The organism is Legionella brunensis, assembly GCF_001467025.1.
Lineage (GTDB): Bacteria > Pseudomonadota > Gammaproteobacteria > Legionellales > Legionellaceae > Tatlockia > Tatlockia brunensis.
The window spans coordinates 83,782-141,452 of record NZ_LNXV01000008.1 but is presented as its reverse complement, the minus strand read 5'-3'; the positions used below and the strand labels follow the sequence as shown (position 1 = coordinate 141,452).

Below are 57,671 nucleotides of genomic sequence, written 5' to 3'. Positions count from 1 at the left end.
CAGAAAGATGATAAAAAACCTAAACGCAATGTTTTAAATCTTAATAAAGAGCAACAAGAAACATACTTAAAAGTTTTTGATTTAATGCAGTATGAGTCAATTAATCTAAGGGCGCTAGTAAACCTTACTCAAGCACTTGGTGGAACTTTAAAGACAACTGGGGCAAATCGCTGTCGAATCGAATTAAAAAATATTTATGCCCACTTATTAGTCCCTGAAGAAGCGCTTGCCAAAGCTTGTGATAAAGCCACTGTTACTATGCACGGTGGGGGACATCGCAGTAAGAGTAGCCAAAATAATGATAGGGAAAAAGCCCCTGACTATCTAATCAGCCAATTTAAGGCTGCATTTATTCGAGCAGGCTACACACCAATCAATTTAGGCTTAAATTCTGATATTACTTCAAATGAATCACCCACACTAGAGAATTAGTGAGGCTCTTTTTAGAAAATCTGGTTGACATATCTCTACAACCAGATTTTCTAGTCAATAAATAATCATTTGCGACACAGCATAATATCAAGGTTTCATAGCTAAACTCGATTTAGCTCTCTGGTTGCTACCAACTACTTGCTGCGCTATTCTCGTAAATAACAGATGGGCATTATAAGGAGATAAAATGCCTGAGATTATTACCAAATACCCAGAGGCTGTTTTCAAGGTATTGAAAGGTGCGAATGTTCAATGCGGTATTGGCGATAAGCAAGCAATTCTGCGTAACTGCCCTGAAAATCGTTTTTGCGCATTACCCACTGGCGAGCTTTGTGTTTATGGTATTGGCGATATTTCCAAAATGACTCAAATCCATGCCCTTGAGCTCTGTCGCAGCACTGATATCATTATGCCCTTTATCGGCGCACTACTTATGGTGTTTGCTTTGGGCATCCTCACGGGCATAAAAATAAGCCCTCACAACAAGAAGCGCGCATAGGTTCATTCTTGCCCGAAAGTTCTTATTTTAATAAGTACATAGATCGCCTGACAGCAACCTGTTTGAGCTTATTTGCCTATACAAAAACTGGAAAAAATTCGCCCTAAAAGATCGTCTGAAGAAAACTCACCGGTGATTTCGCATAAAGCTTGGTGAGCCAGACGTAAATCCTCTGCTAAAAGCTCTCCTGCACGGTGATCAGCTAATTGCTTTTGGCCTGTAACTAGAAATCTCTTCGCTTCATCCAAAGCTTGTAAGTGGCGTCTTCTTGCTAAAAACTGCCCTTCAGTTGGTTGATAACCCACGACTTCCTTGATTTTCTCTTTTAGAAGTTCAAGACCTTCACCCGATTTTGCGGAAATATAAAGGGTATGTTCATCTTTCTTAGCTGGCAAATTCAACGAATCGATTTTATTAAAAACCTGAATGACAGGGACACCTGCAGGTAACGCGTTACGGATCTCATCACTTAAATCAATACTGGCTTCTTTTTGGTTAATATCTATAACCATAAGCACGCAATCGGCACGGCTAACCTCTTGCCAAGCACGTTTTATCCCTTCTTGTTCAACTAAGTCGTCGCTTTCTCTAAGACCTGCTGTATCGACTAAATGCAAGGGAATATCATCCAATAAAATATTCTCTCGCATCACATCGCGTGTGGTTCCTGCAACATCGGTCACAATAGCTACATCGCGGCCTGACAAACCATTAATTAAGGTTGATTTTCCCGCATTAGGTCGTCCTGCAATGACAATTGCTAATCCTTCTCGTAAGATGGCTCCTTGAGTAGCACTAGAACGTATTGTGGTTAGCTGCTCTAAAATTGTGGCTAATAAGGTGGCTACTTTCCCATCACTTAAAAAATCAATCTCCTCCTCTGGAAAATCAATAGCAGCTTCAACAAATAAGCGTAAATGAATAATTTGTTCATTAAGCTCATGAATTTTTTTAGAAAAATCCCCTTGCAGTGAGCGTACTGCCAAGCGAGCAGCGGTTTGTGAACTGGCGTGAATTAAGTCAGCAATGGCCTCTGCCTGCGTTAAATCAATTTTATCATTAAGGAATGCCCGCTCGGAAAATTCACCTGGTCTTGCCAGTCTCGCCCCAGCGACAACACATTCACTCAATAAACTATCAAGCGCTACAGGGGAACCATGGACTTGTAACTCCACAATATCTTCCCCTGTGAATGAATGGGGAGCTTTAAAGAAAATTGCTAAACCGGTATCGATAACTTCATTATCGTGATTTTTAAAAGAGCAATAATTAGCTATACGAGGCTTTAAGGTTTTATGGCCATTTAGCACCATCGCAATGGCATAAGAAAGGGGGCCAGAAAGACGAACGATCCCTACCCCACCTCGCCCAGGCGGAGTAGCGATCGCCACAATAGTATCAACTTGCATTTATTTGGCAGGAATAAGCGTTGGCTTAGAGTTATCATCGCTATACTTACGCGTGATATACCATTGTTGCAAAATAGATAGGGTATTATTCACAATCCAGTACAACACTAAACCTGCTGGGAAATTCCAGAATAATGCAGTAAACAATATCGGTAAAAACATCATCAACTTAGCCTGCATTGGATCTGGGGGGGCTGGGTTTAATTTTTGCTGGATTAGCATGGTAGCCCCCATAATAATCGGCAAAACATGGTAAGGATCAGCTGCAGCCAAATCTTTTATCCAGAAAATAAAAGGAGCTTGTCTTAATTCAACACTTTCCAATAATACCCAATACAGCGCAATAAATACTGGGATTTGGATGATGATGGGTAAGCATCCACCCAAAGGATTAACTTTCTCTTGGCGATAAAGCTCCATGGTAGCTTGACTCATCTTAGCTTTATCATCGCCATAGCGGTCACGTAAGGCCTGGAGCTTTGGCTGTAATTTACGCATTCCAGCCATTGATTTATAACTGCTGGCTGACAAGCGATAGAAAGCCAATTTGATCAATACGGTCACTAAAACAATAGCCCATCCCCAGTTACCGACCACTGAATAAATGGCTTTCATTACTGAGAATAACAAGGAGGATAGAAACCATAACCAACCATAATCCACTGTTAAATCTAATCCAGGAGCGATGCCCTTTAAGACACTGGTAATTTCAGGTCCAACATATAGTTTAGAACCAACCTCTTTTTGAGCGCCTGGAGCAACAGTAATCGGCTGGCTAACCGCGCCAATTGTATAATCATTATTCGCTGCTCTGGTGTAAAACATGTTTGAGCTATCAGCATTTGGTACCCAGGCGCTTAGAAAATAATGCTGCTGCATTGCAATCCAGCCACCTTTCGCATTCACATCTAGGTTTGCTTTAGTCATATTCGGGAAAGTGACTTTTTGATAACGGTGCTGACCAGGACTTGAATAAGAGGCACCAGTGTAAGACCCCACATGGAATATACTCGACTTATCTTCTTGTGGGGAACTGCGTAGAAGCTGGGTATTCATATAACCCTGCCAGGCTGCACTACCTTGATTGCTAATAAGGTATTTAACCTCAATCAGGTAGCTACCCCGGGTAAAAGTAAATTGTTTCTTTACTTCTAGACCTTCTGGAGTTTTTCCTTCTAAAGTTACGATCAAATTTTTAGCATCATCTGCAAGTTCATATTTCTCTTGACTGCTGCTGAGGTTAAGATCGATGTTTTTTACTTCCTGACCCGCTGTTACGAATAGACTGCTGTTAGCAACATAACGTTGGTTGTCTTGATCTTGCAAAATAGTAATCGGTTTATTTTTTTCTTCCACACTGACTGGATAATCAAGCAATTGTGCCGTAACGATATTACCTTGCGCCAAATCAATGCTTAAATTTAAAACATCAGTTTTGACCTGGATTCTCTCTGCGGCGTTAGACTCAGCTTTATTATCACTTACCGATTCCTGGGCTTGGGTTGTAGAAGCAGGGTCTTGCACATTTGGCAATAAACTGTCGCTCTTAGCAGGAGTAGGAGTAGTGCTACTAGTGATTTTTGTCGGCTGTGAAGCAGGTGGATAATCTTTTTGCCAATTCATCCACAGCGAGTAAACAACCAGTGCCAGGGCTGCATATAAAACTACACGTCGTATATCCATCAATGATTCTCTTTGTTAGGTAATACAGGGTCATAACCACCAGGAGCCCAAGGATGGCAGCGTAGTAGTCTACGACAAGCCAACCACCCTCCTTTTAAAATTCCAAAATGCTTAATAGCGATAAGGGCATACTGGGAACAACTAGGGTAATAGCGACAACAAGGTTTCATGATTGGGCGCAAGAGCAATTGATAGAGAACTATAGGTAAGCAAATCAAGTTGCGTATAAAGCGATTAATTTGTCCCATGTTTTACCTAATGTGGCATTAATTGTTTTGTTTTCTACATTTGCTACGCCAGATCTTGCTAAAACAATCACGTCTATAGCTGGCAATTGCTTCACCCGAAACGTTTCACGCAATAAACGTTTCAAGCGATTTCGATCATGTGCCTGGGGTATCATTTTTTTCGATAGAGCTAACCCCAGCCTGGCATACCCCAGAGAATTTTTGCGATACAGAATAATGAACTCTGAGGTTACCACTTTTTTTGCTTGAGCAAACACGTGATCATAATCACTTTTTGTAAGTAATCGCCGTGTTTTGTCAAAACAATTCACTTACGCAGATAAACGTTTACGTCCTTTCGCACGACGACGCTTTAAAACTAAACGACCTCCGCGAGTTGACATACGTTGACGAAAACCATGATCGCGTTTGCGTTTCAAATTACTGGGTTGGAATGTGCGTTTCATGATGAACCTGTTGTTAATTAAATTTTTAAGGTTGGCAATGATAGAAAACTTTACATCAGCTGTCAAACGCTGGTGAGTAAAGTTTATTTTTTTTGTTACATCGCCTACTAACAATAAAAAAATGAAATTAAATATTTTGTTTTTTATTATTAGCTTAACCAAGGCTGTTAATAATTAATAAAAACAAATATTTTTCAATATGTTATTAAAAAATAAGGATGTTATAAACTCTTATATATTTATTGTATAGGATTGGTATAGTTCTTGATTCTCAAAAGTTGTTGTTACTTTATCCGCTACTTTTATTCAGAATATTAGTTAACTTTTCCACAAGGATATTTTACCTATTTATAATTTTTTGATAACGAAATTTAAAAGCCTTTAATAAAAATAAAATAATTTATTAATTTTACTTATTCTTATTATATGTCTTTTAAAAACTGTGAGTTTTTGTATAATTCTATTAATAAACAATAGGTTAATGTGTTTTTTTTCTGTTAATAAGCTCGTATTTAGTTCTGTAGTCATGGTTAACCAATTTCTTCTTAATTCTTACAGCCATTTTAAATTAAGAGTTTATCCCCGTGGTTTATTGATGTTATCCAAAGGTTATCAAACTTAAATTTTGTCCTTTATTCTCTTTAAATTCATTCAATTGCTTAAATATTTTCCTTTTTTATGTTCTAATGCTTCATTCAACTGTGGATAACTCTGTTTTTTTATGTAAGGCTGAGTATAATCTCTTATTTATCTGCAATGCTTTCTTAAGGCTATATCGTTCAGTCTGTTAGCTGGTATGTTTAATACCATCTTGACCATAATATTGATGAATTTCCTGAGCATGAATTCCCTTGCTCCCCAGGTCTATTCAGTGGCAATATTTATTTATGGTGCTCGTACTATCTGTTCGTTCTAGTCTTAATAGAACATGAGGAGTATTTGTGTCTGCGAATGTTTGGCAGAAATGTCTGGGTTTTTTAAAAGAGGAATATCCTCCCCAACAGTTTAATACATGGTTACGTCCGTTACAGGCTGAGTTCCAGGATGCTAATTTGGTATTGCTTGCCCCTAACCGATTTGTTGTTGATTGGGTAAAAAAGAACTTTTATTCACGAATAAAAGAGCTGGTCAATCAATTTGGTGGAGGTGTTGTTTCTTCTGTAAGCATTGAAATTGGCTCAAAGGCTGCATCTCCTATTGCTATTGAACCTGCTTCTAAAGAGGCATCAACAATTAGTAAGGTTGCTCCGAAGAAGACTGCTGATTATAAAAACAGCTACCTTAACAAGAAATTTCTTTTTGACAGCTTTGTTGAGGGCAACTCTAACCAGTTAGCCCGTGCTGCGTCGCTGCAAGTTGCTGAGCGCCCAGGCGAGGCTTATAATCCTTTATTCATTTATGGTGGTGTGGGATTGGGCAAAACGCATTTAATGCATGCAATAGGCAATACCATCTTAAAGAACAATCCTGAAGCTAAGGTTCTTTACCTGCATTCAGAACGCTTTGTTGCGGATATGGTCAAAGCACTGCAAACCAACTCCATTAATGAATTTAAGCGTTTTTATCGCTCTTTAAATGCATTACTTATTGATGATATTCAATTTTTTGCCGGAAAAGATCGTTCGCAAGAAGAATTCTTTCATACTTTCAATGCGTTACTTGAGGGCCAGCAACAAATCATCCTTACCAGTGACCGTTATCCTAAAGAAATTGAGGGTATGGAAGAACGGCTAAAATCACGTTTTGGTTGGGGATTAACCGTTGCTGTAGAACCCCCAGAGCTAGAAACACGTGTTGCTATTTTGATAAGCAAAGCCGAACAGTCTAATATTGAGCTCCCCTATGAAGTTGCTTTCTTCATTGCTAAACGAATTCGCTCTAATGTTCGTGAATTAGAAGGGGCATTAAGACGCGTCATTGCCAATGCTCATTTTACAGGTAAACTGATTACTATTGATTTTGTTCATGAAGCTTTACGTGATTTATTAGCTTTGCAAGATAAATTGGTCACTATTGAAAATATTCAAAAAACAGTGGCTGAATATTATAAAGTTAAGGTTGCTGATTTATTGTCTAAACGTCGCAGTCGATCTATTGCTCGCCCCAGGCAAATGGCCATGGCTCTAGCCAAAGAGCTAACAAACCACAGTTTGCCTGAAATTGGTGATCATTTTGGCGGTCGTGATCACACTACTGTAATTCATGCTTGTCGAAAGGTAAAAGAACTAATCCTGGCAGAGAATGATTTTGCTGAAGATTATAAAAATTTAATGCGTACGTTAACATCCTAATTTCGGACTCCATATGTTTGATTTGACGCTTGCTAAAGACCAATTATTGACGCCATTGTTAACAGTGGCTGGTGCTGTGGATAAAAAGCAGTCCTTGGCTATTTTAGCCAATATTTTGCTGAGCCTGGATAATAATCAATTAATGCTAACGGCCACAGATTTAGAAATGGAAATAACTGCTTGCGTTAACTGTAATGCTAGTAATTCTGCAGGAAAGATAACTATTCCTGCTAAGAAATTTATTGATATTATTCGTTCCCTTGAAGATGATGCCATTCCTTCAATTACTTTAAAGGCTGGCACCGTTGTGATTGGAGCTGGTCGTAGTCAATTTAAATTAGCCACACTTCCTGCTGATGATTTTCCCATCGGTGAGGATGAGGTGAGTGAGATTGAGTTAACTGTTCCGCGAGCGGCACTTATTCATTTATTGCAATCGACTCATTTTGCAATGTCACAACACGATGTCCGCGTTTTTTTAAATGGCTTGTTGCTTGAATTTGATGCGCAAACAATTACTGCTGTAGCCACTGATGGCCATCGCATGGCAGTCTGTAAATTTGCTTCCGAAAGTATTAATGAACATCATCGTTTCCTGCTCCCCAAAAAAGGTGTGCAAGAAATGCTGCGATTGTTAAATAATGTTGAGGATGAACAGATCGTCATTTCAGCCGGAAAAGGCCATTTTAAATTATCTACACGTCAATACACTTTCCAATCCAAGTTGATCGAAGCGCGTTTCCCTCCTTACGTCAAAGCTATTCCAAAGCAGCAAGATAAGTTTGTCCTGCTTGACCGCGATTCATTAAAGCGCGCCCTTTCTCGTATTGTCATTTTGGCTCATGAAAAATCGCGTGCAGTAGTGTTGCATATGCAACCTGGTATTCTCACCCTAATTGCTAATAACCAAGAGCAAGAAGAGGCTATGGAAACTCTTGAGGCCCATACTGATGGCAATGAGATAAAAATTGGTATTAATGCTGGCTATCTTTTAGACGTCTTGAATTTTTTTAGTGAAGGGCTGGTGCGTCTATCCATGTCTGCTACTGATAGCAGTATTTTGGTTGAGTCTGTCCAGGATGAGCAATATCAATATATTATTATGCCTATGAAATTATGAGCCTTGCTCGATTGCAGATCCATAATTTACGTAATATTAGTGCTGCACGTTTAGAGCTTCATCCACAAATTAATTTTATCCATGGTGACAATGGCAGTGGTAAAACTTCTTTGCTCGAAGCCATTTATCTCTTAGGGTGCGGACATTCTTTTCGTACTCGAGAAATTTTACCGCTTATTAGTCGAGGTCATGACTTTCTTACTGTTTTTGCGCGCACGATCGATGAGCAAAGCGTTAGTATCCAAAAATCTTTGAGCTCACCAACACAAGTGCGATTAAATACTCAGCCTTGTCAGAGTAGTAGTGAGTTAGCTCATTTTCTACCTTGTCAGGTTTTTTATCAGGATATCTTTCAAATTATTGATGCAGGCCCCTCTACACGCAGAAGTGTAATGGACTGGGGTTTGTTTCACGTGAAACAAAATTATCATTCCTTGTGGAAAGATTATCGGCGAGCATTAAAACAAAGGAATACCCTCTTAAAGCAAAAATCCTCACCTCATGAGCTTTCACCTTGGAATAATATTCTTGCTGAATTAGCCACGCAACTTCATCAAATGCGTGAATGCTATTTTTTACAACTTCGCCCTATATTTGAGGATACATTAAAACAACTGACTGATGTGCATTGCACTCTTAGTTATTACAAGGGTTGGGATAAAAGGCAAACAGGTAAGCCGCTGAATATAATTCTTGAAGAAAATTATCAGCCTGATGTGGTTCGTCAATATACGCATTATGGGGCCCATCATGCAGATTTATTTGTATTTAGTGAAGAGTTTAATGCCAAACAATATCTATCGCGTGGTCAACAAAAAATTATACTTTTCGCCCTTAAATTAGCTCAAGCGACATTAACACCTAGCTCCTGTATATATTTATGCGATGATCTTGCGTCGGAATTAGATAATGTACATGTTGAGCGTCTTCTTAATTTGATCTGCCAAATCAAAGGCCAATTTTTTATTACTTCAACTTCATTAGTACCCTCAATGTTTAATTTTATGAATGATTATCAGCAGTTTACACTTGTTGATGGCAACCTAATTTAAATACTTGCTTTCAATAGGTTGGTCTAAATTAAGATGTTTCACGTGAAATTTAATATTTCACATTGCCATAACCGTGATGCTTAATTTTTTAAGACTATTAAGTCGTTATACTTTTTGGTGAGAAAAGAATGTATGTGGGTGGAATTTGATCATTTTATAGGTAATAATACCCACTTTTACCTTCAGGTGATCCCGAAATGATTCTTGATTTTGCTTCAGTAACGCGGCTATTTGTTTTTTTGAATGAGCATATGGTGAACAGCGACCATGATGCGCGTGAGAAATGTTACGTCGCATCTAAGGGGATGACTAACATTATTGCTAGGCGAGTGACTGAGGCTGTTGTAACTAAACAAACAGATGAAGCAGAGGTGGTGCGAAAGTTTCTGGCTCAGCACAAAAGTTCGAAACTAAAAACACAAAAACAGCTTTTATTAGATGATATTAATGCTGCGATACTTAAGATAGCAAATTATGAAGCAACAGTTCTCTGTGTGTTACAATCATTTAAAAAAGGTTTAAATGGCTGTCAGGAACATGCAACACTTGTTAGTTTGGCTTTAATGAAACTCTATGGCGTCAATCGCGGTCCTCTCGTTGAAAATTTTAAAATTCAAGTTCCTAACACCTTTAATAATCACGAGTTTGTTGTGTTTGACCGCAGTGGAGAGGTAGAGGATGTTTCTACTTGGGGCAAAGCCCGAGTTTTGGATTCGTGGGGTAAATGGCAAGCGGGAATTGATAGTCTTCCTTTTGGAACAGGCCTTTATGACTATGCTAAAAATGGTAAAAGAAGTGGTCTTGCTATTTCCGTTATGCATGATAATCGCTTGGGTTTGCATAAGCTAACTCGATATAAAGATATGCCCAACCATTTCCTGCATAAGATTGAAAAGTTGACTTTGCAACTACTCGATAGAGAAATAGAAGTATTTATTAACGACATTGCTGAAAGCATTAAATTGCCTACGCTTACATTTTTACCTTCAGTTTCCCATTCCAATATGTTCAGCGAGTTTCCGGAATTGGCAAATGATGCTGATGCTAAAATCGAAATTGAAGTCTCAGGCGATAAGCCAATTGAACAGGAATCTCCTTTTTTCTCTTAATAAATTTATATTCTTCATTTTCTTCAAATTTACAATAGGATGTTTCACGTGAAACATCCTATTTCTTCACTTATAAAACTGATGCAATCATATAAAAAAGGCTCGTTTAGTGGTATAATAGACTATTTAATATCACCGTTAGGCAAAGAGGACTCTTATGAGCGTTGACGCCAGTTATGATTCGTCGAATATCAAAGTTTTAAAAGGCTTGGATGCTGTTAGAAAGCGTCCTGGTATGTACATAGGTGATACTGACGATGGTACTGGATTGCATCATATGGTCTTCGAGGTGGTGGATAACTCCATTGATGAGGCCTTGGCTGGTTATTGTCGCGAAATTCATGTCACTATCCATACTGATGAATCAATCACGGTGAGAGATGATGGTCGTGGTATTCCTGTCGATATTCATAAAGAAGAGGGACGCTCTGCTGCTGAAGTAATTATGACAGTCTTGCACGCAGGTGGAAAATTTGACGATAACTCGTATAAAGTTTCTGGTGGATTGCACGGAGTGGGTGTTTCTGTTGTTAATGCACTCTCCGAAGAATTGCATTTACTCATTCGTCGAAATGGCAAGATTCATGAGCAACATTACCGCAATGGAGTACCGGATGCGCCACTTGCAGTGACTGGCGAAGCCAATACTACTGGAACCCAAGTTTGGTTTAAACCTAGTGCCAATACGTTCACCAATATAGAGTTTCATTATGATATTTTGGCAAAACGTTTACGTGAGCTTTCTTTCTTAAACTCCGGTGTATGCATTCACTTATATGATGAAAGAACACAAAAACGGGATACTTTCCGTTATGAAGGTGGGATTCAAGCGTTTGTAGAGCATCTAAATCGTAATAAAACACCCATTATGCCTGTGGTTTTCACGCTGCTCGCAGACAGAGATAACATTGCAGTAGAACTGGCTATGCAATGGAATGACTCCTTCCAAGAAACAATCTTTTGTTTCACCAATAATATTCCTCAACGTGATGGTGGAACCCACTTAGCCGGATTCAGGGCAGCATTAACACGTACTCTCAACACGTACATTGAAAACGAGGGTTTTGCTAAAAAGGCAAAAGTGGTCACAACAGGGGATGATGCACGAGAAGGTTTAACGGCAGTACTGTCCGTTAAAGTTTCCGATCCCAAATTTTCTTCACAAACGAAAGATAAATTAGTTTCATCGGAGGTAAAGGCTGCCGTTGAATCGCTGGTGGCAGAAAAGTTAAACGATTTTCTTTTAGAAAATCCGGCTATTGCAAAATCAGTAGTAGGCAAAATGATTGATGCCGCTAGAGCAAGGGAAGCTGCTCGACGAGCGCGTGAAATGACGCGTCGAAAAGGAGCTCTTGATATTGCTGGTTTACCTGGCAAATTAGCCGACTGCCAAGAAAAAGATCCTGCACTTTCAGAATTATATATAGTCGAGGGAGATTCAGCAGGAGGTTCAGCGAAACAAGGGCGTGACAGGAAGTTTCAGGCTATCTTACCTCTTAAAGGTAAGATTCTTAATGTTGAAAAAGCGCGTTTTGATAAGATGCTTTCCTCTCAAGAGGTTGCGACACTAATTACTGCTTTAGGTTGTGGAATAGGTCCAGATGAATACGATCCTGACAAGATACGTTATCATCGTATTATTATTATGACCGATGCTGATGTTGACGGTTCGCACATTCGAACATTGCTATTAACCTTCTTCTATCGACAAGCTCCTGAGCTAATTGAGCGTGGATATATTTATATTGCTCAGCCACCTTTATACAAAGTGAAGCGTGGTAAACAGGAGCAATATGTTAAAGACGATGAAGCATTGTATGAATACTTAACACAAAGTGCGTTAGATGGCGCAGAGTTTATCCCAGGAAAGGATTTACCAGCAATTTCACCAGCTGCATTAGAAGAGTTGGTACTAAAATACAGACGTGTGGAAAAAGTAATTAAACGTCACACAAGGCGTTATCATGCAGAAGTTTTAAGAAGGATGATTTATTTACCTATTCTTCATAATGATGATTTCAATCATCAAGAAAAAATGAATGCCTGGGTTAATCAAATGCATTTGAGTTTGCAGCAGGTGGGTAGTAAAACGCATCAATATAAAGTTACTCTAATCCATCATATGGAAACGGATCATTATTTACCACAAGTGACGATTACTCAACATGGTATGGATACTCCTATCGTATTAAATGCAGAATTCTTCTATTCTAAAGATTATAAGGAAATGGCAAGTCTAGGTGCAAAACTAGCAACGCTTGTTGAAGAAGGGGCAATGATTAAGCGAGGAGATAAGAACCAAGCGGTTGAATCTTTTGAGCAAGCACTTGGCTGGATTATGGACGAAGCAAAACGGGGACAAACCATTCAACGATATAAAGGTCTTGGAGAAATGAACCCCGAACAACTTTGGGAAACTACAATGGATCCTGAGGTACGGCGTATGTTACAAGTCAGTATAGAAGATGCGGTTGCTGCCGATGAAATCTTTACAACTTTAATGGGAGATCAAGTCGAGCCAAGACGTGAGTTTATTGAATCTAATGCGCTCGAAGCAGAAAACATCGACATTTAATCACTCAGAATAAATCGGTGGATAAAATTGTGTCCATCGATTTATGCACTATTATTAGCAAAATCTTTTCTTCTACCATAGCTTATTTTAAAGTAACTTTGTTAAATAACGTCTTTTAAAGTGAATAAATTAGCAGAGAAAAGGGATGGTTGTCAGCTAGTGGAGCATTGCTTGAGACAGCTTCTAAATTCATCATAGATGAATTCCAACTAAAAGAAGAAACTCAAGTTTTACAATTCTGAAGTAAACAAGAAAGATGATAAGGAAGGAACAAAAAAAGGCCGCATCCTTGCGGCAGAGCACATCCATTGTGCTGGTCCCTTTGTTTGACGTCCTGTCAGACAATCCTTGTCATCCTTATGTATTTGAGTATATATCTTCCTTAAAAACTGTCATGGAGGAATTCGCTCTATGGTTTGTAAGAAATATCTCAAAGAGATGAGGGTTTTCTCTGTACAGCGTTTATTAATTTATCACTAAGCTAGAAATTAAATTTTTTGTAGAAATAAATCGCCCTTCTGATATTAGGGCGATTTATAAAGAATACTAATTAAAGGTTGCCTCTATCTTCTCCTCTTCAGTGGTGGCTGTAAACTGTTCTTGAGAAGAGGTATTAACAAAGAGCCCATCGCGATTTGCACCAACAGAAACGGTGTCCAGTTTAGTCTGCTCTCTTCTTGTTTCTGCCAATTGTCTAAATTGACTGCTTTTATCTTCAGATGTTTTTACCCCATAAGTATTAGAGCCTAATTCAGCCAATTTTCGTGAAATTGAAGAAAGCTTTTCCTCTGGAGCGGTGCTGACAAGTTTTTCTTCGATAGCATTCATATCGGGGATTACAGACGAAACCAAATGTGGAAATTTGTGAAATAATGAGACATTAAACTCACGACTCTCAAAAGCTAAATGAGGTTGTTCACCCTTTAGCGAGTTGAGCAATTTAATCAGCACACAAGCTTGACCAATAGATTCTGAAAATTTTGAACATACAAGCGAGCGATGAACTTTTTGATTTAATTTACTAAATTGTTCTGTCGGACAGCCAGAAATGATTTGTGTAACCAAATGGATTTGTTCTTTACTGGAGAGCGCTGCAATTGCCTCTCTACTCTCTAATAAAGACTCGCCTTGTTCTATGAGTAGCTCATAGGGATTTTCCATTGCTAACAAATCACTTTTTGTATATTTCATAGGTTAATCTCCTTATTTTGCCTGTTAAATGATGGGTAATTAATGACTAGATTAACTCTGGGCCAAAATGCTATTCAACGGCTTAAAAAATTTTTAGAGTTTTATTCCAGCACATTAATGATAGACCGGTGGTCACAATTAGATTTTTATTCAGGCAACACTATAGTAACGAAATCAGAAAGGGATGCAATGGCAATAATAATTTTGTTATTTACTAGTTTATTGGACTACCGGAGGAAATTCCTGATTTTCATCTATAGTTAGGGGTAAAGAAAAAGCATGAACAATATTTAATTATTTAAAAATAAATAAAAAATTATTAGGATAAAGAAAAATTTCATTAAACCTTAAAGTTTTATTTTGCCAGGACGACTATACTATTGAAGTAGTTGCCTGAATAAAATAATAATAAGGAGTAGGCAATGTCTAAAAATCATCTCTTACAAGACCCATTCCTGAATGAATTACGTAAGGAAAAAATTCCTGTTTCTGTATTTTTAGTGAATGGGATTAAATTACATGGAATTGTCGATTCATTTGATCAGTATGTCGTCATGTTGAAAAACTCTGTGACACAAATGGTTTATAAGCATGCGATATCAACCGTTGTGCCATCACGAATGGTGAAGATGCCCACTGGTGACGAAGAAGGAAATGTGGCAGACTAACTGCTTTTATTTTAAACGGAAAACAACCTTGTTTGAACGACCACAAGGGGGAGAGCGTGCCATTCTTGTGCAGTTGGCACTGCCTGGTGTTGATGCTGAAAAGGCCTTAGTCGAATTTAAAGAGTTGGCATTGTCGGCTCAAGCAGAGATTATGACCTGTGTCACAGGTGCTCGCTCTACCCCCGAAGCTAAATATTACGTGGGCTTAGGAAAGGCTGAAGAAATTAAGCAGCAGGTATTGGCTCATAAAGCGGAGTTGGTATTAGTTAATCATGAGCTTTCACCTTCTCAAGAGAGGAATCTTGAGCGTTTATTAGAATGCCGCGTCGTTGATCGCAGTGGTTTAATTCTCGATATTTTTGCGCAACGTGCACGTACCTTTGAGGGTAAGTTACAGGTTGAGCTTGCGCAATTGCAACATTTATCGACGCGCTTAGTTCGTGGTTGGACCCACCTTGAGAGACAAAAAGGGGGGATTGGTTTGCGAGGTCCAGGGGAAACCCAGTTAGAAACAGACCGTCGTTTACTTCGTGAGCGCATCAAATCCATTAATAAGCGCCTGGAGAAGGTAAGGCGGAGTCGCGACCAAAACCGACGAGCGCGACAAAAAGCAGCGCTACCTACTGTTTCTTTAGTAGGTTACACCAACGCCGGGAAATCAACCTTATTTAATGCGTTAACAGGTGAACATATTTATGCAGCCAATCAACTGTTCGCAACGTTAGACCCTACCATGCGTAAACTAGAATTGCCTGGAGCCGCTTCTGTTATTCTAACCGATACAGTAGGCTTTATTCGTGATCTTCCTCACCAATTGATAGAAGCTTTTCGTGCAACACTTGAAGAAACACAAGAGGCTGATTTGTTACTACATGTTATTGATGTTTCCGATCCTCATTGGCGTGATATGGTATTTGCAGTCGAGCAGGTTTTGGAAGAGTTAGGTGCTAACGATATCCCCATGATTCAAGTGTTTAACAAAATTGATCAGCAAGAAGGTTGGGATGCCAAGATTGATAGGCAAGAAGATGGTTATAAGGTGTGGCTTTCAGCAAAAACTGGCGCAGGACTTGATTTGCTTTGTCAAGCGATTGCAACACAACTACAGGGTGCAATTATTGAAGAGGAAATTTTGTTAGCCCCTGAGCAAGCAAAGTTGCGGGCAACCCTTTATGAAATGGATGCTGTGTTAAGTGAAAAAATTGAAGAAGAAGGTGGTTGGCGCTTAAAAATTAAATTAACACAAGAACAAAGAAGACGTGTATTTGGAAATCAAGCGAAGAATTACACCCCTAATTGATATGATTTAATCTGGTTTCAAAAGCAAAGGAAAAGGGAATAGATATTTAATCAGGACTTGAACATTCCAATCGTGCTGCAGGCTGTGGACTGCTGATTTTAAGAGCTAATTGGCATCTACCTACACTGCTAACGAACCCACTTGCGAATTTTGCTTTCTTTAGAAAATTTTCGTCTATCGTCTTAAAAACACCTCTTAGTTTTATGGGTGACTCAGCCGTTCTAATTTCAGTAATAAGCTCGCGACTGAGGCTACTTTTCGTGCTGTTAGTGTTAAAGTTGTTCTCACCCATTCTATTCCAAGGCATGGTAAAGGTTCTTAAATGAAAGTTAAGTTTAGTTTATATCGCAGTATATAAACTCTTAATTTTGATAATTTTACTATTTTTAAACTATTTACTTTTAGTTTTTCCCTTTTCGTTTTGAATATATTTTGATTTTTCTTCATTCTAATTGATAAGGCTCTACCTAGTTAAGTTAGCCTTGATTAAAGTAAATAATAGCCAAAAAATGCTTAATATTTATTTAATAAAAATCCATTAAAATGCCTCTTTTTGACTTTAGGACTAGGTAAGAATGAGTATTGAGGCGCAAGCAAAAGAGTTCTTGGCGAGAGTAGAACAATATATATCCACTAACTCCAATCCAGATTTAATAAAGCAAATTTTGGTTGAACTCAATCTCCATAATATGACTACTAATAATAAAGAATTTAAGGATTTTTTACTGAAAATCTCTAAAGACGAAATTGATCTCAAACGTTTAATTCACTATGTCAAATTAAGTATTTTAAATAATCAACCCTTGTGTACTTTACTTGCATTTATACAGGAAAATAATCTAGTGAGCGATGTTGAACTTGCCGATGCTTCTAGAACATTACAATTACAGATTAATATGTTATGCCTCTTTGAAGCCGTGGTAATTACCATGGCAAATGGTCAGTATTTTGCACAAGATGTCTACGACCATCTCCTTAAGCGCAGTCCTACTTCTTACCCAGGAAATCCCTTTGCTGATTTCTTCTTCGGTGCACCTCTTAAAGCCTCTCTATTTGAACGATTGAAAATGATTTCTATCAAACCTGGCATCCTTAATATTTTATTTCATAAATCAACAGGGGAAAATGAAGAAACAAAGGCTGATGTTGATGCATTTATCATCCGTAAGCAGCTGTCAGGATGGAATGCAGATATTGAGCCTGCTAATGCTGATTTATCATACGCTACGGTGTCGGGTATGGGCTTAAATATACTTGAAGCTGCATGGGAAGATTCCACAGGGCATGCCAAAGAGAGTGGTGGAGTGGATAATGCCAAGTCAGGTATTGGCCTTATCAATATTATGGAAGAAAAAAAATATGCTAGTCATTTCAGTTTACTTTCTCATATGCTTCCTGAAGGTGTTGCTCTAAGTGACGAGGCAGCCTATGGACTTTTACCAGATTTAAAAATAAATGGCGCTAAGAAAAAAGTGTTGCAATTTGATATAGACGCAGAATGGCGTGATATCTATAACAGTTGGAATTTATTTTTTGTCATTTCTAATATCAATACGGTATTCATGCCAATTAAGCTTTTGTTACCATCGATACTTTCTGCTACACCAGAAAATTATAAAGAAGTAAGACTCTTATCTTTATTTTTAATGGGTAGCTTATTCCTCCATGAAGATGTTAAAAATAAGCCATTTTTTGCAAGTGATTATTCATTCAAAAAGGCTACAATTATTCTTGAAAAATGGGGAGAAATTAATAAGCGACATGCCAGTCAGAGAATGCAGAAAGTTTGCCCTGATTCTCCTGCAAATGTTGATGATTTATATGAGCATATTTTTGGAAATTATCCGAATATCAATTTTTTCCTGCACTTGTTGTCATTTGCGTATAATCCTCAGCAGCATAATCTAACCAAAAATTATACGATGCAAAGTAGCCAGCAAAAAAGTCCGCTCTTTTTTGCAGCGACGGCACCGGCTGCAACTACAACATCTACCAAAGGTAAAGGGCTGGCGGATAATGCTCCGACTCTACAATGAAAGGGTCGAATTATTAAAATTAGGGTTATTATTGCAAAATTAGACCACTGTCCTATTTTAACGAATTAAAACAGGACAGTGGTAATTACTAGGCGAAGTTGTCTAGAAGCATTGGTTTTGTCAATGTTTGATTGGCCAAGCTAATTATTTTTTCAATATTAATATTTTTACATTGCACCACTCGAACACCATTATCTTGGCGCAACATGGGCAGGACGCTAGTAGCGACTTTAATTTTGTCTAATGTGCTAACAGTTTCCTGTTGATCTTCTAGGCTAGGAACTTCAAGCCATGCCATTAAGCCATCTTTGTTAGCGGTTTTCCAACCTGTTTTTCCGGTTAATTTCTCCAAAGCAGCAATTACAGCTTGTCTTTGTTCCATAGAGATTGGTGCTGGTAACAAGGGTTTTAATTTTACGTCATCCAGCCTTTTTTCCTCTTTTGCTGCGATGTCGATTAAGGCAGTTAAGAGTATAATTGAACTGACATTGATATCCTCTACTTGTGTAAGCAGAAGAGACTGTAGTACCAATTTATCGCGAAGAGTTTCGAGGTCAAAAAGAGGATGTTTTTGTTGGATACGTTTTAATAGTGTGCTTGCCGCAACACGTAGGGCAATCACTTGCTTGAGTTTTTCATCCGCAAAAATCGTTTCTTTCGCGTCAACTATACGTTTTAAAATTAATTTTTGCAAAGGCTCAATAGTGCTATCGATTAGTTTGATTGCTTGCGAATAGTCACTGCTTTCATTTTCCTTTTCCCCTGGATGGCGCAATAAAATACTAGGTTGTCCAAGTGCACGAAGAAAAATATTAATCAAACAAGTACCAGTTCGGCCATTGGCATTACCATAGGGATGAATGTCGGTAAATTCATAAAAGATCTTTCCTAAACAATTAGCAATGTCTGGTAGATTATTGGGATCAAGTTTGCGCAGTTGTTGCAAGCTTTCAGTGGCAAATTTTTCCATTGCCTGCGGGAGTTCATGAGGGTAACGGCAAACCTTGACAATACGATCGACAAGTTTTTTCTCTTGAGTTGTTAATTTACCTTCGTGATAAGCAGTTGCTAATTTATGTAATACAATAGCACCCGGGGACGTCGGATTTTTTGGATCTATAAAGGGGGTTTGGGAAGGATGAGGTTTAATGCTTTTGTTATTTTTAATTTTCTCTAAAAGATTTATAAACGGTAGTGCGTCTTCTTCGGCAACTCCCTGCATTTCTAGAGCTTTTGCAAAAGTAGTTTTAGATTTAGCCTTATGTAAATTAGAGAAATAAAGAATAAAATCTGTACTTAGTTGTGCGCCTTGGTGCCAACGCATTACCATTTGCTGGGTATAGACTCCAGCCTGATGTCCATGTGTCGCTAACAGTGTATTACCAATAAAACCATGAAGTTTATTTATCCATTCGAGTAAAAGCTTTTCATCGACCTTATCTAGCCCTTTTTCGCGAATATAAGGCAGAATTGTTTTCTGCGCATAAAGATAAGCATTTAGCATATCTTCATGTTGCCCAGCCTCGGGGAAAAGTGCATCTTGGAATGTTTCTGAACCCGCTAAGCGCAGCGGTGAGGATTCAGGTTCAAAAGCATAAATTAAAGCAGGATTAAATTCGGTTAAGTCTTCTAAATTGTACATTATTTGATTTCACGTGATGAACGGACGCATAATATACCAGAAGACTAAAAACAAAACAAAAGGGCAATTTAAAGGGCAGCTAGACGAGGCTTGCACCACTAGGTTGTGGTCTGGTGTCTAAGTGCTTCATTCAAACTAAAGGCAGTTTGTGGGCCATAAAGTGTTTGACTGAGCTTGCCTTGAGGATTAAAAATAAAGGTCGCCGGAACGCCGGGAATACTGCCTAATCGCAATTGTTTTGCCGGGTCTTGTAGACTGGGGTAGCGAATATGGTATTTTTTAATCAGCTGTAATTGTTCGTTTACAGATAGCATGTCGTAATTTACTGCAAACAAGGCAACGTTGTTTTTTCGTTGTTTGTAAAATTGATTCAATTCATGAATCTCATCAAGACAAGGTTGACACCAACTTGCCCAATAATTTAGGAGTACCCACTTTCCCTTTAAGCTATTAAATGTGATTTGTTCCCCATTAATGGTGGTTAGAATTGCATTAGATGCTTGTGCGCAAGAGCAGGTGATTAGAAAGGTTATGAGTAATAATTTTAAACGGTGCATCTTCTCACCTTGGTTAAGTAAAAGGCTTATTATTCTATTAGTTCGAGTTTAGATCAATGGGGTCAAAACTCGACTGATGATAGATTAGTATCTAGGGTATTTTAAAAAAACAAGCAACCCTCTAATAAAAAAGGGTTGCTGTTAAATGGCAATTTCCTGGGGCTTATACAGAGGCATATTGGCCACTGAATGCAATTAGGGGGTAGGCGTTTCTTCCTTAATTTCTACTTTTTGTGATTGCGGTTTTGGTTTTGCAGCGAGCAAGCTATATTTATCAAGGCCCATAAGAAGTTGTACTTCTTGAGAGGGAGTATGCCAATCTGGTACTTGGAGAGCTGGTTTTTCTTCCGGTGTACAAGGAGGTATAGGAATCGGATCTCTGTCTGGGTTGAGTGCTCGTTCCTCCATTTCTATACGAAGTAGTTCAGAAGCAGATAGGGGTTGCACCTCTCCCTCATAGGCAAAGGGTAATAGCCGCAGCTTTGCAACTAGCCAAAAAGCATCCCATTTACTGGTCAATTCACAATAGCCGCATTCTGCTGGAGCCGCTTGCAATTTTGCGTAATCGGAGGGAGACAGTGTTTTAATTCGATTTAAATTCTCGCGGCGATAGATTTTAGTATCCTCTCCAATTACAAGCAGTGGTTGTAATTGCCGATAATGGAAATCAGCATCGGGGAGATGTTCAAGACCCCCGTATTGTCCTTGCTCTAGAATCTCATGGCCATTCATCACGTGGTTTAGATCTTGAAGTGAGCATTGCATCCCGGCAATACATGCTTCTTTATTTAAATGATTAATACAGCTGTTAAAATCACCATCCCCACGTGCAGCAGTAGGTGCTTCGCGCGGAGATGGCGTAGGGTCATAAGGACGTTGGGTGTATACACCTACACGGTTTAATTCATTGTGTAAGTTATTGGCCAAAATACTTCCCCAGGTACCAAAGCGCTCTGCTAATAAGACACGTAAATCACCAACCATTGACATGTGGCCGGCGGCAAAATGATCGGAATAATAATGAAAAACAAATAATTCAGTACAAAAAGTCAAAGCCTGATAGCGATAAAAAAGATCTTGTAAATTTTTAATGGAAAAACCATCTTGCTTTGTTTGTAATGTCTTGAATATATTTTGTAGATCTTCATTTGTAGATTGATAGTCGGCGTTCGCAATTAATTGTTTTAACTCATAGGCTATGCGCGCATATCTAAGCGCAAGATGATGTCCTAAGGTATAAACGCGAACAGACCACGGGGTAAAATGAGTTTGATTACGATTTAACATTTCACCATAGTCTTTTACACGAAAATAAAACATCAGTTGCTTGACGTAGTCATTTAAGGTTGCAGAAAAAGGAATGTAGGTACTGCCATCGATTTTATAAATTAAGTCGATATTAGCGCGGTTGACGTCAGGGGAGGCCAGATTATTATAAGCCTTAATAAAGGCACTTTCTTCTTCATGTGTAACAGGCTGTTCAATTAAATATTCACCCAAGCTGCAACTTGACGGCTGATCGGCAAATTGTTCTGCCATTTTAAAACTGTGGCAACTGGGCAAATTAAGCTTCATGTTCCAATTGCGATCCGTAAAAAAATCAGCCGCCATAGCAATAATTTCCCCGGCAGTCATTTCTAGAGTCATCGGCTCAGGGATACCATCTTCATGGTAGCGCATTAGCTTTAAGTGAAGGATTCCTTGCTCATCAACACGTAAGTAAGGGTTATCGTTAATCCCTGAAAAACGTAAGGCATTTCCTAATTGAGTGTGTTCTTTGGTATCCACAGGAAGCTCCTTTTCCTAGTCTTGGTCTTTCAGCATAGTGCAAGAATTTTAATTTGTCAGGTTGATATGATTTCTACTAGAAGGAAGTTTGCTGACTGTCATTTAACAAGCTTGGTTTTTCAAGTATGCTATTTTTATTTCCGTTAAATCCGTTTCTATGAAAATTATCCAAGTTGAAAAACTACTTACAGGAACCTTGATACGTGAAGGCGCAGGCGTGAAGTTGCATCGCTATATAGGTACAACAAGGCGGAATGATTTTGATCCTATTTTGCTTCTTGATTTTTTTGATAGTGAAGAGGCAATGGATTATTTGGGTGGGTTTCCAGAGCATCCTCACCGTGGGTTTGAAACGGTTACTTATTTGCTCAATGGGCAAATGGAGCATCAAGACAATCAGAGACATCATGGGGTTATTGGACCAGGGGATGTCCAATGGATGACTGCTGGCCGAGGAATTATTCACTCTGAAATGCCTAAGCAAACACAGGGACGATTAAGGGGATTCCAGCTTTGGTTCAATTTACCCGCGGCTAATAAATGGGTTGCTCCTCGTTATCAAGAATTTGGAGAGGCTCAATTACCTGTCGAAACTCATGATTCTGGGCTAACCATTAAAGTTATTGCAGGTCAGACAGAGCAAGGTACACTCTCGCCTATTGAAGGTATAGCAACTCAGCCCATTTTCTTTGATATTCACCTGCCGAGTCATAAAGACATGAGGCAAGGTATTCCTCTAGGGCATCAGACGCTTGTTTTTGTATTGTCAGGAGAAGTTGCAATTCATGGGGAAGTAATTAAGGAAGGTGTTTTGGCAGCATTGAGCCAAGGGGATGTTTTAACCCTGGAGGCAATAAAAGAAAGTCATTGCATATTGGTTGCTGCAAAAAAAATAAAAGAACCCATGGCTTGGCTTGGGCCGTTTGTGATGAATACTCAAGAAGAGGTTATGCAGGCTTTGGATGACTATCGGAATAATCGATTTTGACAAGGAGAAATAATGGCAAAAGTATTGGTTTTGTATTATTCCAGCTATGGTCACGTTGAAACCATGGCTGAAGAAATTGCTAAAGGTGTTGCAGAAGTCGATGGTGTGGACGTTGTTATCAAACGTGTGCCAGAACTAATGCCAGAAGAAATTGCCAAAAAAGCAGGTGTTAAACTAAACCAAAAAGCTGAGATAGCCAAGCCACAAGAACTTGAAGAATATGATGCCATTATTTTTGGTACCCCTACCCGATTTGGTAACATGGCTTCACAAATGCGAAATTTTCTTGATCAAACTGGTGGTATGTGGCTTAAAGGTAGTCTAATTGGCAAAATTGGTAGTGTATTTGTCTCTACAGGTACAGGTGGTGGTAATGAGTCAACCATTTTGTCATTTTGGAATACTTTAATGCATCACGGGATGATTTTGGTAGGAACACCCTATTCCGAAAAAGGATTGACTGATTTAAGTGCTATGCGGGGAGGTTCTCCCTATGGCGCAGGTACAATTGCAGGACCTGATGGAAGCCGTACGCCAACACCCATTGAACTTCAGATAGCACGATTCCAAGGTAGGCATGTCGCAGGTATCGCTAAACGACTGTTTGGCTAAAGGCTCTTTAACAGTGGTTGACCTGTTTTTCTTTGTTGATGGCAGCGAACTACTTCTTGGCAAGGAGTGCATAAATTTTCTGCCAAAACAATGGTCTAATAACAAAAAATATACTCATTGAGATGTATATTTATTCATTTTGATGTTTGCTGGACAAAGTAAATAATGTATAATCAGTGGTCTCCCTCTTGATCTACCTTATAGATACACAGAGCATAGATTACCCCATTAAATTTGTAATGGGGTTTTCAGTTAACTTATGATGAGAGTTGGATGGCAATCAGTTTAATAATTTTTGCAATATTGGTTTTGACAGTGATCTGTGTGATCGCTATGTTTCACGGGCTTATGAAACAACCTGCTGTAAGATTGTCCTCGTTAGATTATCTCAAGCTTACCTTCAGCGGTATTATTGCCTTCATTGCCGACACCTTAGGAATTGGTAGTTTTGCAGTCAATGTGGCTTTGGCTAAATTATTGGGTACTTTTCCGGATGACGAATTACCTGCTGTTAACAATGGGGCTCAAGTTATACCCGGCACCATCGAATCATTTTTCTTCATGCGCCTAGTCGATGTTGATCTCACCACTCTTATGACTCTTGTGTTAGGTACTTGTGTTGGCGGCTTAATTGGGGGCAGTGTTGTTAGTCGTCTAAGTAAACAGGCTATTCGTTTAGCAATGATGTGTTGCTTTGTTATTATTATTGGCTTGTTAATCTGCCATCAATTACGCCTGATGCCAATTGGTGGAGACATCGTTGAATTACATTCATGGAAGTTGATCATTGGCTTTTTTGCTATGGTGATTTGTGGTGCGCTAACCTCGGTTGGGGTAGGCTTATTTGTTATGGTTCAGGCGGTATTATTCTTATTAAATGTATCACCTGTCGTCGCTTTCCCCATTATGACCACGGCAGGGGCCATGCAACAACCGCTAACAACGTTAGTATTTGTGCAACAAAATAAGATTCCATTGAAAAAAACTCTAATCCTTAGCGTAGCTGGTTGTATAGGGGTGTTTATAACCTTACCGATATTTGCCAAGCTGACAGTAACCTGGTTGCATTCTTTACTGTTGGCAATCCTTCTTTTCAATCTTTACGCCATAACTCGTGCTTATTTACGTGCCAGACCGAAAAAAGCATATCAGCCTACCGAAATATCTTTCGTTCCCGTAGACTAATTTCTTTTAGATCGAATTAAAGAGTTGGTCTTTTTGCAAAACGAGTATCCATGCAAAAAGCAAAATCTTGTTGTAATGCTTCATCCAATTCCTGAATCATTGCTGTTCTTAATTTTGGGGAGTACTGTGTAGTAATACTATGAGTATGTGGTAAATAGGACAAAAAGATTTCATAATGTGGAGAAATTATCAAAGATCTATTGGTGGCTTTATCCTTAATAAAACGGTAATTCATTGCTTTTGCAAGTTTTTTCATTTTCTTTTCGTCTAAATCAATAGATGTTGGCATGTTTATTTTATGTTTAGGAAGAGGAAGCGTTAGTCTGCCTGCAAGAAATGATTTATCTCTTTTCCTTGTCATTTCATTGTTCGTTTTTGCTAGATACTCTTGGAACTGCGCTAAGCATTTAGATGGGTCTTTTATCAATAAATCTATCTTTTCTTCATCAATCTGGTCAAGTTCACCTATGGGTGTTGAAATATCGCGTGAAGTAATTTTCTTTTTATAGTTAGCTGGTTTAGCAACCCCTGCTTTCTTCGCCAATTGAATGTCTAAGGTATCTGGAGCTTGATTATGCTTTTCAACCAATGTCTTTTCCATGGTTTCTCGTGTACTTAATTCCTCCATATCTAAGCTCCAATATTTCCCGTTACCAATATGAATCGCAGCCATACCTTGATAGCTACCTGCGTAATGTTTTAACAAGTAGTCATCATGATTTTTCATGTAAATTTTTGCTCCCAGTGATAGGGCGCAATCATTCCAACCACTACAATTTACATTTGTTTTTAAGAAGAAGTTAAGAGGGGGAATTGTTGGAAAGCGTAAAAAGTTTGTTTGTATTTTATTATGTAAATCGGGAATGATTCCGTACTCACTAATTGAAAACAGTTGTGATTTAGGAAAGTTGGCTTGTCCGTTACCAAAAAAATCATTAAATATTGTTTCTCCTTTGTGTTTCCCATGCGCCTCACGCAGCACATTGAGTAAACTGATATAGTGAAATAATAATGCACCACTTTGACATTCAAGCGAAGCTTGATTGACTGAAGAATTCAGTAAATCGTCTAAAGCAGCTGATGCTTTTACTCCTGATTTTAAAGTATGTATACCAAACGTAGTATCGAACTCAAAAAATTCAGGGGATAATTGTAAAATATAATCCATAGCCTTTTTTTCAAGAACCTGATCGACATTTGCTCCTTCTCGAATTTGTTCACGTATTACCTCTAAAGGCTTTTGTATTTTTTTTTGTGAAACGGCTTTTTTAAAATTTTGAGCTGAAATCATTAGGGCAGTTTGGTAAATCTCTTGGGTATTCCAGGAATTAGGGGGGGCGAAAAGGCAGAGTTGTGAGCTCATGCTGAAATAAGAAAGGCTATTGGGGCAAAAGTTATGATCGTCAGGTAAATCAATAAAATTGTTGCTATTCGATGTTGTTGATGCCAATCCAATTTTTCGGAATGATAAAATTAAAAGTAAAAATATAAATATTTTTTTAATATATTCGATTAATGGCTCCACAATTATTCCCCTTTGCGAAAAAGGTAGAATTATCGCATTTTTTGTAAAAAAATAAATCACAATGGATTTTGACTGACTTCCCGCTCTGTTGTTGTAATCTCATTGACTTGAGTGATTGTCTATAAAGCAAATGGCAACAGCCCCTAAAAATGATAAAATACAAGTTGACGCCTGCGTTGCCTGATATTTGTTATTTACTGCCGCAAGTTTCGAAAAGAAGTCTAATATTGTTTTATAAAATATCCACATTCCACAAAAGGTCTATTGATGGAAGAACAAAAAAGTAAATCTCAAAAGAAACGTGATGCAGAAGCTTTGAGAAAAGTCGGGGTAAAATTGATTGCTTTAAATCCTGCCAAACTTGACGGTTTGCCATTACCAGAAAATTTACGTCAAGCCATCATGGAGGCTAAAGTCATCAAAAGTCATGGCGCTATAAGACGCCAAGCGCAATTAATAGGAAAGTTAATGCGTGCTGCAGATAGCGAAGCAATTTTGACTGCTTATGAGGCGATAGTTGCTGAAGACAGCGCACTAACTGCTGAATTTCATGAGTTAGAATTGTGGCGTGAGCGTTTAATTAACGAGGGGAAGGAGGCGCTCACGGAATTTATTGATCAGTATCATCCAGCAGATGTGCAACATTTACGACAATTAGTAAAAAAAGCAGTGGATGAAAAAAACAGCAATAAGCCTAGTGGCGCTGCAAAGGCATTATTTCGCTTTCTAAGGTCATGTTTATTATGAGATATTCATTATTCATTAGCTGCCCTAAGGGATTAGAGTATTTGCTTGAAGAGGAACTCAAAGCTTTAGGCTTGCACGTCACTCGTGTTAGCCCTCAGGGGGTTTATGGCGAGGGCGAGATAGCAATTATTTATCAGCTTTGCCTATGGTCTCGTTTAGCGAATCGAGTTCAGCTTATATTATTTACTGGTCAAGCACACAATGAGCAAAGTCTTTATCAACTTTGCAATCAATTCCCGTGGCAAACGGTATTTACTGCGGATAAAACTTTGGCAATTGAGTTTCATGGTTCTTCAACACACATTCGCAATTCAATGTTTGGCGCGCAGGTTGTTAAAGATGGTATCGTGGATCACTTCCGCCAATTTAAGGGTTTACGCCCATCTATTGATAAGGAGCGTCCGCAAATCCGTTTGCATGCCCACCTTAAAAATGACATTGTTACAGTCAGTTTCGATCTGACTGGCTACAGTTTGCACCAGCGCGGATATCGTACTCAAGCGGGTGAGGCGCCTCTTAAAGAAAATATCGCAGCCGCCATGTTAATTCGCGCTAAGTGGCCACAATTGGCTGCTAAAGATTATAGTTTGCATGATCCATTTTGTGGTTCAGGAACCCTGGTTATTGAGGCTGCCATGATGGCAAGTCACATTGCCCCCGGCCTGCTGCGACAAGACCAATCCCTCAATTATTGGGCCCAACATCAACCCTCTTTATGGGAAAAAGTTCGCACTTTAGCATTGCAACAAGTCAAACCACTCAAAGTGAAATTAAGAGGAACCGATAGTAATGCCAAGCTTATTAAGATTGCGCATGCAAATGCTGAGCGTGCCGGTGTGCTTCCTTTGGTAGAATTTGTGGTTATGGCAGTGAATGATTGTCGGCCTGACCATACTAAAGGATTAGTAATTTCTAATCCTCCCTACGGGGAACGCTTAGGCGATGCAACACAGCTTGTCCCGTTATATCAGCAATTAGGTTCTACCCTGCACTCTCATTATCAAAGTTGGCAAGCTGCTGTATTAACTTCAAATACCATGCTTGCTAAAGCGTTGGGGCTACGTGCAGAGAAACAATATACCTTATTCAATGGCCCTTTAGAATGTAAATTATATTGCATGTCTTTGGATGAAGAGAATCGTCTAAAGACAGGAAAAACGGGTACCTTATCTCCTGGTGCACAAATGCTGGCAAACCGCTTAAAGAAAAATCATCAGCATTTGCAAAAATGGGCTAAACGAAATCAGATTAGTTGTTACCGCATTTATGATGCTGATTTACCAGAATACGCCTATGCAATTGATATTTATAATGAATTTGCAGTTTTGCAAGAATATACAGCCCCCGCGAGTATTCCAGCTCACCTTGCTGAGAAACGCAGCCTAGAAGTAATTCAAGTAGTACCAGATGCTTTAGGCATTTCTCCAGACAGGCTTGTAGTCAAAAAACGCAAGCAACAAAAGGGCCGTAATCAATATGAAAAAATGAATGAGACCAAACATGTTATGACGGTTACTGAAGGGCAAGCGAAACTAAAAGTTAACCTTTATGATTATTTGGATACGGGATTGTTTTTAGATCATCGTCCCTTACGGATGCGCTTTGCCGAATTAAAGTCAGGAACACGCTTTCTAAATTGTTTTTGTTACACGGCAACAGCAAGTGTTCATGCCGCTTTGGCAGGTGCATTAACCACGAATGTGGATTTGTCCAAAACCTACTTAAAGTGGGCTGAAGATAATTTTAAACTTAACCATATTAACTTATCACGACATCAATTCATTCATTATGATTGTTTGGAATGGCTCAAGTTAACTCGAGATCGCTTTGACGTTATTTTTCTGGATCCGCCTAGTTTTTCAAATTCCAAACGAATGCAACAAACTCTCGATGTGCAACGTGATCAAATTGTCTTGATTGATGCCTCTATGCGCTTACTAAATCCTGGAGGCGTTCTCTACTTCTCCACCAATTTCAGGCAATTTAAGTTATTGCCAACTATCCAGGAAAAATATCAGGTAAAGGATATCAGCGCGGAGACAATTGATTTGGATTTCAAGCGTAACAAGCGTATCCATCATTGTTTTATGATTACTAAGACTGTGTAAATAGACCTTGATGAGCTATCCTCATCAAGGTTCAAAAAAAATTATTTACATTATATCATCAGCAGCGGATGAGGCTTTTTCTGTAGTAACTGGCTGAGCTGGGGGAATTTCTCCTCCATGAATTTGTGTCTTTAAGTTTTTCATGCGACCAGCTCTAAAAAATAACTCGGCGGTCAAATACAAAGGAGCAACCAATGCTTGCCAGAAGTTATCCACTAAAGCAGGTCGTTTCCCTTCGATATAATGTCCCGCTAATTGTAAAATCCATCCTAGAATAAAGATAATAACAAAAGTCCATAAGGCGCCACTCGTAGGACCTGCCCAACTAATAAGATTAGCTATCCATAATAAGCAAATAAAAATGGGTGTTAATATTAAAGCCAAACGCCAGTTTAAAAGAAAATAATAAATAAGTACGATGACTGTCCCAATACTCGCAAAATTTGTATCGAGAACCCCGGGAACAATTAAATGGAAAAATCCTAAAAAAAGCATTAAAGAAAAAATAATTAAAGGTACACCGATAAGATGAGTATAAAAGGTTATGGGTTTTTGATGGTATTCAGCATAAAACTGCGCTTGCTCAATAAATGATTTCATTCTGTTCATCCTGAAAAGTTTACATAAAAAATAGCATAGTCTCGATGAAAGACCAAGTTGCTCTAGTCAACATTTAGTTTAGCCTAGAAGTTACGGTCTGTTTACAATTCTACTATCTTGGCCTAAAAACCTTGATTTTCTGTGCTTCGTTGCTCACATACTCGTGTATGCTGCGCTACGATGCTCGAAAATCAAGGTTTTTCGACTCAAGCTAGCGAATTGTAAACAGACCCTATTATTTGAAGGGGGTAACAGGGGGCATTCTTGATTCTTTTTGGTTAAATTGTTATCATTTCTGGCCTTAAATAAAGCAGCAGTCAATATGAAATATTTAAAAATATTGTTCGTGGCTCTCTTATGTAATGTAGGAATTGCTAGTGCCGAAGAGCTGAGTTTACGCGATAAGATAGGCCAAATGCTTATCATTGGCTTTGATGGTAAAGAAATCAACGAAACATCCCCTATTGTTCAAGCGATAGATAAAAATAATATCGGTGGTGTTATTTTATTTGACTACAATTATCGAACACAGACATTTGATAAAAATATTGCCAACCCACAGCAGTTAAAGCAACTCAATGAACAATTGCAGCTTGCCAACAAGGTTGCTAATCAGAAACATCAACGCCCCCAGCTTCCTTTACTGATCTCTATTGATTATGAGGGAGGAGCAGTTAATCGCCTAAAAGAGGATTACGGATTCCCAAAAACAGTATCGGCTGCAGATGTGGGTAAGATGGCACCTGAAGCGGCAAATCAAGTCGCAGGCGAGATGGCTAGAACTTTAGAGGATGTAGGTTTAAATTTAGATTTCGCGCCTGATGTTGATGTTAATGTGAACCCGGATAACCCTATTATTGGTATGCTAGGACGAAGTTTTTCTGATCAACCCTCCAATGTTGCTCTATATGGTGGTATTTTTTCGCAAAATTTTTTACAACATGGAATTCAATGTGCTTATAAGCATTTTCCTGGTCACGGCAGTTCCAATGCGGATTCCCATTTAGGTTTTGTCGATGTCACTGATTCTTGGCAAGAGTTTGAATTAGAGCCATACAGGCTTCTCTTAAATAGTGAGACCCCATGCGGCATGATAATGACTGCGCATATTGTTAATGGCAAGTTAGATGCAACAGGCTTACCGGCTACTTTATCTCACAAAATACTCACGGAAATTTTACGCGAGCAATTGCAATTTAAAGGCGTAATAGTGACTGATGATATGCAAATGAAGGCTATCAGCGAGAATTTTGGTTTAGAGCAAGCGGTAACACTTGCACTTAATGCTGGTGCAGACATGCTTTTATTCGGTAACCAACTGGCGGAAAAGCCACAGGACCCTAAGGAAATTATTGATATTATTGAAGCGAAAGTTAGATCAGGCGAGATAAGTGAAAGTAGAATTGATGATGCTTATCAACATATCCTTATTTTCAAAAAATTAAAATCCAGTGAAAGAAGTTAAAACTAATCAGCAGAGTAACAATCCCGAATAGTAGAAAGAAATAAAGCGCTCGAGAAGTCTTTGCTGCATTCGGGATGATTACCCATCTAGTTTATATTTCTACAATTGGTTATAGTGTTGCTCTATTTGATCAGAGTCTGCAGTTATTCATCAGTAACTTAAGGAAGAGGAAGACTATGAGAAAGCACCTCCAAACCAATGGCAAAAAAAAATTGGATATCCCTGAAAGTTTAGTCGCGACTAGGAGGGATGAGTTAATCAAAACGGGTTTTCTAGGCCTTGCTCCCAAACCGCAAAAGGAAACCGTCCTTGCTGAAAAACAGCCAACTAATAATGAAGAAGAACTTAAAACTTTGCCAGTAAGTTTGACACCAAACACTCCTCTTAAAAAAGAGGTAGCCACCGAAACAAAATCGCAAAAACTGGTACATCTTACGCAATCGCGCGCAACGATACCTAAACGCAGACTCCCTTCTCGACGACCTCATTCATCACTTGCAAGTAATTCATTTTTTAATAATGCACAAATTAGTGAGCAAGAAAAGCAGCCCTCTTTAGACTTAAAAAAGTTACTTATACAAGCGGTAATTAGTGCGGAAAAGAAATATCGTGCTCATTATGAGAAAGGTAACAACCCACGGGAAGAAAATGGTTGGTTTAGTTGGTTTAGGCATGGGATGACTGGCCAAAATCGTGCAGAAGATTTTTTACAAACTATTAAAACCACTGAAGAGCATGTTATTTTAAAGAAGCTTGATGAGTTATTTCATGCTCCCTACACCAAATACAATAATCATTCTTTTTCCTCCTATTTGTTAGATGAACTTAAATGCATACTTGAAAAATATAAGCTTGTGACAAGAGACTTAAATTTAAACAAGCAATATGAGCTTAGTTCTTGGATAGAAATGAAGGAGAAGTTGAAGACATACTTACCTACGGAGTCATTAAAAAATGACAATGCATGTTAGCTATTAATTAAAAGGTTAGTTGAATAAACAAGGATGAGCCGCAATAAAAAAGACGATCAAGTTCATGTTCAAGCTCATTTGAAATGATGGGAAAGAGACTAAGACTAATAGTGAGCTAAGGAACAAGCCCTTTTAGGTCCTACTTCTTAATCTGCTTTTTTAAAAAATAGGTTTGTCTGTGCCAGTCACGATCAGGTAAAGCTGGATAACCTCCTACCCGCGCTCCTGGTTCAACGTCCTGAGTTGCTATAGCGCTCGATAAAAGAGTAGCGCGCTCCCCGATTGTAAGATGGCCGCTCACACCTGCCCTACCACCTAAGGTGGCATACTCACCTATTTTGCTGCTGCCTGCAATGCCGACTTGCCCACAAAGAATAGCCCCTTTCCCTATTTTTACATTATGACCAATCTGTATTAGATTATCTAACCTGCACCAATCGTCTATTTCGGTATTATTCAAAGAGCCCCTATCAATACAAGTATTGGCACCAATTTCGACGTTATTCCCAATAACCACTCCGCCAGTATGAGGTACTTTATAATATCCTTGCTCATCACCCGCGAAGCTAAAGCCGTCTTGCCCGATACGAGCACCGGGATAAATTAATACATGATTTCCTATCACTGTATAACTAATACTGACATTATTTTCAATGCAACAGTCATCTCCAATAACTACTCCATCACCGATATAGGTGTTAACTCCAATTTTACAACGAGCACCTATACGTACTTGTTCGCCAATATAAGCTCCATGAGCAATATAACAATCATTGCCAATAGTAGCGCTTGATGCAATAAAAGCTGAAGGAGCAATAAATTTTTCAAAGGAGTCAGAAGGATAAAAAATCTGAGCGATTAACGCATAGGCTTTATAGGGATTATTATGAACCAATAAGTGCATGTGCTCGGGGGCATGGTGCACATGATTTAATGAAATAATACATGCTCCGGCTAGAGAACTTTTTAATGCTTTTATATATTTTTTTTCATGTAGTATGGAGAGATTATCTGCTCGGGCATTAGAAAGTGGTGCAAGGTCAGAAACGAGAAACATCCCCCCCTCGCCATTATATAGCGAAGCGCCTGAACACTGAGCCAAATAAGCTAAACTATAAGGACCTTTGGGTGTAGAAAAACGAAATGACACAATTAAACTTCCTTATATTAATTAACATACTCATTCTAACTGAGTGGTATGGGATTTTCACTATCACTCGATCAATATACTAGTAGGGTGATGTTAAATGAAATGCTTGGTTAGCACGCACTTTCTTCAAAGAAAATCGATTAGTCACTATAAAAAGTAAAAAAATTAAAAATAAAGCGACGCAGACGAGACATTGTTTCCAAAAAAGCGTTTGTATGGTGGCCTCATCTCCCAAAAAAATTGATTTTAAAATAGTACTAAATTGATAGAGTGGATTATAATCCATTATCAATTTTGCCTTCTCTGATAAAAGGTTAGTTGAATAAAACAAGGATGAGCCGAAATAAAAAAGACGATCGAGTCCACGCTCAAGCTCATTTGAAATAATAGGCACTAAACTATCAATCAGCATAATAATAAATTTCATCAGAAATAGCGCGATAAACCATAAAAGACTGGATAAGACAACTATTCCAATCGATGAGGGGCTGAGGATAGGTGTATGTAAGATAAATAAACCTACAAGGATGAAGGAAAAAACATAGGTTTCATAAAAAACTAAATAACTTAATGTCTTAGCTAAGACTAAATCTTTAAAACTAAAAAAAGACATGCATTCTAGAGAATGGTAAACATAGAGGTCGTGGCCTGTGCCTGACAAAATTTTTCTAAGACAAAACCATTGAGCGAGCCCTATATAGATTAAAAACACTTCTTCAATAGTATTTATCTGCTGAAGTTGCTCATGCAGAGCAAGATTAATTAATATCCAAACAAGAGTGTGAATTAATGGTTCAATGATGTAAATAGCAATAAGCAGAGCATCAGGTAGCATTTTATGACCTTTGCTATTTTTAAAAAGCATAATTTTACCAATACTAAATAGTTTAATAATCGAGCGTCTCATAATGCTAATTAAGGCCTTAAAGTTTCAGTGACGGAATAAGGTGTTATAGTCATAATGCGTTTAAAGCAGGAATCAATGGTCGGCTCCTTTTCATTATAAACTACGGAAATCACCGTATTTTTAGTTAAAAAATGCTGCCATTGAGTGTGAAGTGATTCAGGCAGAAGAGTCTGCGCTGTATTGATGTAGGCATTTTGAATAAAAACAAACTGAATATCGAGCAATATAGCAAGGCTCAGCGAGAGTGCTATCTGTGTTTCTACAGACAAATACTCAACAATACCACAGAGCTTTTGTTGGGAAATATCATGATGATCACACAATAAGTTTAAAATATTTTTAGGGGCAACTTGTTTAGGTGTAATGACAGCCAGAAGTGTCTTAAGGTATTGCTTTAAGCTAAAATGATTGAGTATGGGAACAGGTTTAATGGCATAGTATTTTCTTATAGGATTGATAACTTTCCCTTTTGTTGGCTGTACATTAGCCGTTATGAGGTGAAACATGGCGTTTAATAACAGCCTATCTTCTGTAACCCATACTTGTTTTTCACTGATATCAAAGGAGTAAGTCAGATGATCAACAATGTTTCTTTTTTTACCCTTGAATAAAAAAGTAAGGGTTGCATCTTTAAATTGAGTTGATTTCAAGACGGTATCCTTTTTTACTAATTCATTCTGGCTTGCAAATGATAAGTCCAATGGATGTACATGGAATACCATCGATAGCCAATCGCAAATGAGCTGGTGCAAGCTGGCCATATTGGGGCTTGTAAGTCTCGTTGTTCCATTCATAAGGGGGAATGTCTATGAAGCCATCTAAAATATCAGACCCATGAGATAAGTCTAACTCAGCGACGTCATAACCTTGGTTCACTAGCTCCGAGTAAAAGTCCTGTATATGTTTTTCTTGATAAAGTACTGTGGGCCAGTTATCGATAGTAGGGCCAAGAGTATCTAAGTTAAATTCAGTCGTATGGACTGCAACTCCTCCAGGACGTAAGGTTTTTAAGGAGTTCTCAATAAAATTAAATCCATGATCAATGGAGCCTAAGTGTTCTAAGCTACAAGAGGACCAACAAAAATCAAACTGTCTATTATATCGCCGTGGAATATGGTTCATATCGACATATTCTAATTCAATTAGATTTAATTGTTCTATGTTGGGGCAAATATCAGGCCTTCTTAAGAGATGGATATTTTTGGCATGTTGCTCTGTATTAACCCATCCAAGATTAGCTGCCTCCTTTTCTGGTAAGTCCGTTGCTATGACATGAGCACCATATTTCGCAAATAGACTTGGAAGCGGTTCTTGCCCACACCCAAAGCCGATGCCTTGGGTACCTGTTTTCAATTTGCCAAATGAATAGAGTGCTTGTGCAATATAACAAAACTCCCATATTTTTCGATGATAAATTGGCTTGGTTTTTAATTCATTTGCCCAGAAAGAAAACCAATTTGACTCAATGTCTGATTGTGTACAAAGCTTTGATTTTAACTTAATAGGCTCTGGCGCTGTCAGTTGATGTTGCTCTTTTTCACGAGCTGAATAGAGGGTATGTCCAATATGATATCCCAGTGTTTTAATATTGAGTTTCATCAACTCATGCTCTCGAAATCGCTGGCTAAAATAATTTATATTGGGATGATTATTCTCAATAGATTGTCCAAGCTTCTTAAGTAGCTCTTCTAGCTCTTTTAGCTCATCTCTAATTGGTCTTACCTCGAGGGGCTGTTTGTTTTTTAATTTATTTTTTAAGTTAAATATCATGATATTCCCTTTGATGCATGTCCAGATGAAGTTATGTTATCAAATGTATGAAGACAACGTATTGAGAAGTCGATTTCTGTATTCCTCTCTTGAAAAATAAGTCGCTCTCACTTGCCCTAAATCGGCTAAATGAGTACACAAATTTGTATCACGGCAGAGAGAAGTCATTGCTTTGGCAATATCTTTAATACAATAAGGATTAAATAAAAGCGCAGCATTGCCAGTGACCTCAGGTATAGCAGTGGTATTTGCCGCTGCAACCGGGCATCCATACGTGAAGGCCTCCACAATTGGTAAACCAAAACCTTCTGCTTCAGAAGGATAAATGAGTCCCTTTGCTGATTGGTACAGAGCGGAAAGCGTTAAGTTAGAGACTTCAGACAGCCAGACTATTTTCTTCTGACGGTTTAACTTAATAGTGCTTTGTGGGCTTTCAATTAATTTTTTTATTCCAGGAGGAAGTATTAAGTTATGTGTGTCTAAGCGACCCACTAAAATCAAAGGCATATTTACATTAGCATATTGATAAGCTTCCATGAGCCTTAAGTGATTTTTTCGAGGCTCAAGGCGTGCCACATAGAGTAAAAATTCCTTGGGTTTTAAACCCAGAGGATTAAGAATGGCAGTGGTATCTACATTACTGTATTGTTCTGCATTAGAGTGTACTGATTGATAGACCACATCTATCTTTTTTTCGTCTACATTAAAATGGGTGAGTAAAGATAATTTGGTATGCTCAGAAATCGCTAGAATACGATCATATCGTTTTATCATGGCTTTCATTAAGTTAAACCAACTTCTGGGTGAAAAATTGACAAGATGTGGATGAGTGAGAGGTATAAGATCATGAATAAATAGGATGTTTGGAATATTTTTTACGAGTACCGGAAATGGGTAGTTTTGAAGGAATAAGTTAAAGTCGGTGAAATGTGGAATCTGCCATAATTTTTTTCTCATATTATAATAAGTTGTTGCCTTTCGTTTTAAGAGCTCTTCCATGTATATTTTATCAAGTCCACTCCATGCTGGAAATGAAGTAAGGTCTAGGTTCTTAGCGTCAAAATGAGTTAATTTGCGACGTATAAAACTTTTGAAAAGTCTCTTCTTAAGACGTTTTTTTGTTAATATGGATGACTGCAGGTGCCATTCTCTATTGTTTAACAAAAATTGATTGAATGGACTCAAAGTATGAGTTCTATACAGCCTATCTGCGCTCAGCAACAAGGACACCGGGTATTTTGATTCCGATAACGTTTGAATAAGCTCGGAATTATGTGTTTTGACGCCATCAAAAGGGAAATGATCGGGGCTTAATGTAAAATTTGAAATTAATATTTTTGACATGATGAATTTCTCAACAATGAAGAGGACTCAATACTTCTAAGTGTTCGATTTTTTGTATATCCAGTACGTAGATGTTTCCCTAATCTATTAGGGTTGGTTAAGAGTTTCTGGTAGGATGTCATAGATATTTGTCCATTTTAGTAATGCTGTCATCCCTATTAAATTTTTGTATTCTTATATCTTATTTTGGACATAAATGAAATTCCTGGATTAAAATTAATGTTCCCTTGCATTTTAAATCTCATTGTGGTCAAAACGCAGTTCATGTGTTCTTAAGTTATAAGGTTTCTAAAAATCGCTCGATTTTAGCAAAATGTTCCTCCCATGAGGGTGCTTTAAAGGCGTGTAGCCGTTCTAACTGAGCTGATCTAAGCGAGCTGTCTTTTTTTGCATAATCTTCAATATATTCTAACCATTGTCTCGTATCCAAAGGATCAATATAGTCAGGCACCTGACCTCCTATCTCGCGAAATACCTCTAAATTACTGGCAATGACTGGGACACCTAAGGTTAGCGCTTCGGCTAAAGGAAGGCCATAACCCTCCGCAAAGCTTGGGAAAAGTAGTGCTTGAGAATGATATAAATAATTGATGAGAGATTGATCATTAACTTGATGTTCAATAACAACATCTTGTAAATCCCTGGAGGCCAGTAAGATTTGAGTCTGTTCGCATAGTCGACCACGACGCCCCAGTATAATTAATTTTGGTGTATTTTCGCCTAAGCGCTCAGTTAAAATTCGCCATAAGCGTAAGAGTAGTAAATGATTCTTACGAGGATCAATTCTGCCAACAATAACAAAATAAGGTTCGGCTACAGGTCTTTCGCCCCAAGAGGAAGAGTTTGGCAAGCCGGAAGCAAGTAAAGCAGAGATTATTGGGGGAGAATGTTGATGGGTAGCGTTCCTAAGATAAGTTAATAGACTTTGTGTAGTCGCTTGTGAAACGGTAATGATCCCTTTTGCGTATCTTAGAATAATTTGCAAGTTGCGTGAAAATTTAGCCTGCGATTTTGCGGAGCAATACTCAGGATTTTCTAGGGGGATTAAATCATGGATCATCACCACCAGTGCAATTTCTTGACGCTCAAGTTTGGCTAAATAACGTTTATATTTGAGGCCATAATGATCAATTTTGAATAAAAATGCTTTTTGCACTTTGACTGGTGAGTCTCTGACTAAAAAGATATCTTTTGCGATCAGCCTCATAATTTGCCAAAAGGAAGCCTCTTTTTCCCTCAACAAGAACTCAGATATTTTTCGTGACGTTGCTTGCGATAGAATGAAAACAACTCCTCCTAAATGCACAACTAAGCGCGAATTATTTCTAAAGTTTTTTAAGTAAAAAACAATGACTCGTTGTATCCCCTCTGGCAAACGCGCTCGTCTTAGCCCCCCCAATAAATGGGTTATATCAATCATTAGCATTTTTTTAATCCCTAAATGAGTCATTATCATTTCAAGCGAAAATACTTTACTGTTAAGATTTGGAAACCCTGAGTTGTATCACAATTGCGTGAATTATATTCATGGACTTTTGATAATACTAGGAACTATTATTCAACATGCTTGATATACATAAAAAACTGATGGTACATCTTCCTAATATGGTAGGAGATACGATAATGGCATTGCCGGCACTCCATGGCTTAGCGCAGTGCAATGTAGATCTTGTTCTTTATGGGCAACCTTGGATTAAGGACTTATTAGGAGGAATGCCCTACCCATTAAAAATCTTACCTCAGCGTAAAGTTTATCAATCTTATCGTCAAAACCAAATAAAATATTCTTTATTACTTAGGAGCAGCAGTTTCAGCGCTGCTTTCCTCTCTTTTTTAGCTGGCAAAAAAAATTTTGGTTATCGAGGAGGGTTGCGCTCTTTTTTTTTAACGTCAAGTCTTCCTAAAACTTATTGTCATTATGTGGAGCATTTTTGGCGATTAGCTCAATTTACTGCCTATCAGTTAGGTTACTCACAAAATTTTTTACCACTCCCCCCAAAAATAACACTTACTGTCTCTTTGACGAAGCAACAAGCTGCAAAAAAACTGTTGGCGCAATTAGGGATACCCTCAAATTTTTGGATTCTATGCCCCGGAGCCACCGGCAAAGGAATCAGAGGGGAGGAAAAAATATGGCCTTATTGGTTGGAATTCAGTCGGCGCTTGATTCAAAAACAGATCCCTGTTGTTGCTTGTCCAGGACCTAATGAGCTTACTAATTTCAAACGTCTATTAGCTCCTGGAGTAAACATTATAGAAGGGCTTGATTTAGGTATTTATGCCGCCATTATTTCTCAGGCTTCACAAGTCATTGCTAATGACAGCGGACCTATGCACATTGCTGCGGCATGTGAAACTTCTGTTCTTGGGATTTTTGGAATGACAGATCCTATGATTTCTCATCCTTGGGGAGGAAAATTTGTTGGTAAAAAAGGAGTTTGGCCTTCTATAGATGTGGTAGAAAGGACTCTAGTTACTCAAAATAAGGCTCTGTCGAAATTTTTTTCACATAGTTGAAGATAGGGAGAAAGGATAGAGCAGGTGAAAATTAATGATGACTCTCTTTTGAATGATTTTCTAATTTTTAAAGAGGTGACTTACTGATACCACAATTGGAATAGTAATTCCTGCATTATGGTGTGACAGCCTTGAATTAGAATAATGCATGATCTTCCAGGAAATCGCTGTGTTCTTATTTTTTCCAATTTTTAAACCGGGTCCTGCTATTAGTTGAAAAGCATAATGTATTCCTTGATGTCGGTGATCAAATATTGTTTTTGAAAGGTATGAAGGCCCTGCACTAAGATCGAAAAATAATGTTGTTAACTTAGCATCGTACAGGGAAAATCTTAAGATAGGGGCTATTGCAATGATAGAAATATGGCTTTGAGTTGTGTTCCAATTAGCATATGAAAGGTCGAGAAAAAACTTGCTTTGTATTATATTGAATCTAGGATTGTGGACTTGCAATGATGCGCGATATCCATAAATATTGGGTGGTTGACTGTTAAAAGGGAACATTACGGTTGGAATGCTCGTACTCACCTCTCCACCTAAATAAGAGCTGCTATTTGCATGAACCCCATGCGAAATAGATATACCGAAATAATAATGACCCTGATTCTTAATATAGGCATGCTTAGTAATTTAAAAAAGTGGATAATCATATAACTAGTTAATTTTTATGGACAAAATAAGGCTACTTTACTTCTTTTATATTTACAATTAAAAATTTTTTCTATGGGGTTTGCCACTGAGAGCTTATGTTAGAGAACAATGGTCACCATTCCCACTATTTTTAACAGAATCCCAATAACCCTCCAGATATGCAAAAAAAATAGTAATTTCTCCAATTAATGATAATAATTAACCTTCGAAATTATTCGTAATGTTATTCGTATGATTTTTGCAACAAAAAACGCAATCACCATGGAAAAACAATTAAGTCAATTGCCTGTTACTTTGGTCGGGTATTTTCTTTACTATTGTCTTCCCTTCAGAAAAAAAGTCATAAAACATAATATCAATATAGTTTTTAAGGATAGTATCCGTGAAAAAACTAAAAAGCGTTTAGCCTTAGCTTTTTATTCTCATCTGGCAACATTTCTCAAAGAAATACTGCTTTTATCTTTTAAAAATAGCCAACGATTACAACAACAGCTCGATATTCAAGGTATCGAGCATTTATTGGCGGCACACAAGAAAGGAAAGGGGATTCTTTTGCTGTCTTGTCATTTAGGAAATTGGGAATTTGCATCAATTCTAGGGCTTGCTAGTCTCGATCTCTTTAAAGGGAGATACCATGTCATTCGCAAAGCGGTAAAAACGAAGCGTCTAGAAACTTTCTTATTTCAAGGTTATCGTAAAAATGGAGTCAACGTCATTTGTAAAAAAGGGGCATTTAAAAAAATAGAGCATGCATTAGCAAAAAATGATGCCGTTATTTTCGCATTGGATCAACATACCTCTGTTTCTGGTTCATGGGGAATTGCAGTCGAATTCTTTGGTAAAAAGGCGGGAACCTATAGCAGTCTTGCAATCTTTGCACAAAAGACAGGCTCTCCTGTTGTTCCGATGGTGTCTTATCGTCTGGAGAATGGTCATCATAGGATTGAATTTTATCCAGAACTTTCATGGCAAAATCATCCTGATCCACAAGAAGAAATTTATCGCAACACATATCTTTATAACCAAACGTTAGAAGAGCTTATCTTGGCTCACCCAGAACAATGGCTCTGGTCTCACCGCCGTTGGAAAATTTAAATTAAATGACTGCAAATCAATTAACAGAGCCGCTATTGCTTGACATGAACAATACAAAGATCTTGGTATCTCCGCAGTTTATGGAGAAAGTGGATGCATATTGGTTTCAACCCTCATTTTGGAAAGAGCAAGCTAAATCTATTGCTAACGGGGGCAGAGGCATGGCATGGTTTATTGATAGTCCCGAAGGTGATTTTGTATTAAGACTTTATGGTCGAGGAGGCATGGTTGTTCATTTTACGAAGCGCGCTTATTTTTTTGTTAATCGCCGCTTCGTGCGTGCTTTTAAGGAGTTCCATTTACTCACCAAACTTCACCATGCAGGATTAAATGTACCCAGGCCTATTGCAGCCAGTTATCATAAGATAGCTTATTGTTGGTATCATGCGGAAATTATTGTTGAGCGCATAGTAGGGGCTCTCCCCTTTGCCGATTATTTATCTGTAAAGGATGAAACCCTATGGCGTAATGTAGGGCGCTTGCTGCGCAGATTTCATGATTACGGCGTTTATCATGCTGACTTAAATTGCCATAATATTCTTGTCGCGGACTCAGACTTGTATTTAATAGACTTTGATAAAGGCAGATTGAGAAGAGGACAAACATGGAAAAAAAACAATCTGAAAAGACTTAAGCGTTCTATAGAGAAATTAACCAACACCAATTGTTCTGACTCCACAGACCTCTCTTTTTTATGGGAGGTCTTATTGTCTGGCTATGATAACTTAAGTTGAAGTGCGATAGATCCCGCGATTACTCTTATAAAGAAATTGCAAAAGATAATCAATAGACTCCGAGGCTGATAGTTCTTGTTCCATCATCTCAATGGCCTCATTTAGATTAAGCCCTGAATTAAAAAGAATTTTGTAAGCACGCTGAATTTGCAAGCGCTCTTCCGGAGTAAAGTGGTTGCGCCGCAAACGCTCAAAATTGACACCATAAAGTTTTGCGGGATTCCCTTTTACCAATGCATAGGGAGTGACATCTTTTACTACCATGCTTTTAGCACCAACCATTGCTAAACGGCCGAGCTTCACAAATTGATGAATACCAGATAGCCCTCCAACGGTTACCCAATCTTCAATTACAACGTGTCCACCAATGCCTGCAGCATGAGCAATAACATTGTGGTTTCCTATTAACACGTCATGAGCGACATGGACATAAGACATAATTAAATTGTGATTACCAATGCAAGTAATACCACCCCCTAACATTGTTCCACGACTTATCGTTGCATATTCTCTAATAATATTATCATCACCAATCAAAAGACTGCTTTGCTCACCCTTGTATTTTAAATCCTGAGGAGCATTCCCTATAATCGCACCCGCATAAATTTGATTTCGTTTACCAATGGTAGTCCAACTTTCGATTATCGTATGGGGGCCAATTTTAGTTTCTTCACCGATAATAACGTGATCACCAATAATGGCAAATGCTCCTATCTCAACATTTTTACCAATCTTGGCATGTCGGGATATGAGAGCAGAGGGATGCACCTGATTCTGGGGCATGGATACAACATTATCTTGAATTTGTGTGAAACTGAATTGACTCATAACACTATCTCTGAAATATCCCTGTAGATGCCCGATATTACTTATATTCGCGACTAAGAAAAAGTTTTAAAGAGGATTGTCCTTAAGGAGTTCGAATCCTTACCTCTTTATATTCAATAGGAGATTGCCATCGATAATAGCAATCTCATTTAACTGAAGTAAAGGATTTTTAAACTGTCTATCAAAGACAGGTTAGGTTGCACAAAATCCTCCTTCTATAGCGATTGGCAATCATTATTTAATTGGTATTATGATGAAAAAAAGTTCAAAATTTTTGGCAAAATACCCTAAATACAGGGTGGATTGAGGAATCAAGTCTTAGCATCAGCGCTAAAAATCAAGCTCAAAAAATCTTGAATCATAGGCATAGCAGTTCCACCAGAATTTTTGCTCCCCTAATTCGATATGTATGCGCAGCATATCAAGGCTTTCCAGGCTTGGCTGAGGGTTAAGATGGCATACACGATAAACTCCGCCAACGAATACAAAGTGATAACCTGCGGCATTATGATGATAACTATCTGGAAAACTATAGTATTCGCCATGTGGTTCTAAGAGAATCGCTTTTTCGGTAATAAGAATTCTTGCGGCATAGCTTGCTAGGCTATAGGCGATGAGGAACAAGGTAAACAGCTCAATTGTAATCTTTTTCATCAAGCCACCTCCATTCGGCTGACTATCATGATTATTTAATTATAGTCGCTCTGAGAAACATTACCCGGAAGCTTTTTAATCAGTGTTCTATAAAACTAACTATACTAATAGGTAGTTACTATCGGTTGTTTGCCATGTCCCTCAATTTTTTTCAAAGAGGTCGATACGGTGACAATATGTTTAAGCATTGGTGATATCATGAATGAAAAACATTTTGCTTATAAAGTAACCAGCCAAGCTTCAGGATTAGTGTGTACTCAGGCAGAGTTTGAAGAAGCTAAGATGGTTGATTTGCTGAAAGAAATCATCGAAAAAGAGCATCCTGAAGGCATTTATTGGATTTTAAAGCAACGAGATGACGAAGCTCAAGAACCACTTTGTATTATCGATTGCTACCGCAACAGAATTTATTATCATTATTCTGGTGAAGTTGATGATATTGCCTCGACTATCAAAAAGTTGAGTAAATAGTTTGCCACTATCAGGCATTAAGTTTCGACTAAATGTAAAACTGCTTATTGGGGAAAGTAATTTAAGTAAGCGCTAAATAAGGGTACGTACTAAAAAGAACGTACCCTTGAATAATGCTGATAATAGACAAATAAAAAGTACAATTGCCTTAGCCCATTGAGGGAACTTCAAATCCTTCCTGAGTTGGATTTAATTTTGTTTCAGCTTCAGTTGAGGATAATTGGCTAAAAATAGACTGAAGACGTTGTTGTTGATTTTTAATTTGCTCTAACTTGCCTGTGGTTGTTTCAAAAAAGTTTTGGCTATAGCCTACACTTAATAATCTTAGAAGGAAATTAGCGCAAACTTTAATAAAGTCTAATGCACAATCCATAGTTGCACGCTCTTCTAGTGTGGTTTCCATGTATTCATTCACAAGGTTTTCAAACTCATTGACTGCCGCAAAAATCTTGTTAACAGGAACAGACTTAGGATTAGCCAACGCGTTGATGTCTAAGTTGCCATTCTCTAGATTCAAATCCGGGAAAAGAAGCGGTAACATTTTTTTACTTATTTTGCTACTGAAAATTAGTACCCTCATTTCAGCTCGAGTCTTAATATCTAAGTTTTTCCAAACAGAATCCTCAAAATTATAGTTTCCTGCTATTATTTGCACTGCAAGAAAGGGTTGCTGGTTAAGTAATTTTTGGGTAGTGACAACGTTAACAGCAGATAATTTCTTGTAGGCATCTGCAAACTCTTGCAAAAGGGCGGTCATAAAGTTCTCCAGTAGAAGTCAAATTGCGCAATTTTAACGCAAAAAATTCATTTAGTAAATAAGTTGAAACTTCGACTTGGATTCAAATTAGAGTTTTTAACTTGAATCTACGAGTGAAATAAAAACGGTGTCATGGCATATAAAGGAATTCTTACGCTTTTTTCTGTACTTCATGCCAACGAAAACAACATGTCAGGTGGTCATTTACCATCCCCACTGATTGCATAAAGGCATAACAGGTTGTTGGGCCCATAAAAGAAAAACCATCTTTTTTAAGTTGCTTAGCCATCGCACTAGATTCTGGTGTAGTTGCTGGGACATCGGTCAATCTTTGCCATTTGTTTTGAATTACTTTTCCTTTGGTAAATTGCCAAAAATAATCAACAATATTTATCTCTTGAGCAATCTTTAAAAAAGCTTTGGCATTATTACGCACTGCATTGATTTTTAATTTATTACGAATAATTTCTTTATTTTGTAGCAATTGCTCAATTGCCTCATCAGTTAAGAGTGCTAGTTTTTGTGGTGAGAAATTTAAAAAAGCTTCACTCATTGCTTCACGTTTTTTTAATATAGTGAGCCAGCTTAAGCCAGCCTGCATGCTTTCCAGAATAAGCATTTCGAACAGCTTATCAGGACTTCTAATAGGAACACCCCACTCTTTATCATGGTAGGCTGTATAGAGAGGATCTTTTGTGCACCAAGCGCATCGAAGCATAAAAACTCCTGCATAAGCACGGAACAGAAATTCCGTGCTTTTTTGTTATTAGTGTTTTTTGCTCAAATAACGTCGAATCTTGTATGGTGAAGGGATGAGATCAGATTGTACGGCAATAGCGAAGTGTTGTTCGTCCATCTCATAAAGACAAATCCAGCTGTCTTCATCAGGTTCAGCAATAGGATGGCCTGACAAATAGCGAAGAGCTTTGTTTGCTTCTTCTAATGCTTCTTCTTCATCGTCTGCATCAAAAGGACCGCTCGCAAATACCCAGTTGCTTTCAGTATCATATCTACTTACTTCGTATGCGAAATACATCCCCTCCATTAATTCTTCTGCATTTGACAAGCCTGCAATTTTAATGGAGCTTACACTTGGACAAGCTGGAGGAGCTTTGAAGGCTGCGAAGGAAGATCCTGCAATTACCAAAGCGCCAGCAAAGGCGAGAAGCTTGGATTTAAACGTCATGTCTTACTCCCTAGTTATGATAGTGAAAAAATCCGTGCCAGCCTAACAAAGGGTAGATACTTCTTGCAAGTGTAATTTATTGTTAAATGAAGAAATTACATTAAATCAAAAGTCCATTTCCCTAAGAGAAATAAAACGTTTCCCAGCCTGCCTGTTCTTCCAGGTATATAAGTCGCTGAAAGTGTCAGGTTACGATAATTGAGTGAAACCCAGGGAAGTGCTCCCGGAAAGGGAATATTATTTAAAATATCAGGACGTGCGGTGACTAAAACAGTGTAACCTGCACCAATACGAGTGTTTATTCCCAAATGGGCTACTTTTAGAAATGCATAACCGACAGCGGGTTCTACATTTTTATGAGAATCAAGAAAGGCGAAGGCATAAATCCCATGCCAGTCGCCATCTTCGTCATAAAGTCCCTTGCCTAGCCCGCCGCCCCAAGCAAGTTCATTGTACGATTTAATTTTATATTCGGGGTAGGTATAACGATTATGCCAGGCATAGCCTGAGACATAGAGCTCATTGCTTCCCTCATGCCAAATTTGATGCATGCGACGACACAGAGGTTGAAACCAGGGAAGCCAACCTGAGCATGCTTCAGAATATTGTGCAGAAGCTGCTGGGTTTAAATAAATTAATAACAACAAGCTAATAAGGATTTTTTTCATTCAGTTCAATCTGATAGAGGCTGAGCCTGGCATGCTTAATGCTAAAAAGTGAATTACACCCACTAAAGATGAGTCATGGCTTTATCACATAACTTCATCTAAGAGCATACTACCATGGACTTGTTTCGCAAAAAAGCAGTTAATGAGTTGGGTCAGACAACTCCTCAATTGGTTCAATGTCTTTCGGCAATAGATTTAGTTTTTTTGGGAGTTGGGGCAATTATTGGTGCAGGGATATTTGTCTTAACTGGGATTGTCGCTGCAACTCAAGCCGGGCCTGCCATTATTATATCTTATGTGATCGCAGGATTTGCCTGTGCTTTTGCGGCATTGTCCTATGCGGAATTGGCCGCAGCAGTGGGTGGATGCGGTAGTGCCTATGGTTATGCTTATGCGGGATTTGGAGAGTGTATCGCTTGGATCGTAGGTTGGGATTTGCTGCTTGAATATTCAATTGCTGTATCGGCGGTTTCCGTTGGTTGGAGTGGTTACTTTAATGATTTTTTACGCGCAATAAAGATACCGTTGCCTCAAATTTTACTCAATGGACCGGGTAATGGTGGGATATTTAATTTTTCTGCTTTTGCAATCATTGTCATTTTAGGGTTTCTTTTATCCTGGGGAGTGAAATCAAGTTCGCGCTTTAATAACGCTATGGTACTTGTGAAATTGATAGTTATCCTACTGTTTATAATTATCGCGGTGACGGAAATTAAACCGAACAATTGGTCTCCATTTATGCCGTTTGGATTTCAGGGAGTTGTGGAAGGCGCGTCGCTTATCTTTTTTGCCTATATTGGTTTTGATGCGGTATCGACTGCGGCAGAAGAGGCTATCAATCCACAGCGTGATTTGCCCATAGGGATTATTGGTTCATTGGCGATTTGCACCATTTTGTATATTATCGTATCTGGCTTGTTAACGGGGATAACGCATTACTCTACCCTTAATGTTTCTTCGCCAATTAGTCATACCCTCTTGTTATTGGGCCATCGAGCAGTGGCGGGTTTAGTGGGGATTGGTGCAATCGCAGGATTAACAACCGTAATGCTGGTACTGTACTATGGTTTAACTCGCGTGTTTCTTGCCATGGCTCGTGATGGCTTATTGCCAAGTTTTTTTGCAACTACTAATGCTTACACAAAAACACCAATACGGATTATTGCTTCATGTGGTATTGTGATGTCTCTAACTGCTGCGTTAGTTCCCATTGATGATTTGGCCGAATTAGTGAATGTGGGAACCTTGTTTGCGTTTATGGTTGTCTGTACAGGAGTCATTTACTTACGTTACACGCATCCTGATTTACATCGCCCTTTTAAAACGCCGTTAATGCCTATAATTCCAGTGTTAGGTATTATTAGCTGTGCTTACTTAATTATTAATTTACCGTGGATAACGTTGATACGTTTTACAGTTTGGATGGTGGTGGGGTTGGTAATCTACTGGACGTATAGTCGTTTCAATAGCGTACTTAATGTTCAGGCAAAGGGCCAGGAAGAGGCCTAGATTTATGCGAGGCGACAATTGAATAGACAGGATGAGAATAAAAAACGCACCAGTGTGTGTTATTTATTGACTAAAATGGTTGAAAAACACCAAGGCGATGCCTCTTTAAGTTATGGGGAATTGGTCAAGGCATTTGGCGATCAAGCTTTTGGTTTAATTATTATCCTTTTTGCCTTGCCAAGCGCGCTGCCAATTTCAATTATTCCTGGGTTTTCTTTCATTTTTGGTTTGCCCATAGTTTTTATTGCTATCCATATTATCATTGCACGACGTGCTTTATGGTTGCCAGATAGCTTAGCCAATCGACGCTTGGAGTTTTCCAAATTTGTCGCTGTGGTTCATACCACAGTTCCCTATTTAAGACGTGTTGAAAAACTACTAAAACCACGATGGCTATTTTTTACTCGACCCTTAATGGAGCGGTTGCATGGGTTGGTTATGTTGGCTCTGAGCCTTTTATTACTCCTCCCTATCCCTTTTAGTAACTTTATCTTTGCCTCATTAATTATTCTGTTTGGCTTAGGCTTGGCTGAAAAAGATGGCGTGATACTTATGGTGGCATATCTCGGGGCGCTTTTATATGGGATTTTCTTAGCAACGATGACAGAAGGACTAATAAGATACATTAATGCAGGGTTAGCATAATACCTGCGGAAACGATTGCGGCAGCGGGTATTGTGAATAGCCAGGAGAGAAAAATTCGTCTTAATACGGGCCAATAGGTTCCGGTGATGCCATTGATGAGACCTACACCGGCAATTGAGCCTGTTACTGTATGCGTGGTGGAAACGGGGATACCGTATTGCGTGGCTGCAAAAATCATAATTGCAGCACCTGTTTCTGCCGCACAACCTCGCAAAGTATTCAATTCGGTAATTTTTGTACCCATAGTATGCACAATGCGCCAGCCACCGGCTAAAGTTCCCAGACTAATCACAAAATGACAGGAAATGACGACCCAAAAAGGCACATAAAAACTCTCGCCTAGCCAGCCTGCAGCAAACAATAATACTGCAATAATACCCATGGTTTTTTGAGCATCATTACCACCGTGAGTTAAACTTAAGAGTGCTGAGGAGGCTAATTGAAATCCTTTAAATGCTCGATTCAGTTTTTCTTCACTATAGTTTTTTAATAACAGGCTAAAAAGAAAAGTAAGAAAAAATCCCATAATCAAGCCTACTGCGGGTGAAATAAAAATTCCAAATATTACCTTGGCAAAACCTGAAAATTTAAGAGAGGTAATACCCGCTTTGGCAACAGCAGCACCGGCAAGTCCACCAATGAGCGCGTGAGATGAGCTTGAGGGTAAACCATAATACCAGGTGACAATGTTCCAAAAAATCGCGCCTATCAATGCTGAAAAAATAAGTTGCGAGTCTACAATAGTGGTGTCAATCAAGCCACTACCTATAGTTTTTGCCACCATTAAGTTAAAAATCAAAAAAGCAATGAAGTTAAAAAAAGCAGCCCAAAAAACGGCTTGCCGTGGTGTTAACACGCCTGTTGTTACAATAGTGGCTATCGAATTCGCTGCGTCATGAAAACCATTAATAAAATCAAATAGAAAGGCTACCATAATAACGGACAAAATAAACAAAATGTCAGATGTCATGATAATCCTTAAAAGTGTACGTATCTTAGTAAATTCCCAACTTGCAGCCCTGATACTAAGCAAGTCGAGATCCTGGTTTGGGGCTAGTATCATATTTTGTCATTAATTACTGGCATAACTCTTACTTGTCTAATACGAGCCCCTTGTACGCGTTCTATAGTTACAAAAAAATCATTAAAAGCTATCGTTTCCCCCTGTTTGGGAGCTCTGCCTAATTTGTGAATAATTAAGCCAGCAATTGTTGCCATTTCTTCTTCATCTTCAGGCTCGAGGATGATTTCACGTTGGAGGGCTCTTTCAAGGGTATATAAAGGACAATCTCCTTTAACGGTGATACTACCGTCGTCGTGAGTTATCCATTCATCTTGTGTCTTATGGAATTCATCCTTGATAACGCCAATGACTAAATGCAGTAAATTATCTAATGTTAAAAAACCCACAATCGCCCCACGTCGCCCATAAACGAGCGCAAAATGAGGCATGCCTGCTTGGAACTGTCTTAGTAAAGCCAGCGCCGGAAGCCTGTAGGAAATTTTAGGAACAGGTCGAGTTATCTCGTTTAAGGATAATTCAGATTTTATCGTAGTTTCTTGCAGCAAAGGTTGCAGATCTTTCACATGTAAGATACCAATGATTTGTTTCTTCGTTTTATCATAAACAGGATATCGACTATAGCGATAGTAATTTAAGGTTTCGATAAGTTTTTTGCTGCTGATAGGAGTTTCCAGCATCACCATGTCATCATAAGAGCGCATCACATCAATTGCTTGTAAATCACCGAGCTCTAAAGTGTGCGCCAGAATACTGCTTTCTTGCTGTGTCAGCTCGCCATGGTCTTCGCTGGAGCGCAAGATCATTTTGATTTCTTCACTGGAGTGGAACTGTTCGCCGGCATGGATAACATCCAGGCCTAATTGCTTTAAAAAGAAGTTGGAACAGGTATTTAAGAGCCAAATAACGGGATACATCATCCAGTAAAAAAAATACAAGGGGGCTGCGGTCCAAAGAGAGATTTGTTCGCTTTGACGAATGGCCAATGATTTTGGCATCAGTTCGCCAATCACGATATGCAAGAAAGATAACAGAGAAAAAGCAATAATAAAGCTAATAAATTCATTTAAAGTAGGATTAACCAAACCAAGCCAATGAAATGCTGGTGATAATACGCGGGTAAAGGCAGGCTCCCCAATCCATCCTAAACCCAGAGAGGCAAGAGTAATACCTAATTGACAAGCTGATAAATAAGCATCAAGTTTTTGATGAACTTTGGCTAAAATCCCTCCTCGCCATGGGTATTGTTCTTGGATAAGAGCAACCCTAGTTTGGCGTAGTTTTACCATGCCAAATTCAGCAGCAACAAAAAAGGCATTCAGTAGTACTAATCCAAACCCTGCGAGAATGAGTAATATATTCGTCATGGTTAAATATAATAGCTAGAGCGAGTCATTACTTTGGAGGTAACTCGCATTATTTTTTTTATAAAATCGGGCAGTTCTGCTGCTCCTGCAGCCATTGCCATATCTGCATGATATGCTTCGTCTTCATGCATTCGCTCTAAGATAAGTTTGGTTTTATTGTCTTGTGCAGGCAGTTTTTGTAAATGTTTTTGCAAGTGTTGTGAAACTTGTCGCTCTGTTTCGGCAACAAAGCCTAAGCTCCAACGATCTCCTGCCAGCCCTGCAGCCATTCCAAGCATAAGAGAACCTAGATACCAAAATGGATTAAGCACAGTGGGCCTACTATCTAACTCCCTTAAGCGTTCTTCACACCAGGCAAGGTGGTCAATTTCTTCAGCGGCGGCTTCAGCCATTTGTGCTCTTACCTCCACAAGCTTGGCTGTTAATGCCTGCCCGCGATAAAGTGCTTGGGCGCAGACTTCCCCCGCGTGATTAACGCGCATAAGACCCGCAATGTGTTTTTTTTCTGTCGTGCTTAGCGGGTTTTCAAAAGTATTTGTTGCCGGAGATGCACGCATACTTGCACGTGATTTAGGGGGGGCTAAGGTGCGTAAAGCCGTATCTATCTCATTTAATAGACTATCGAATAAGCTCAGTCTGCGCATATAGCACTTTCTCAAAGATTAGGATTATGCTTAATGGTAGCCTGAATAAGCTTGGGATTAAAGCGCTTAAATAGTATTTAAAATGCTATGCTTTAAGAGAAATCTTAGTAAAAAGGAGCGGTCGATGACTATTTTATCCAAAGAAGCGCTGGAAAAAATAAGAAAGGAAACTGCCGCACGCAGAGAAGAAAGTCCGGATGATATTGAGGCGCTTTTTCGCGAACTAGATGGGAAGCTCCAAGAAAAAAAAGAATCTGAAGAAGAAAAATATAACCCTTTTGTAGAGGACGATTTTGATACTTTTACGCCTGGAAAAGAATAATTGTAAGGAAACTTAGTATGGCCGATAAGCACATAACAGAGGCATAGATGAGCACTATGCCTGTGTTATGTTATTGAATTACCCTATCCACTTTATGCCTACATACGGACCGTTCAGAGCAAAATCGGTTTGTCCTCTGACATTCTCTTGAACCATGTGAAAAGTGTCAAAGTAATTAATCCACATATAACCACCATCGAGGATCAATGTTCCTTTAGCAATAAGATGGGTGTATTTAGCCCCTAATTTGGCCTCAAGCTCAGGAACAACAGAAGTGTGAGAGCCTCTGTTGGGTGAAACATCAGAAGTGTCAATTACCTCATTATCGCCTACTAAAATTGCAGTAGCAGCATTGCCATAAACGGCAAAATTATTGGTTAAATCGTAGGACATGTCCGTGCCGATCCTAGGACCCACGCCACTGTATTTAAACTTGAGTCGGTTGGCTCCTGTTCCAGTGCTGCCATCAGGAAAAATTTCTGTATAGGGGGAGTATTCGCGTTGTTGTAAACGGGCGAATTGGAGACCACCATGAAAGCGGATATTTTTTCTTAAGCCAAAATCAACATGTTGGCCGAATTCCGCATTAACAGCATCCCACTTTGGTTTAACATGATGATGAAGAGTTAGGAACCTTTCGCCATCTAATGAAGGGCGGCTAAAAACGTAAGTTTTGTCTTCGTCCCAATGGTACCAGTTCACGTTGATATCATTACCTGTATTAAAATGATAAGAAGCTTCTAACTTAAACCCCCAATCCCAATCGGTTTTTAGTTGCCTGTATACGGTAGTGCCATTGATATCTTGAAAGCCCCCATAGGCAAAATGACGATTATCTGCAGAATAAGTTGGTCTTAAATATAAGGCTTGTATGCCTAAATCCCAGGCAGTACTGGCGCAGGGAACAGTAACATTATCTGGTGTGCAGACAGGCCCCATCGTGCCTGCAAATACACTGCTTCCGAGCGTAAGGGCTGCTGTAATAATTATTTTTTTAGAAAGCTTCATGTGGTATCTCCATGTGCCAATGAATGGTTATTCTGTTTTTTATATTCATCGATAGCCTAACCGACTATAAACCAGCCCACAGTAGCGGATTGTTTTAGCAAATGTCAATGCTTCTCAAGAGATTCGCAAACACTAATGTTCAATTGTTACAAAAATGCGCCGATTCCATCTATTATTTAACTCATTATGTGAGCAAAAATAGATGGTTAATAGGTTACACCTACTCTTTTAAAACCTGTTTTGCGACACGGTACTTTGATGTCATGGTTCTGATGAGGAATAAGAGTGCGGATTTACATCAGAGCGCAAGGTTTCTAAACAGCATAACTAGGCTTTTTTAAATCGATAGAACTGCCATTTTGGAGCTTTTCTTAAAAGCATGACATAATAGACAAGGGAATGAAAAATTTAAGAGGGATATTATGATTTTGATTCAAAAGAAACTAACTATTGTCACATTTTTTTTCGGATGCCATATGGGTTTTTGTGGGACGATAGGGCCTTTAACGGCTGAATATTTTGGTCCTAAAGAAAAATTGTATATAGGTGCAGGAGTGGGAGCTTCATTCGATAAACACACCTTAACTACCTCTAATACCATCACTAATTTCGCTGTTAAAAATACGACAAACAGCAGTAATGCAGTGGGCGAAGTATTTTTAGGCTATGGATATACCGCGGATAATTCTTTCTATTTAGGGGGAGAAATAGGCACTTATTTTCCTCGCCGCTCTACTACCATTAATGAACGTCTCGGGGTGTCATTTACTAATTATACATTTACTGACAACTTGTATATTCAAGATTATGCGACCCTCGATATTTTACCAGGCTATAGAGTTAATCCAAATTGGCTTATATATGGTCGTGCAGGACTTACTTTTAGTGAGCTAAGTTTACGCCAACCTATTAACTCAGCTGCTGGAACGCTAGCATTTGAGGACAGCGAGCATAGAGTTGGCGGGCGGTTTGGTGTCGGATTGACTTATAAAGTAAGTCAACATTTTGCAGCATCGCTTGATTATTTTTATTCAACTTATCAAAAATTTAGCACCAATTGGCCTTTATATAATATAAATTTTAATGATAAAGCGTCTTCAAATTTTGTAGGGGCTTCTATAGCTTATACTATTTAACTCGGATATACATGTGATTCGTCTGAGTAGCCAACTAGGCTTGCAGACGTTTCAATAGACCATGCAATGAAAAATCAAAGAAGGATGCTAATGACCTTGAAAATCAACCCCAAAAACCTAGCGCCCTTATGGTTAGCTAAACGCAATCAGTATTTAGATCAACAGCCAGCTATTGTTGCAATCTATGACTTTAAACAGAACCTACATGTAAGCGGCTATTACCTCAGTTTTTAGAAATGGTCTTTGGAAAAACTTGGAATTCGCCAAACCCAGACGGGATTTGGCTCCCCGGACAAGACTCGAACTTGTGACCTAATGATTAACAGTCATCCGCTCTACCGACTGAGCTACCGGGGAATAAGGTGGCATCTTAAAGCTATTTTGTTAAAGGATCAAGTGTATCGTTTGATTTTTTTATTATTAACGTAATCATTTATTGTACTGGGATATTGAATAGCCTCGACATGGGAAAGAAAATCGCTACGATGCTTTATTCATGGGTTAGTTGGGCTAAATATTGAGCACAAGTAATAGAGCCTGTAGATTGAGATGGTAATGGATGGAGACTTCAGTCGTAAAAAATTAGAGTTTAGATAATGAAAAAAGACAAGGACTAATTTACTTTATTCAAAGAGACACAAGAAATCTAGTTAGTTCTTAAGAAAATTTGACGGTAATTAAGCCACTGAGTAGATGGCTTAATTACTGAAGAAAGTCTTACAGATGGTTAACAAATAGCCGGAATAATCATAAAAAAGGTTAATGAAGCAAGTTCTGCTGCAAATCCGAATAAAATAATGTATAATATATGACAATTTTTTATCCATTTTAATTTTATAAGAGTGCTATGACTGATTTAAACCTTTACAGAAACATTGGTATCTTCGCTCACGTAGATGCAGGAAAAACCACCACTACTGAACGTATTCTTAAACTCACCGGCAGAATTCACAAAATAGGTGAAGTTCATGATGGTGAATCAACAACTGATTTCATGGTACAGGAAGCGGAACGCGGTATTACCATCCAGTCGGCTGCAGTTAGTTGCTTCTGGAAAGATCATCGCTTCAATATTATCGATACCCCAGGACACGTTGATTTCACTGTAGAGGTATATCGTTCACTGAAAGTACTCGATGGCGGCATCGGGGTATTCTGTGGTTCTGGCGGCGTTGAGCCTCAGTCAGAAACCAACTGGCGCTATGCGAACAATTCAAAAGTATCTCGTTTGATTTTCGTAAACAAACTGGACCGTGTTGGCGCGAACTTCTTGAAAGTGACTGAGCAAATTAAAAAAGTATTGGGTGCTCATCCTTTAATTATGACTTTGCCCATTGGCTATGAAGACAGCTTCGTAGGTGTTGTCGATTTATTAACCCGTAAAGCGTATGTTTGGGATGAATCTGGCCAGCCAGAAAATTACAAAGTTACTGATGTCCCCGCCAATATGCATGACGACGTTGAAATGTATCGCGCGCAATTAATTGAAATGGCACTTGAAATGGATGATGAATTGTTGATGGCTTATTTAGAAGGAGAGGAGCCTGCAATAGAAGACATTAAGCGTTGTATCCGTAAAGGTACGCTTGAATTAGCCTTCTTCCCAACTTACTGTGGTTCGGCCTTTAAAAACAAAGGAATGCAATTATTACTGGATGCAGTGGTTGACTATTTGCCTGCTCCCCATGAAGTTAATCCACAACCTTTGACCAATGCTGAAGGTGAGCCAAACGGCCAATTCGCTATCGTTTCTCCTGATGAGCCATTCCGCGCCTTGGCATTTAAAATCATGGATGACCGTTTTGGTGCTTTAACGTTCGTACGTATCTATTCAGGAAAACTAAATAAAGGGGATACGATTCTTAACTCCTTTACTGGTAAAACTGAACGTGTCGGCCGTATGGTTGAGATGCAAGCAAATGAGCGTATTGAATTGCAAAGTGCTGAGGCAGGTGACATTATAGCCATCGTCGGTATGAAAAATGTTCGAACCGGCCACACTCTTTGCGATCCTAACCATGAGTGTACACTTGAAGCGATGGTTTTCCCTGAGCCAGTTATCTCTATTGCAGTCTCGCCAAAAGACAAGGGCTCTACTGAAAAAATGAGTATTGCTATTGGTAAGATGGTTGCAGAAGATCCAACGTTTAGGGTTGAAACTGATGAAGATTCAGGTGAAACCATTCTCCGTGGTATGGGTGAATTACATCTTGATATTAAGGTGGATATTCTGAAGCGTACTTACGATGTTGAATTAATAGTAGGTCAACCACAGGTTGCTTACCGCGAAACTATAACCAAATCGATTCAAGACAGCTATACCCATAAGAAACAATCTGGTGGTGCTGGTCAATACGGTAAAATTGATTACACTATTTCGCCAGGCGAGCCAAACACTGGATTCACTTTTATCACATCCGTTGTCGGTGGAAATGTTCCTAAAGAATTCTTTCCGGCAATTGAGAAAGGTTTCCGCTCAATGATGGACACAGGTACTTTAGCAGGGTTCCCCGTATTGGATGTTGTAGTCGACCTCACTGACGGTGCTTACCATGCCGTTGACTCCTCAGCCATCGCATTTGAAATTGCGGCAAAGGGTGCTTTTCGTCAATCTATGCCAAAAGCTGGCCCACAATTGCTTGAGCCAATCATGAAGGTTGACGTTTACAGTACAGAAGATGATGTAGGTAACGTAATTGGTGACTTAAACCGTCGTCGCGGCATGATCTCTGGCCAAGAACCCAGCGCAGCTGGCGTTCGCATTAAGGCCGATGTTCCTCTTTCAGAAATGTTTGGTTACATCAGTACTTTGCGTACCCTGACCTCTGGTCGTGGTCAATTCTCAATGGAGTTCTCTCACTATGCTGCTTGCCCAGCCAATGTGGCCGAAGCAGTGATTGCCAAAGAGAAAGAAAAGAAAGCCGCAGCAGCTAAATAAGACAGTCAGCAGTTTTTAAAAAGCCCTGCAGTTTGTTCTGGCGGGGCTTTTAAAAGTCCAAAATAAATCAGGTATGGAATTTAAAGAAAATTTCTTACTGGT

At 38.7% G+C, this 57,671-nt stretch carries 55 protein-coding genes and 1 tRNA gene (1 of these 56 running past the window's edge); 26 read left to right on the top strand and 30 right to left on the bottom strand.

What is annotated here, in order from left to right; all coding sequences use genetic code 11:
- Both Lbru_RS05790 and Lbru_RS05785 read left to right on the top strand, forming a co-directional pair.
- On the top strand, positions 1-432 hold the final stretch of the coding sequence (locus Lbru_RS05790) for a hypothetical protein (protein ID WP_058441234.1). Its footprint begins 1,344 nt before the window's first position; only the last 432 of its 1,776 coding nucleotides appear in the window; its start codon lies off the left edge, out of view; the stop codon is at positions 430-432.
- 187 nt (positions 433-619) lie between these two features.
- Positions 620-931 (top strand): hypothetical protein, encoded by a 312-nt coding sequence (locus Lbru_RS05785; protein WP_058441233.1) that lies wholly within the window; start codon positions 620-622, stop codon positions 929-931.
- 68 nt (positions 932-999) lie between these two features.
- On the opposite strand, the gene mnmE is transcribed toward Lbru_RS05785, so the two are convergent.
- Genes mnmE through rpmH form a run of 5 tightly spaced genes read right to left on the bottom strand, consistent with a single transcriptional unit; the run spans position 1,000 to position 4,717 of the window.
- On the bottom strand, positions 1,000-2,340 hold the full coding sequence (gene mnmE / locus Lbru_RS05780; RefSeq protein ID WP_058441232.1) for a tRNA uridine-5-carboxymethylaminomethyl(34) synthesis GTPase MnmE: 1,341 nt from the start codon (positions 2,338-2,340) through the stop codon (positions 1,000-1,002).
- Positions 2,341-4,023: a membrane protein insertase YidC gene (gene yidC, locus Lbru_RS05775; protein ID WP_058441231.1), complete on the bottom strand. Its 1,683-nt coding sequence runs from the start codon at positions 4,021-4,023 to the stop codon at positions 2,341-2,343.
- Complete coding sequence (gene yidD / locus Lbru_RS05770) at positions 4,023-4,193, bottom strand: membrane protein insertion efficiency factor YidD (protein ID WP_476630053.1); 171 nt, start codon at positions 4,191-4,193, stop codon at positions 4,023-4,025. The genes yidC and yidD overlap by 1 nt, the downstream gene beginning before the upstream one ends.
- A 44-nt stretch (positions 4,194-4,237) precedes the next feature.
- Entirely contained in the window at positions 4,238-4,582 is a 345-nt protein-coding gene (gene rnpA, locus Lbru_RS05765; RefSeq protein ID WP_058441230.1) for a ribonuclease P protein component, read from the bottom strand.
- Positions 4,583-4,717: a 50S ribosomal protein L34 gene (rpmH, locus tag Lbru_RS05760; RefSeq protein WP_028372496.1), complete on the bottom strand. Its 135-nt coding sequence runs from the start codon at positions 4,715-4,717 to the stop codon at positions 4,583-4,585.
- 941 nt (positions 4,718-5,658) lie between these two features.
- Between rpmH and dnaA the strand changes: the two genes are divergently transcribed.
- The 5 genes from dnaA to gyrB all read left to right on the top strand — a co-directional run bounded on the left by dnaA (position 5,659) and on the right by gyrB (position 12,864).
- Positions 5,659-7,008, top strand: a complete 1,350-nt coding sequence (dnaA, locus tag Lbru_RS05755) for a chromosomal replication initiator protein DnaA (protein WP_058441229.1) — start codon at positions 5,659-5,661, stop codon at positions 7,006-7,008.
- Positions 7,009-7,021: 13 nt separating this feature from the next.
- Positions 7,022-8,128 (top strand): DNA polymerase III subunit beta, encoded by a 1,107-nt coding sequence (gene dnaN, locus Lbru_RS05750; RefSeq protein ID WP_058441228.1) that lies wholly within the window; start codon positions 7,022-7,024, stop codon positions 8,126-8,128.
- The gene (gene recF, locus Lbru_RS05745; protein WP_058441227.1) at positions 8,125-9,180 is read left to right on the top strand and encodes a DNA replication/repair protein RecF; all 1,056 of its coding nucleotides are present in this window, start codon (positions 8,125-8,127) and stop codon (positions 9,178-9,180) included. Before dnaN ends, recF begins: the two co-directional genes overlap by 4 nt.
- Before the next feature lie 197 nt (positions 9,181-9,377).
- Positions 9,378-10,289 (top strand): hypothetical protein, encoded by a 912-nt coding sequence (locus tag Lbru_RS05740; RefSeq protein ID WP_058441226.1) that lies wholly within the window; start codon positions 9,378-9,380, stop codon positions 10,287-10,289.
- A 157-nt stretch (positions 10,290-10,446) separates the two neighbouring features.
- Positions 10,447-12,864 carry a DNA topoisomerase (ATP-hydrolyzing) subunit B gene (gene gyrB, locus Lbru_RS05735; RefSeq protein ID WP_058441225.1) on the top strand — a complete coding sequence of 806 codons (2,418 nt, stop codon included), beginning with the start codon at positions 10,447-10,449 and terminating at the stop codon, positions 12,862-12,864.
- A 546-nt stretch (positions 12,865-13,410) separates the two neighbouring features.
- Here gyrB and Lbru_RS05730 read toward each other — a convergent pair.
- Complete coding sequence (locus tag Lbru_RS05730) at positions 13,411-14,055, bottom strand: hypothetical protein (protein ID WP_058441224.1); 645 nt, start codon at positions 14,053-14,055, stop codon at positions 13,411-13,413.
- 422 nt (positions 14,056-14,477) lie between these two features.
- Between Lbru_RS05730 and hfq the strand changes: the two genes are divergently transcribed.
- Both hfq and hflX read left to right on the top strand, forming a co-directional pair.
- Positions 14,478-14,723, top strand: a complete 246-nt coding sequence (hfq, locus tag Lbru_RS05725) for an RNA chaperone Hfq (RefSeq protein ID WP_058441223.1) — start codon at positions 14,478-14,480, stop codon at positions 14,721-14,723.
- 28 nt (positions 14,724-14,751) lie between these two features.
- Positions 14,752-16,023, top strand: coding sequence for a ribosome rescue GTPase HflX (hflX, locus tag Lbru_RS05720; protein ID WP_058441383.1), 1,272 nt, complete (start codon positions 14,752-14,754; stop codon positions 16,021-16,023).
- Between the two features lie 46 nt (positions 16,024-16,069).
- On the opposite strand, the gene Lbru_RS05715 is transcribed toward hflX, so the two are convergent.
- Complete coding sequence (locus Lbru_RS05715; RefSeq protein WP_058441222.1) at positions 16,070-16,315, bottom strand: hypothetical protein; 246 nt, start codon at positions 16,313-16,315, stop codon at positions 16,070-16,072.
- A 283-nt stretch (positions 16,316-16,598) separates the two neighbouring features.
- Between Lbru_RS05715 and Lbru_RS05710 the strand changes: the two genes are divergently transcribed.
- Positions 16,599-18,059, top strand: a complete 1,461-nt coding sequence (locus Lbru_RS05710; RefSeq protein ID WP_065235427.1) for a symporter — start codon at positions 16,599-16,601, stop codon at positions 18,057-18,059.
- Positions 18,060-18,147: 88 nt separating this feature from the next.
- Here the strand turns inward: Lbru_RS05710 and Lbru_RS05705 are convergent, their stop codons facing one another.
- The 3 genes from Lbru_RS05705 to Lbru_RS05695 form a co-directional block, all read right to left on the bottom strand.
- The gene (locus Lbru_RS05705) at positions 18,148-19,701 is read right to left on the bottom strand and encodes a Fic family protein (RefSeq protein WP_058441221.1); all 1,554 of its coding nucleotides are present in this window, start codon (positions 19,699-19,701) and stop codon (positions 18,148-18,150) included.
- Positions 19,702-19,799: 98 nt separating this feature from the next.
- Positions 19,800-20,258 carry a TlpA family protein disulfide reductase gene (locus tag Lbru_RS05700; RefSeq protein ID WP_058441220.1) on the bottom strand — a complete coding sequence of 153 codons (459 nt, stop codon included), beginning with the start codon at positions 20,256-20,258 and terminating at the stop codon, positions 19,800-19,802.
- 195 nt (positions 20,259-20,453) lie between these two features.
- Positions 20,454-22,046, bottom strand: a complete 1,593-nt coding sequence (locus Lbru_RS05695; protein WP_058441219.1) for a hypothetical protein — start codon at positions 22,044-22,046, stop codon at positions 20,454-20,456.
- A 157-nt stretch (positions 22,047-22,203) separates the two neighbouring features.
- On the opposite strand from Lbru_RS05695, the gene Lbru_RS05690 reads away from it, so the two are divergent.
- The 3 genes from Lbru_RS05690 (at position 22,204) to Lbru_RS05680 (ending at position 24,831) form a co-directional block, all read left to right on the top strand.
- Positions 22,204-23,034 (top strand): pirin family protein, encoded by an 831-nt coding sequence (locus Lbru_RS05690; protein ID WP_058441218.1) that lies wholly within the window; start codon positions 22,204-22,206, stop codon positions 23,032-23,034.
- A gap of 12 nt (positions 23,035-23,046) precedes the next feature.
- The gene (wrbA, locus tag Lbru_RS05685) at positions 23,047-23,646 is read left to right on the top strand and encodes an NAD(P)H:quinone oxidoreductase (protein ID WP_058441217.1); all 600 of its coding nucleotides are present in this window, start codon (positions 23,047-23,049) and stop codon (positions 23,644-23,646) included.
- 273 nt (positions 23,647-23,919) lie between these two features.
- The gene (locus Lbru_RS05680; protein WP_058441216.1) at positions 23,920-24,831 is read left to right on the top strand and encodes a sulfite exporter TauE/SafE family protein; all 912 of its coding nucleotides are present in this window, start codon (positions 23,920-23,922) and stop codon (positions 24,829-24,831) included.
- A 16-nt stretch (positions 24,832-24,847) separates the two neighbouring features.
- On the opposite strand, the gene Lbru_RS05675 is transcribed toward Lbru_RS05680, so the two are convergent.
- Positions 24,848-26,356, bottom strand: a complete 1,509-nt coding sequence (locus Lbru_RS05675) for a hypothetical protein (RefSeq protein WP_058441215.1) — start codon at positions 26,354-26,356, stop codon at positions 24,848-24,850.
- A 267-nt stretch (positions 26,357-26,623) separates the two neighbouring features.
- Here Lbru_RS05675 and yjgA point away from each other — a divergent pair, with 267 nt between their 5' ends.
- On the top strand, positions 26,624-27,103 hold the full coding sequence (yjgA, locus tag Lbru_RS05670; RefSeq protein ID WP_058441214.1) for a ribosome biogenesis factor YjgA: 480 nt from the start codon (positions 26,624-26,626) through the stop codon (positions 27,101-27,103).
- Positions 27,100-29,211 (top strand): bifunctional 23S rRNA (guanine(2069)-N(7))-methyltransferase RlmK/23S rRNA (guanine(2445)-N(2))-methyltransferase RlmL, encoded by a 2,112-nt coding sequence (rlmKL, locus tag Lbru_RS05665; RefSeq protein WP_058441382.1) that lies wholly within the window; start codon positions 27,100-27,102, stop codon positions 29,209-29,211. Before yjgA ends, rlmKL begins: the two co-directional genes overlap by 4 nt.
- A gap of 45 nt (positions 29,212-29,256) precedes the next feature.
- On the opposite strand, the gene Lbru_RS05660 is transcribed toward rlmKL, so the two are convergent.
- The gene (locus tag Lbru_RS05660) at positions 29,257-29,811 is read right to left on the bottom strand and encodes an Mpo1 family 2-hydroxy fatty acid dioxygenase (RefSeq protein ID WP_065235426.1); all 555 of its coding nucleotides are present in this window, start codon (positions 29,809-29,811) and stop codon (positions 29,257-29,259) included.
- Positions 29,812-30,133: 322 nt separating this feature from the next.
- Between Lbru_RS05660 and Lbru_RS05655 the strand changes: the two genes are divergently transcribed.
- Together Lbru_RS05655 and Lbru_RS05650 are read left to right on the top strand one after the other, a co-directional pair.
- A complete protein-coding gene (locus tag Lbru_RS05655) occupies positions 30,134-31,276 on the top strand; it encodes a glycoside hydrolase family 3 protein (protein ID WP_058441381.1) in 1,143 nt (380 codons plus the stop codon).
- A 176-nt stretch (positions 31,277-31,452) separates the two neighbouring features.
- Positions 31,453-32,247, top strand: a complete 795-nt coding sequence (locus Lbru_RS05650) for a hypothetical protein (RefSeq protein WP_058441213.1) — start codon at positions 31,453-31,455, stop codon at positions 32,245-32,247.
- A 139-nt stretch (positions 32,248-32,386) separates the two neighbouring features.
- Here the strand turns inward: Lbru_RS05650 and lpxD are convergent, their stop codons facing one another.
- The 6 genes from lpxD to Lbru_RS05620 form a co-directional block, all read right to left on the bottom strand.
- Complete coding sequence (gene lpxD, locus Lbru_RS05645; RefSeq protein ID WP_193786912.1) at positions 32,387-33,400, bottom strand: UDP-3-O-(3-hydroxymyristoyl)glucosamine N-acyltransferase; 1,014 nt, start codon at positions 33,398-33,400, stop codon at positions 32,387-32,389.
- 76 nt (positions 33,401-33,476) lie between these two features.
- Positions 33,477-34,304 (bottom strand): hypothetical protein, encoded by an 828-nt coding sequence (locus Lbru_RS05640; protein ID WP_131793498.1) that lies wholly within the window; start codon positions 34,302-34,304, stop codon positions 33,477-33,479.
- 8 nt (positions 34,305-34,312) lie between these two features.
- On the bottom strand, positions 34,313-34,954 hold the full coding sequence (locus tag Lbru_RS05635) for a hypothetical protein (protein WP_058441210.1): 642 nt from the start codon (positions 34,952-34,954) through the stop codon (positions 34,313-34,315).
- Positions 34,955-34,976: 22 nt separating this feature from the next.
- The gene (locus Lbru_RS05630) at positions 34,977-36,074 is read right to left on the bottom strand and encodes an SAM-dependent methyltransferase (protein WP_058441209.1); all 1,098 of its coding nucleotides are present in this window, start codon (positions 36,072-36,074) and stop codon (positions 34,977-34,979) included.
- Positions 36,075-36,113: 39 nt separating this feature from the next.
- Positions 36,114-37,418 carry a glycosyltransferase family 4 protein gene (locus Lbru_RS05625; protein ID WP_058441208.1) on the bottom strand — a complete coding sequence of 435 codons (1,305 nt, stop codon included), beginning with the start codon at positions 37,416-37,418 and terminating at the stop codon, positions 36,114-36,116.
- A 277-nt stretch (positions 37,419-37,695) separates the two neighbouring features.
- Positions 37,696-38,844, bottom strand: a complete 1,149-nt coding sequence (locus Lbru_RS05620) for a glycosyltransferase family 4 protein (RefSeq protein WP_162262390.1) — start codon at positions 38,842-38,844, stop codon at positions 37,696-37,698.
- 137 nt (positions 38,845-38,981) lie between these two features.
- Here Lbru_RS05620 and Lbru_RS05615 point away from each other — a divergent pair, with 137 nt between their 5' ends.
- Positions 38,982-39,935 (top strand): glycosyltransferase family 9 protein, encoded by a 954-nt coding sequence (locus Lbru_RS05615; RefSeq protein WP_083500834.1) that lies wholly within the window; start codon positions 38,982-38,984, stop codon positions 39,933-39,935.
- Between the two features lie 60 nt (positions 39,936-39,995).
- Here Lbru_RS05615 and Lbru_RS18030 read toward each other — a convergent pair whose 3' ends face one another.
- Positions 39,996-40,439, bottom strand: a complete 444-nt coding sequence (locus Lbru_RS18030; RefSeq protein ID WP_058441205.1) for an acyloxyacyl hydrolase — start codon at positions 40,437-40,439, stop codon at positions 39,996-39,998.
- Between the two features lie 378 nt (positions 40,440-40,817).
- On the opposite strand from Lbru_RS18030, the gene Lbru_RS05605 reads away from it, so the two are divergent.
- Entirely contained in the window at positions 40,818-41,681 is an 864-nt protein-coding gene (locus Lbru_RS05605) for a lysophospholipid acyltransferase family protein (protein ID WP_238583828.1), read from the top strand.
- 5 nt (positions 41,682-41,686) lie between these two features.
- Positions 41,687-42,415: a 3-deoxy-D-manno-octulosonic acid kinase gene (locus Lbru_RS05600; protein ID WP_058441204.1), complete on the top strand. Its 729-nt coding sequence runs from the start codon at positions 41,687-41,689 to the stop codon at positions 42,413-42,415.
- Here Lbru_RS05600 and lpxA read toward each other — a convergent pair.
- On the bottom strand, positions 42,407-43,243 hold the full coding sequence (lpxA, locus tag Lbru_RS05595; RefSeq protein ID WP_058441203.1) for an acyl-ACP--UDP-N-acetylglucosamine O-acyltransferase: 837 nt from the start codon (positions 43,241-43,243) through the stop codon (positions 42,407-42,409). The genes Lbru_RS05600 and lpxA overlap by 9 nt on opposite strands.
- 330 nt (positions 43,244-43,573) lie before the next feature.
- Complete coding sequence (locus Lbru_RS05590) at positions 43,574-43,897, bottom strand: hypothetical protein (protein ID WP_058441202.1); 324 nt, start codon at positions 43,895-43,897, stop codon at positions 43,574-43,576.
- 198 nt (positions 43,898-44,095) lie between these two features.
- Here Lbru_RS05590 and Lbru_RS05585 point away from each other — a divergent pair, with 198 nt between their 5' ends.
- Positions 44,096-44,368, top strand: a complete 273-nt coding sequence (locus tag Lbru_RS05585; protein ID WP_058441201.1) for a hypothetical protein — start codon at positions 44,096-44,098, stop codon at positions 44,366-44,368.
- Positions 44,369-44,516: 148 nt separating this feature from the next.
- Here the strand turns inward: Lbru_RS05585 and Lbru_RS05580 are convergent, their stop codons facing one another.
- From Lbru_RS05580 to pagP, 4 genes are all read right to left on the bottom strand, one after another.
- Positions 44,517-45,125 carry a hypothetical protein gene (locus Lbru_RS05580; RefSeq protein ID WP_058441200.1) on the bottom strand — a complete coding sequence of 203 codons (609 nt, stop codon included), beginning with the start codon at positions 45,123-45,125 and terminating at the stop codon, positions 44,517-44,519.
- A gap of 151 nt (positions 45,126-45,276) precedes the next feature.
- Positions 45,277-45,843 carry a DNA-3-methyladenine glycosylase I gene (locus Lbru_RS05575; protein WP_058441199.1) on the bottom strand — a complete coding sequence of 189 codons (567 nt, stop codon included), beginning with the start codon at positions 45,841-45,843 and terminating at the stop codon, positions 45,277-45,279.
- A gap of 48 nt (positions 45,844-45,891) precedes the next feature.
- Positions 45,892-46,311 carry a DUF4949 domain-containing protein gene (locus Lbru_RS05570; protein ID WP_058441198.1) on the bottom strand — a complete coding sequence of 140 codons (420 nt, stop codon included), beginning with the start codon at positions 46,309-46,311 and terminating at the stop codon, positions 45,892-45,894.
- A 95-nt stretch (positions 46,312-46,406) separates the two neighbouring features.
- The gene (gene pagP / locus Lbru_RS05565) at positions 46,407-46,979 is read right to left on the bottom strand and encodes a lipid IV(A) palmitoyltransferase PagP (protein WP_058441197.1); all 573 of its coding nucleotides are present in this window, start codon (positions 46,977-46,979) and stop codon (positions 46,407-46,409) included.
- A 114-nt stretch (positions 46,980-47,093) separates the two neighbouring features.
- Here pagP and Lbru_RS05560 point away from each other — a divergent pair, with 114 nt between their 5' ends.
- Positions 47,094-48,488 (top strand): amino acid permease, encoded by a 1,395-nt coding sequence (locus Lbru_RS05560; protein WP_058441196.1) that lies wholly within the window; start codon positions 47,094-47,096, stop codon positions 48,486-48,488.
- Positions 48,489-48,506: 18 nt separating this feature from the next.
- Positions 48,507-49,133: an exopolysaccharide biosynthesis protein gene (locus Lbru_RS05555; protein ID WP_238583827.1), complete on the top strand. Its 627-nt coding sequence runs from the start codon at positions 48,507-48,509 to the stop codon at positions 49,131-49,133.
- On the opposite strand, the gene Lbru_RS05550 is transcribed toward Lbru_RS05555, so the two are convergent.
- From Lbru_RS05550 to coq7, 3 genes are all read right to left on the bottom strand, one after another.
- The gene (locus tag Lbru_RS05550) at positions 49,114-50,103 is read right to left on the bottom strand and encodes an inorganic phosphate transporter (protein WP_058441378.1); all 990 of its coding nucleotides are present in this window, start codon (positions 50,101-50,103) and stop codon (positions 49,114-49,116) included. The two genes, Lbru_RS05555 and Lbru_RS05550, sit on opposite strands and share 20 nt — an antisense overlap.
- 89 nt (positions 50,104-50,192) lie before the next feature.
- On the bottom strand, positions 50,193-51,521 hold the full coding sequence (locus tag Lbru_RS05545) for a hemolysin family protein (RefSeq protein ID WP_058441195.1): 1,329 nt from the start codon (positions 51,519-51,521) through the stop codon (positions 50,193-50,195).
- Between the two features lie 2 nt (positions 51,522-51,523).
- Complete coding sequence (gene coq7, locus Lbru_RS05540) at positions 51,524-52,165, bottom strand: 2-polyprenyl-3-methyl-6-methoxy-1,4-benzoquinone monooxygenase (RefSeq protein WP_058441194.1); 642 nt, start codon at positions 52,163-52,165, stop codon at positions 51,524-51,526.
- Between the two features lie 124 nt (positions 52,166-52,289).
- On the opposite strand from coq7, the gene Lbru_RS05535 reads away from it, so the two are divergent.
- On the top strand, positions 52,290-52,487 hold the full coding sequence (locus Lbru_RS05535; RefSeq protein ID WP_058441193.1) for a hypothetical protein: 198 nt from the start codon (positions 52,290-52,292) through the stop codon (positions 52,485-52,487).
- Between the two features lie 78 nt (positions 52,488-52,565).
- On the opposite strand, the gene Lbru_RS05530 is transcribed toward Lbru_RS05535, so the two are convergent.
- Entirely contained in the window at positions 52,566-53,495 is a 930-nt protein-coding gene (locus Lbru_RS05530; protein WP_058441192.1) for an Lpg1974 family pore-forming outer membrane protein, read from the bottom strand.
- A 422-nt stretch (positions 53,496-53,917) separates the two neighbouring features.
- Between Lbru_RS05530 and Lbru_RS05525 the strand changes: the two genes are divergently transcribed.
- Positions 53,918-54,631 (top strand): outer membrane protein, encoded by a 714-nt coding sequence (locus tag Lbru_RS05525; RefSeq protein ID WP_058441191.1) that lies wholly within the window; start codon positions 53,918-53,920, stop codon positions 54,629-54,631.
- A gap of 281 nt (positions 54,632-54,912) precedes the next feature.
- On the opposite strand, the gene Lbru_RS05520 is transcribed toward Lbru_RS05525, so the two are convergent.
- Positions 54,913-54,988, bottom strand: a tRNA-Asn gene (locus Lbru_RS05520).
- A 490-nt stretch (positions 54,989-55,478) separates the two neighbouring features.
- Here Lbru_RS05520 and fusA point away from each other — a divergent pair.
- A complete protein-coding gene (gene fusA / locus Lbru_RS05515; protein ID WP_058441190.1) occupies positions 55,479-57,569 on the top strand; it encodes an elongation factor G in 2,091 nt (696 codons plus the stop codon).
- Positions 57,570-57,671: the final 102 nt, after the last annotated feature.

Bases quoted from the DNA above. Each gene is read 5' to 3' on its own strand.
- Lbru_RS05585 (WP_058441201.1), top strand. From the start codon at position 44,096: ATGAATGAAAAACATTTTGCTTATAAAGTAACCAGCCAAGCTTCAGGA.
- Lbru_RS05630 (WP_058441209.1), bottom strand. From the start codon at position 36,074: ATGATATTTAACTTAAAAAATAAATTAAAAAACAAACAGCCCCTCGAG.
- Lbru_RS05575 (WP_058441199.1), bottom strand. From the start codon at position 45,843: ATGCTTCGATGCGCTTGGTGCACAAAAGATCCTCTCTATACAGCCTAC.
- Lbru_RS05730 (WP_058441224.1), bottom strand. From the start codon at position 14,055: ATGAAATATACAAAAAGTGATTTGTTAGCAATGGAAAATCCCTATGAG.
- Lbru_RS05625 (WP_058441208.1), bottom strand. From the start codon at position 37,418: ATGTCAAAAATATTAATTTCAAATTTTACATTAAGCCCCGATCATTTC.
- Lbru_RS05605 (WP_238583828.1), top strand. From the start codon at position 40,818: ATGATTTTTGCAACAAAAAACGCAATCACCATGGAAAAACAATTAAGT.
- yidD (WP_476630053.1), bottom strand. From the start codon at position 4,193: ATGAAACCTTGTTGTCGCTATTACCCTAGTTGTTCCCAGTATGCCCTT.
- lpxA (WP_058441203.1), bottom strand. From the start codon at position 43,243: ATGAGTCAATTCAGTTTCACACAAATTCAAGATAATGTTGTATCCATG.
- gyrB (WP_058441225.1), top strand. From the start codon at position 10,447: ATGAGCGTTGACGCCAGTTATGATTCGTCGAATATCAAAGTTTTAAAA.
- Lbru_RS05570 (WP_058441198.1), bottom strand. From the start codon at position 46,311: ATGACGTTTAAATCCAAGCTTCTCGCCTTTGCTGGCGCTTTGGTAATT.
- wrbA (WP_058441217.1), top strand. From the start codon at position 23,047: ATGGCAAAAGTATTGGTTTTGTATTATTCCAGCTATGGTCACGTTGAA.
- hfq (WP_058441223.1), top strand. From the start codon at position 14,478: ATGTCTAAAAATCATCTCTTACAAGACCCATTCCTGAATGAATTACGT.
- yjgA (WP_058441214.1), top strand. From the start codon at position 26,624: ATGGAAGAACAAAAAAGTAAATCTCAAAAGAAACGTGATGCAGAAGCT.
- Lbru_RS05615 (WP_083500834.1), top strand. From the start codon at position 38,982: ATGCTTGATATACATAAAAAACTGATGGTACATCTTCCTAATATGGTA.
- fusA (WP_058441190.1), top strand. From the start codon at position 55,479: ATGACTGATTTAAACCTTTACAGAAACATTGGTATCTTCGCTCACGTA.
- Lbru_RS05680 (WP_058441216.1), top strand. From the start codon at position 23,920: ATGGCAATCAGTTTAATAATTTTTGCAATATTGGTTTTGACAGTGATC.
- Lbru_RS05590 (WP_058441202.1), bottom strand. From the start codon at position 43,897: ATGAAAAAGATTACAATTGAGCTGTTTACCTTGTTCCTCATCGCCTAT.
- Lbru_RS05715 (WP_058441222.1), bottom strand. From the start codon at position 16,315: ATGGGTGAGAACAACTTTAACACTAACAGCACGAAAAGTAGCCTCAGT.
- Lbru_RS05740 (WP_058441226.1), top strand. From the start codon at position 9,378: ATGATTCTTGATTTTGCTTCAGTAACGCGGCTATTTGTTTTTTTGAAT.
- rlmKL (WP_058441382.1), top strand. From the start codon at position 27,100: ATGAGATATTCATTATTCATTAGCTGCCCTAAGGGATTAGAGTATTTG.
- pagP (WP_058441197.1), bottom strand. From the start codon at position 46,979: ATGAAAAAAATCCTTATTAGCTTGTTGTTATTAATTTATTTAAACCCA.
- Lbru_RS05710 (WP_065235427.1), top strand. From the start codon at position 16,599: ATGAGTATTGAGGCGCAAGCAAAAGAGTTCTTGGCGAGAGTAGAACAA.
- yidC (WP_058441231.1), bottom strand. From the start codon at position 4,023: ATGGATATACGACGTGTAGTTTTATATGCAGCCCTGGCACTGGTTGTT.
- Lbru_RS05525 (WP_058441191.1), top strand. From the start codon at position 53,918: ATGATTTTGATTCAAAAGAAACTAACTATTGTCACATTTTTTTTCGGA.
- Lbru_RS05580 (WP_058441200.1), bottom strand. From the start codon at position 45,125: ATGACCGCCCTTTTGCAAGAGTTTGCAGATGCCTACAAGAAATTATCT.
- dnaN (WP_058441228.1), top strand. From the start codon at position 7,022: ATGTTTGATTTGACGCTTGCTAAAGACCAATTATTGACGCCATTGTTA.
- coq7 (WP_058441194.1), bottom strand. From the start codon at position 52,165: ATGCGCAGACTGAGCTTATTCGATAGTCTATTAAATGAGATAGATACG.
- Lbru_RS05600 (WP_058441204.1), top strand. From the start codon at position 41,687: ATGACTGCAAATCAATTAACAGAGCCGCTATTGCTTGACATGAACAAT.
- Lbru_RS05535 (WP_058441193.1), top strand. From the start codon at position 52,290: ATGACTATTTTATCCAAAGAAGCGCTGGAAAAAATAAGAAAGGAAACT.
- rpmH (WP_028372496.1), bottom strand. From the start codon at position 4,717: ATGAAACGCACATTCCAACCCAGTAATTTGAAACGCAAACGCGATCAT.
- Lbru_RS05640 (WP_131793498.1), bottom strand. From the start codon at position 34,304: ATGAGACGCTCGATTATTAAACTATTTAGTATTGGTAAAATTATGCTT.
- Lbru_RS05550 (WP_058441378.1), bottom strand. From the start codon at position 50,103: ATGACATCTGACATTTTGTTTATTTTGTCCGTTATTATGGTAGCCTTT.
- Lbru_RS05785 (WP_058441233.1), top strand. From the start codon at position 620: ATGCCTGAGATTATTACCAAATACCCAGAGGCTGTTTTCAAGGTATTG.
- Lbru_RS05545 (WP_058441195.1), bottom strand. From the start codon at position 51,521: ATGACGAATATATTACTCATTCTCGCAGGGTTTGGATTAGTACTACTG.
- Lbru_RS05655 (WP_058441381.1), top strand. From the start codon at position 30,134: ATGAAATATTTAAAAATATTGTTCGTGGCTCTCTTATGTAATGTAGGA.
- Lbru_RS05620 (WP_162262390.1), bottom strand. From the start codon at position 38,844: ATGCTAATGATTGATATAACCCATTTATTGGGGGGGCTAAGACGAGCG.
- Lbru_RS18030 (WP_058441205.1), bottom strand. From the start codon at position 40,439: ATGTTCCCTTTTAACAGTCAACCACCCAATATTTATGGATATCGCGCA.
- Lbru_RS05700 (WP_058441220.1), bottom strand. From the start codon at position 20,258: ATGCACCGTTTAAAATTATTACTCATAACCTTTCTAATCACCTGCTCT.
- mnmE (WP_058441232.1), bottom strand. From the start codon at position 2,340: ATGCAAGTTGATACTATTGTGGCGATCGCTACTCCGCCTGGGCGAGGT.
- Lbru_RS05660 (WP_065235426.1), bottom strand. From the start codon at position 29,811: ATGAAATCATTTATTGAGCAAGCGCAGTTTTATGCTGAATACCATCAA.
- Lbru_RS05705 (WP_058441221.1), bottom strand. From the start codon at position 19,701: ATGTACAATTTAGAAGACTTAACCGAATTTAATCCTGCTTTAATTTAT.
- Lbru_RS05560 (WP_058441196.1), top strand. From the start codon at position 47,094: ATGGACTTGTTTCGCAAAAAAGCAGTTAATGAGTTGGGTCAGACAACT.
- Lbru_RS05690 (WP_058441218.1), top strand. From the start codon at position 22,204: ATGAAAATTATCCAAGTTGAAAAACTACTTACAGGAACCTTGATACGT.
- Lbru_RS05650 (WP_058441213.1), top strand. From the start codon at position 31,453: ATGAGAAAGCACCTCCAAACCAATGGCAAAAAAAAATTGGATATCCCT.
- Lbru_RS05530 (WP_058441192.1), bottom strand. From the start codon at position 53,495: ATGAAGCTTTCTAAAAAAATAATTATTACAGCAGCCCTTACGCTCGGA.
- recF (WP_058441227.1), top strand. From the start codon at position 8,125: ATGAGCCTTGCTCGATTGCAGATCCATAATTTACGTAATATTAGTGCT.